Annotated in this window: 49 protein-coding genes (2 of these 49 running past the window's edge); 16 read left to right on the top strand and 33 right to left on the bottom strand. The window is 49.0% G+C overall.

What is annotated here, in order from left to right:
- The 3 genes from Q0577_RS01130 to ftsZ all read left to right on the top strand — a co-directional run.
- Positions 1-893 carry the 3' portion of a hypothetical protein gene (locus tag Q0577_RS01130; RefSeq protein ID WP_298731937.1) on the top strand. Its footprint begins 178 nt before the window's first position, so only the last 893 of its 1,071 coding nucleotides appear in the window; the start codon falls outside the window, past its left edge; it ends in the stop codon at positions 891-893.
- On the top strand, positions 890-2,302 hold the full coding sequence (gene ftsA, locus Q0577_RS01125) for a cell division protein FtsA (protein WP_298731935.1): 1,413 nt from the start codon (positions 890-892) through the stop codon (positions 2,300-2,302). The genes Q0577_RS01130 and ftsA overlap by 4 nt, the downstream gene beginning before the upstream one ends.
- A 62-nt stretch (positions 2,303-2,364) precedes the next feature.
- Positions 2,365-4,074, top strand: a complete 1,710-nt coding sequence (ftsZ, locus tag Q0577_RS01120) for a cell division protein FtsZ (protein WP_298731933.1) — start codon at positions 2,365-2,367, stop codon at positions 4,072-4,074.
- Positions 4,075-4,199: 125 nt separating this feature from the next.
- Here ftsZ and Q0577_RS01115 read toward each other — a convergent pair whose 3' ends face one another.
- Together Q0577_RS01115 and Q0577_RS01110 are read right to left on the bottom strand one after the other, a co-directional pair.
- Entirely contained in the window at positions 4,200-5,012 is an 813-nt protein-coding gene (locus tag Q0577_RS01115) for an acetolactate decarboxylase (protein ID WP_298731931.1), read from the bottom strand.
- A gap of 36 nt (positions 5,013-5,048) precedes the next feature.
- On the bottom strand, positions 5,049-6,581 hold the full coding sequence (locus Q0577_RS01110; RefSeq protein ID WP_298731929.1) for a SulP family inorganic anion transporter: 1,533 nt from the start codon (positions 6,579-6,581) through the stop codon (positions 5,049-5,051).
- Positions 6,582-7,015: 434 nt separating this feature from the next.
- Here Q0577_RS01110 and Q0577_RS01105 point away from each other — a divergent pair, with 434 nt between their 5' ends.
- The 5 genes from Q0577_RS01105 (at position 7,016) to Q0577_RS01085 (ending at position 11,951) form a co-directional block, all read left to right on the top strand.
- Positions 7,016-7,831, top strand: coding sequence for an AraC family transcriptional regulator (locus tag Q0577_RS01105; RefSeq protein WP_298731926.1), 816 nt, complete (start codon positions 7,016-7,018; stop codon positions 7,829-7,831).
- A gap of 64 nt (positions 7,832-7,895) precedes the next feature.
- Positions 7,896-8,894 (top strand): aldo/keto reductase, encoded by a 999-nt coding sequence (locus Q0577_RS01100; protein ID WP_298731924.1) that lies wholly within the window; start codon positions 7,896-7,898, stop codon positions 8,892-8,894.
- 214 nt (positions 8,895-9,108) lie between these two features.
- Positions 9,109-9,330, top strand: a complete 222-nt coding sequence (locus Q0577_RS01095) for a hypothetical protein (protein ID WP_298731922.1) — start codon at positions 9,109-9,111, stop codon at positions 9,328-9,330.
- Positions 9,331-9,648: 318 nt separating this feature from the next.
- Positions 9,649-10,716 carry a ribosome small subunit-dependent GTPase A gene (rsgA, locus tag Q0577_RS01090; protein ID WP_298731920.1) on the top strand — a complete coding sequence of 356 codons (1,068 nt, stop codon included), beginning with the start codon at positions 9,649-9,651 and terminating at the stop codon, positions 10,714-10,716.
- Between the two features lie 44 nt (positions 10,717-10,760).
- Positions 10,761-11,951 (top strand): acyltransferase, encoded by a 1,191-nt coding sequence (locus tag Q0577_RS01085; RefSeq protein WP_298731919.1) that lies wholly within the window; start codon positions 10,761-10,763, stop codon positions 11,949-11,951.
- Here the strand turns inward: Q0577_RS01085 and Q0577_RS01080 are convergent.
- The 4 genes from Q0577_RS01080 to Q0577_RS01065 all read right to left on the bottom strand — a co-directional run bounded on the left by Q0577_RS01080 (position 11,946) and on the right by Q0577_RS01065 (position 17,795).
- Complete coding sequence (locus tag Q0577_RS01080) at positions 11,946-13,076, bottom strand: NADH:flavin oxidoreductase (protein WP_298731918.1); 1,131 nt, start codon at positions 13,074-13,076, stop codon at positions 11,946-11,948. The two genes, Q0577_RS01085 and Q0577_RS01080, sit on opposite strands and share 6 nt — an antisense overlap.
- A 321-nt stretch (positions 13,077-13,397) precedes the next feature.
- Positions 13,398-13,994, bottom strand: coding sequence for a Crp/Fnr family transcriptional regulator (locus Q0577_RS01075; protein ID WP_298731917.1), 597 nt, complete (start codon positions 13,992-13,994; stop codon positions 13,398-13,400).
- A gap of 163 nt (positions 13,995-14,157) precedes the next feature.
- Positions 14,158-16,113: a KUP/HAK/KT family potassium transporter gene (locus Q0577_RS01070; protein WP_298731916.1), complete on the bottom strand. Its 1,956-nt coding sequence runs from the start codon at positions 16,111-16,113 to the stop codon at positions 14,158-14,160.
- A 131-nt stretch (positions 16,114-16,244) separates the two neighbouring features.
- Positions 16,245-17,795, bottom strand: a complete 1,551-nt coding sequence (locus Q0577_RS01065; RefSeq protein WP_298731915.1) for an OmpA family protein — start codon at positions 17,793-17,795, stop codon at positions 16,245-16,247.
- 293 nt (positions 17,796-18,088) lie between these two features.
- Between Q0577_RS01065 and Q0577_RS01060 the strand changes: the two genes are divergently transcribed.
- Together Q0577_RS01060 and recJ are read left to right on the top strand one after the other, a co-directional pair.
- Complete coding sequence (locus Q0577_RS01060) at positions 18,089-19,054, top strand: polyprenyl synthetase family protein (RefSeq protein WP_298731914.1); 966 nt, start codon at positions 18,089-18,091, stop codon at positions 19,052-19,054.
- 111 nt (positions 19,055-19,165) lie between these two features.
- Positions 19,166-20,878 (top strand): single-stranded-DNA-specific exonuclease RecJ, encoded by a 1,713-nt coding sequence (gene recJ, locus Q0577_RS01055; RefSeq protein ID WP_298731912.1) that lies wholly within the window; start codon positions 19,166-19,168, stop codon positions 20,876-20,878.
- A 158-nt stretch (positions 20,879-21,036) separates the two neighbouring features.
- On the opposite strand, the gene htpG is transcribed toward recJ, so the two are convergent.
- Entirely contained in the window at positions 21,037-22,884 is a 1,848-nt protein-coding gene (htpG, locus tag Q0577_RS01050) for a molecular chaperone HtpG (protein ID WP_298731911.1), read from the bottom strand.
- Positions 22,885-23,128: 244 nt separating this feature from the next.
- Here htpG and Q0577_RS01045 point away from each other — a divergent pair, with 244 nt between their 5' ends.
- From Q0577_RS01045 to rplI, 4 genes are all read left to right on the top strand, one after another.
- Positions 23,129-26,419 carry an Ig-like domain-containing protein gene (locus Q0577_RS01045; RefSeq protein ID WP_298731909.1) on the top strand — a complete coding sequence of 1,097 codons (3,291 nt, stop codon included), beginning with the start codon at positions 23,129-23,131 and terminating at the stop codon, positions 26,417-26,419.
- A 456-nt stretch (positions 26,420-26,875) separates the two neighbouring features.
- A complete protein-coding gene (gene rpsF / locus Q0577_RS01040; protein WP_298731907.1) occupies positions 26,876-27,229 on the top strand; it encodes a 30S ribosomal protein S6 in 354 nt (117 codons plus the stop codon).
- A gap of 4 nt (positions 27,230-27,233) precedes the next feature.
- Entirely contained in the window at positions 27,234-27,500 is a 267-nt protein-coding gene (gene rpsR, locus Q0577_RS01035) for a 30S ribosomal protein S18 (RefSeq protein ID WP_298731905.1), read from the top strand.
- Positions 27,501-27,509: 9 nt separating this feature from the next.
- Complete coding sequence (rplI, locus tag Q0577_RS01030; protein WP_298731903.1) at positions 27,510-27,956, top strand: 50S ribosomal protein L9; 447 nt, start codon at positions 27,510-27,512, stop codon at positions 27,954-27,956.
- A gap of 78 nt (positions 27,957-28,034) precedes the next feature.
- Here rplI and Q0577_RS01025 read toward each other — a convergent pair whose 3' ends face one another.
- The 21 genes from Q0577_RS01025 to Q0577_RS00925 form a co-directional block, all read right to left on the bottom strand.
- Positions 28,035-29,108, bottom strand: a complete 1,074-nt coding sequence (locus Q0577_RS01025; protein WP_298731901.1) for a membrane dipeptidase — start codon at positions 29,106-29,108, stop codon at positions 28,035-28,037.
- 18 nt (positions 29,109-29,126) lie between these two features.
- Positions 29,127-30,230: a D-TA family PLP-dependent enzyme gene (locus tag Q0577_RS01020; RefSeq protein ID WP_298731899.1), complete on the bottom strand. Its 1,104-nt coding sequence runs from the start codon at positions 30,228-30,230 to the stop codon at positions 29,127-29,129.
- A 17-nt stretch (positions 30,231-30,247) separates the two neighbouring features.
- Complete coding sequence (locus Q0577_RS01015) at positions 30,248-30,721, bottom strand: RidA family protein (protein WP_298731897.1); 474 nt, start codon at positions 30,719-30,721, stop codon at positions 30,248-30,250.
- Positions 30,722-30,828: 107 nt separating this feature from the next.
- Positions 30,829-32,103, bottom strand: coding sequence for an ABC transporter permease (locus Q0577_RS01010; protein WP_298731895.1), 1,275 nt, complete (start codon positions 32,101-32,103; stop codon positions 30,829-30,831).
- 156 nt (positions 32,104-32,259) lie between these two features.
- On the bottom strand, positions 32,260-33,636 hold the full coding sequence (locus Q0577_RS01005; RefSeq protein ID WP_298731893.1) for an NADH-quinone oxidoreductase subunit N: 1,377 nt from the start codon (positions 33,634-33,636) through the stop codon (positions 32,260-32,262).
- A 74-nt stretch (positions 33,637-33,710) separates the two neighbouring features.
- Positions 33,711-35,132: an NADH-quinone oxidoreductase subunit M gene (locus Q0577_RS01000; protein ID WP_298731892.1), complete on the bottom strand. Its 1,422-nt coding sequence runs from the start codon at positions 35,130-35,132 to the stop codon at positions 33,711-33,713.
- 106 nt (positions 35,133-35,238) lie between these two features.
- Complete coding sequence (nuoL, locus tag Q0577_RS00995; RefSeq protein ID WP_298731889.1) at positions 35,239-37,137, bottom strand: NADH-quinone oxidoreductase subunit L; 1,899 nt, start codon at positions 37,135-37,137, stop codon at positions 35,239-35,241.
- 86 nt (positions 37,138-37,223) lie between these two features.
- Entirely contained in the window at positions 37,224-37,541 is a 318-nt protein-coding gene (gene nuoK, locus Q0577_RS00990) for an NADH-quinone oxidoreductase subunit NuoK (RefSeq protein ID WP_298731887.1), read from the bottom strand.
- 47 nt (positions 37,542-37,588) lie between these two features.
- Positions 37,589-38,086, bottom strand: coding sequence for an NADH-quinone oxidoreductase subunit J (locus Q0577_RS00985; RefSeq protein ID WP_298731885.1), 498 nt, complete (start codon positions 38,084-38,086; stop codon positions 37,589-37,591).
- Positions 38,087-38,093: 7 nt separating this feature from the next.
- Positions 38,094-38,603, bottom strand: a complete 510-nt coding sequence (gene nuoI, locus Q0577_RS00980) for an NADH-quinone oxidoreductase subunit NuoI (protein WP_298731883.1) — start codon at positions 38,601-38,603, stop codon at positions 38,094-38,096.
- Positions 38,604-38,622: 19 nt separating this feature from the next.
- Positions 38,623-39,657 (bottom strand): NADH-quinone oxidoreductase subunit NuoH, encoded by a 1,035-nt coding sequence (gene nuoH / locus Q0577_RS00975; protein WP_298731881.1) that lies wholly within the window; start codon positions 39,655-39,657, stop codon positions 38,623-38,625.
- A 57-nt stretch (positions 39,658-39,714) separates the two neighbouring features.
- The gene (locus tag Q0577_RS00970) at positions 39,715-40,803 is read right to left on the bottom strand and encodes a 2Fe-2S iron-sulfur cluster-binding protein (RefSeq protein WP_298731879.1); all 1,089 of its coding nucleotides are present in this window, start codon (positions 40,801-40,803) and stop codon (positions 39,715-39,717) included.
- A 24-nt stretch (positions 40,804-40,827) separates the two neighbouring features.
- Positions 40,828-42,189, bottom strand: coding sequence for an NADH-quinone oxidoreductase subunit NuoF (nuoF, locus tag Q0577_RS00965; protein ID WP_298731877.1), 1,362 nt, complete (start codon positions 42,187-42,189; stop codon positions 40,828-40,830).
- Positions 42,190-42,204: 15 nt separating this feature from the next.
- Positions 42,205-42,696, bottom strand: a complete 492-nt coding sequence (locus tag Q0577_RS00960; RefSeq protein ID WP_298731875.1) for an NAD(P)H-dependent oxidoreductase subunit E — start codon at positions 42,694-42,696, stop codon at positions 42,205-42,207.
- Between the two features lie 34 nt (positions 42,697-42,730).
- Complete coding sequence (locus tag Q0577_RS00955; protein WP_298731873.1) at positions 42,731-43,948, bottom strand: NADH-quinone oxidoreductase subunit D; 1,218 nt, start codon at positions 43,946-43,948, stop codon at positions 42,731-42,733.
- A gap of 103 nt (positions 43,949-44,051) precedes the next feature.
- Positions 44,052-44,555, bottom strand: a complete 504-nt coding sequence (locus tag Q0577_RS00950) for an NADH-quinone oxidoreductase subunit C (RefSeq protein WP_298731870.1) — start codon at positions 44,553-44,555, stop codon at positions 44,052-44,054.
- Between the two features lie 34 nt (positions 44,556-44,589).
- Positions 44,590-45,117: an NADH-quinone oxidoreductase subunit B gene (locus tag Q0577_RS00945; RefSeq protein WP_298732220.1), complete on the bottom strand. Its 528-nt coding sequence runs from the start codon at positions 45,115-45,117 to the stop codon at positions 44,590-44,592.
- Between the two features lie 89 nt (positions 45,118-45,206).
- A complete protein-coding gene (locus Q0577_RS00940) occupies positions 45,207-45,602 on the bottom strand; it encodes an NADH-quinone oxidoreductase subunit A (protein ID WP_298731868.1) in 396 nt (131 codons plus the stop codon).
- Positions 45,603-45,772: 170 nt separating this feature from the next.
- Entirely contained in the window at positions 45,773-47,527 is a 1,755-nt protein-coding gene (locus Q0577_RS00935; protein WP_298731866.1) for a tetratricopeptide repeat protein, read from the bottom strand.
- A gap of 158 nt (positions 47,528-47,685) precedes the next feature.
- Entirely contained in the window at positions 47,686-49,413 is a 1,728-nt protein-coding gene (locus Q0577_RS00930; protein ID WP_298731865.1) for a tetratricopeptide repeat protein, read from the bottom strand.
- A 70-nt stretch (positions 49,414-49,483) separates the two neighbouring features.
- Positions 49,484-50,401 carry a PstS family phosphate ABC transporter substrate-binding protein gene (locus Q0577_RS00925; protein WP_298731863.1) on the bottom strand — a complete coding sequence of 306 codons (918 nt, stop codon included), beginning with the start codon at positions 50,399-50,401 and terminating at the stop codon, positions 49,484-49,486.
- 629 nt (positions 50,402-51,030) lie between these two features.
- On the opposite strand from Q0577_RS00925, the gene Q0577_RS00920 reads away from it, so the two are divergent.
- The gene (locus tag Q0577_RS00920; protein ID WP_298731862.1) at positions 51,031-51,462 is read left to right on the top strand and encodes a low molecular weight protein-tyrosine-phosphatase; all 432 of its coding nucleotides are present in this window, start codon (positions 51,031-51,033) and stop codon (positions 51,460-51,462) included.
- Positions 51,463-51,511: 49 nt separating this feature from the next.
- Entirely contained in the window at positions 51,512-52,864 is a 1,353-nt protein-coding gene (gene hisS / locus Q0577_RS00915; protein WP_298731860.1) for a histidine--tRNA ligase, read from the top strand.
- Positions 52,865-53,070: 206 nt separating this feature from the next.
- Here the strand turns inward: hisS and Q0577_RS00910 are convergent, their stop codons facing one another.
- The 5 genes from Q0577_RS00910 to Q0577_RS00890 form a co-directional block, all read right to left on the bottom strand.
- On the bottom strand, positions 53,071-55,071 hold the full coding sequence (locus Q0577_RS00910) for a thioredoxin family protein (protein ID WP_298731858.1): 2,001 nt from the start codon (positions 55,069-55,071) through the stop codon (positions 53,071-53,073).
- Positions 55,072-55,073: 2 nt separating this feature from the next.
- Complete coding sequence (locus Q0577_RS00905; RefSeq protein ID WP_298731856.1) at positions 55,074-55,529, bottom strand: protein-disulfide reductase DsbD domain-containing protein; 456 nt, start codon at positions 55,527-55,529, stop codon at positions 55,074-55,076.
- A gap of 60 nt (positions 55,530-55,589) precedes the next feature.
- Complete coding sequence (gene purQ / locus Q0577_RS00900) at positions 55,590-56,282, bottom strand: phosphoribosylformylglycinamidine synthase subunit PurQ (RefSeq protein WP_298731854.1); 693 nt, start codon at positions 56,280-56,282, stop codon at positions 55,590-55,592.
- Positions 56,283-56,460: 178 nt separating this feature from the next.
- Complete coding sequence (locus Q0577_RS00895) at positions 56,461-57,438, bottom strand: hypothetical protein (protein WP_298731852.1); 978 nt, start codon at positions 57,436-57,438, stop codon at positions 56,461-56,463.
- Positions 57,439-57,453: 15 nt separating this feature from the next.
- On the bottom strand, positions 57,454-57,671 hold the final stretch of the coding sequence (locus Q0577_RS00890) for a hypothetical protein (protein ID WP_298731850.1). 1,297 nt of this gene lie beyond the right edge of the window; 218 of the gene's 1,515 nt are visible here — the last part of the coding sequence; its start codon lies beyond the right edge, outside the window; its stop codon occupies positions 57,454-57,456.

Here is a 57,671-nt window from a genome sequence, read left to right as displayed (position 1 = left end):
AAGACATCAAGACTCTGGTGGTAAAGAACACCGACCTGAATCCGATAGGCAGAAAGATCAACGACATTAACATTTCCCGTCTGGAGAAACTGGTGTCGCAGGATCCCTGGGTAGAGCGGGCCGACCTGTTCTTTGATAATCAGCAGCGCCTGAACATAAAAGTGATTCAGCGGGAGCCGGTAGCAAGGATCTTTACCATTACCGGTAACAGCTTTTACCTGGATGCCAGACGGGAACGTATCCCGGTTTCTGACCGCTATACCGCCCGGGTGCCTGTGTTTACAGGATTTCCCACAGATGCGGTACAGCTCCAGAAAAATGACAGTGTTCTCACCGCGGGTATTGTAGACATCAGCCGTTATGTGCTGAATGACCCTTTCTGGATGGCGCAGGTAGACCAGGTAGACATCACCGGCAACCGTAAATTCGAGATCATCCCTAAACTGGGCGATCATATTATCGATTTCGGGGAAGGCACAGACGTAGAAAAGAAATTCCGTAAGCTGATGGCCTTCTATAAAGAAGGATTAAGCCGTATAGGTTGGAACAACTACACCCGGATCAACGTGGCGTTTGAAAATGAAGTAGTATGTACCCGTAAGGATGGTACGCCACCGCCCAAACCCACCCCACCGCAAATAGACAGTGTGGATGTGGATATGGCGGCAACAGGCGACACTACAGCGGCAGCTGTTCCTGCAAAGGAAGCTGTCAGAACAGTTGCCAGAACGGTAAAGCCGGCAGAAAAACCGGCCCCGGAAAAACACATGGTTAAACCGGCAGCAAAGCAAACAGCCAAAGCACCGGCCAAACCAGTAAAACAACCCAAGGCAGTGTATAAAAAACCTGCTGCAGGATCAGTAAACACAACAAAAAAACATAAAACGCCATGAATCAGGAAGCTCCCATCATTGTAGGTCTTGATATAGGAACTACGAAGATTGCTGCCATTGCAGGACGGAAGAATGAATACGGGAAACTGGAAATCCTGGGATTCGGTAAAGCCCCATCTTTTGGTGTGCAGCACGGTATGGTGCTGAACATCGACCAGACTATCAAGGCCATCAGGCAAGCGCTTGAAAACTGCTATGCTTCAAATCCCAACCTGGAGATCAATGAAGTGTACGTTGGCATCGCGGGCCACCATATAAAAAGCTTGCAGACCCGCGGTGATATTGTTCGCAGCGATACCGATGCGGAAATATCCCAGAAGGATATTGACCAGCTGATCAACGATCAGTACAAAACCGTGATCCCGGCCAGTGACCAGATCATTGACGTGATCCCGCAGCAGTACATCGTAGACAGCCTGCAGAATATTACTTATCCCATCGGTATGTCTGGTGTAAAAGTGGGCGCCAATTTCCACATCATCACCGGCGACAAGAACGCCATCCGCAATATCAACAGAAGTGTGGAAAAATCAGGACTGAAGATACACGATCTCGTGTTACAACCCCTGGCTTCCGCCGCCGCTGTTATGTGTGATCTTGATTTCGAAGCCGGCGTTGCCATTGTAGATATCGGCGGTGGAACCACTGACCTGGCCGTGTTTTACGAAGGTATCCTGAAACACACCGCGGTGATCCCTTACGGTGGTGAGAACATCACCAACGACATCAAGAACGGTCTGGGTGTACTGAAAACACAGGCTGAACAGATGAAGGTGCAGTTTGGATACGCGCTGGCAGATGAGGCTAAGAACAATGCCTACATCACTATTCCGGGCCTGCGCGGACAAAGTCCGAAGGAGATCTCCGTAAAGAACCTGGCCCACATCATCCAGGCGCGTATGAGTGAGATCCTTGATTTTGTAGTGTACCACCTGAAACAGATCGGTATGGACAGCAAGATGCTGAACGGCGGTATTATACTTACCGGCGGCGGATCACAGCTGAAACACCTGATACAGCTGACAGAATACACTACTGGTGTAAGCGCACGTATCGGCTATCCGAACGAGCACCTCGCCAGCGGACATATTGACGAACTAACCAAACCGATGTACGCTACCTGCGTTGGTCTGATACTGAAAGGTTATAATGATTATGAAAATGATCGCAGGGCGCTGGAAGAGAATTATGTAAAGATCAACACCAGTTATATAGCAAAGGAAAAAGCTTCAGGCAAAGCAGCCCAGGCACAGGACAGCTGGGTGGAGGATGAAGAAGAAACAATGAGCGTATCTGAAATACAGGAACGCAAAGCAAGAGAGCGGAACGCGTCGCTGAAGAATTTCCTGGACAGGATGAAGACTAAGATCATAGATATGTTCACAGAAGAAGAAGATGCTAAACTATAAGTGGCGCAATTGTTGCAGCCACAGTGATTTATAATAAACTAACCCATAAAAGAGATAGAGTCATGATACATTTTGATCTTCCAAAGGAGAAATCCTCCATCATCAAGGTCATAGGCATTGGTGGTGGCGGAAGCAATGCGGTGAACCACATGTTCAACCAACGCATTGAAGGGGTGAATTTTATTATCTGCAATACAGATGCTCAGGCAATCGCAAACAGCCCCGTTCCAAATAAAGTGCAGTTAGGTCCGCACTTAACACAGGGATTGGGTGCCGGCGCGAACCCCGAGATCGGTAAGCAGGCAACGGAGGAATCCTTTGAAGAGCTCAAAAAAATACTGGAGGTTAATACCAAGATGGCCTTCATCACTGCAGGTATGGGCGGTGGCACCGGTACTGGTGGCGCTCCTATCATCGCGCGTGTGTGCAAGGAGCTGGGTATTTTAACCGTGGGTATTGTTACCACTCCCTTCTCCTATGAAGGGAAGAAGCGCATGCTGCAGGCGGAAGAAGGGATTTCCCGTCTGAAAGAGCATGTGGATACGCTGCTGATCATCTCCAACGATAAATTACGCCAGAAGTTCGGCGATCTGAAAGCCAAAGCCGCTTTTGAAAAAGCAGATAACGTGTTGGCCACCGCCGCGAAGTGTATCACCGATGTGATCACCTCCACCGGCCAGATCAACGTGGACTTTGCCGATGTATGCACCGTTATGCGGAACGGCGGCGTAGCCCTGCTGGGCGCAGCAACTGTAGAAGGCGAGAACCGTGCACAAAGGGCCATAGAAGAAGCGCTGACCTCTCCCCTGCTGAACGATAACGATATCAGCGGCGCTAAATGGATATTGATCAACATTTCCTCTGCTGAAGGTGAATTTGAACACACCCTGGATGAAATGGACATCATACAGGCCTATGTACAAAGCATGGCCGGCGAGGATTGCGACGTGATCCTGGGTGTAGGCTACGATCAGTCCCTGGAGCGCAAGATCGGTGTAACCATCATTGCTACCGGTTTTGAACAAAAACCAATACAGCGGGTTTCCGCCGCTGGTACTCCCCAGCCCAGGACAGAAGAGCCGAAGATTGTGATGCAGCTTGGAAATGAAGACGATGAAAAGAAACTGAACCAAAAGGGCCAGGGTAACCTGTTCCAGGAGCCTATTGATGTAATGGCGCCGCGTCTGGTAGAACCGGTGGTTACTCATCCGGCGCCTGCTTATACGCCTCCACCGCAGCCAGAGAGAACAAACTTTGTGCTGAACATAGAGCCAGATCCGGATTACAGGCCGCAACCGCAGCCACAATCTCAGCCTCCGGCTTCCAATGCGGGTAACAGCGGCGGTGGAATCAACGTAATCCGTCCGCAGCAACATAATCATCCTACGCATATTCACATAGAGCCGGTGAATACGCCTCCTCCTGCCAACGACCAGCCTGAAATGAAGATGGTGTTCAGGGATGAGGAAGAGCCGATGACACCGCCTCCTCCACCGCCTCCGCCAGCAGCAGAAGATCCCTTTGAGGAGCAGAAGCGCAAGCAGGCAGAAAGGGTGGCTAAACTGAGAAGCATCAGTTTCAATGTGAAAACGATGGACAATAATGCGGAGATAGAAAATGTGCCCGCTTACCTGCGCCGTAACATTAACCTGGACAATGGCGCTGGTTCTGCCGAGCAGTTCTATTCTAACTACACGATCAGCGACTCCGGCCAGAACCAGGCCGAGATCAATACTATTAATACGTTTTTAGATGGGAAAAAGCCCGATTGATGAGCGGTTGTGAATTGAATAGCTTTATTGCTAAATTTAATTTTGATTGTTTTTTAGTTGTGTTAAAAGAAAGTCCTCTGGTTCTCCAGGGGACTTTTTTATAGCAGCCAGCTGTTAGCTGCTTACTAATGCTTTCCGCCTCTTTCTACACTTTTAATGTCCTCAGCCCTGTTCTGTTTAAAATCAAACTGCTCAAAATCTTTATTTGCGGGCACCTTTATGGTGTAACTATCCAATATGTCTATTTCGATCGTGAAATGGCTTGCTTTCAGGTCGATGATGTGGCCACCGGCGTCTTTGTTTTCAGAAAGAAAATGAAAATGGTAACCTGATATGTTGGTGTTATCCATGAACACCGGTAAGCGATAACCGATTAAATCGCCCTGGGCGTCCTTAAATTCGAAGAAATGCTGCAGACTCAGCATATCAGCCAGCGGAGTATGTTGATGCTGCTGAACGGGCGGGAAAGCACGTGTTTTGATATAGCTGAATTTACCACTGACATGGATGGCATACATGCCGTTAATATTGGTGAGCACACTGTCCAGGAGATGAAATAATCCTGCCTTATCCAGTGGTTTCACTACACTGATGGTGATATCCGGATGAAAGAAATTGATCATCGAAAAAGGCGTCAGCTGATGATCATCCACCTGGAAAGTTTTACCGCTGTGCTGGGTTTGATACACCCTTCCACGGAAAATCATGATCTCCCCGTCCAGTTTATCAGGAGCGCCCAGGCCAAAATCGCCATGCTTTTTAAGTTCCCGGTAAGAAAAAAAGCCATCGTACAATCCGCCGATAAGGCCGGATCCCACCCCAACGGTAAAAAGGTTGTTGTGCAGGGTATCAGGAGGAGTACTTCTTATAGTTGCAGCTACGTGCCGGGCGGATAGCAGTACAGTAGCCGTCATAAAAGAAAACAGCAAAGCGCGCATGTTGAACAGGGTTTAATTTCGGGGGATAAAGATATACTAATCCGTTGCTACTTGGTAATGCGGATCTTCCATTACATTTACGTCGATCACCGATGCTGCATTTTTCAGCAGCACGCGGCAGTCCTCACTCAGGTAACGCAGATGCAGTTTCTTACCTGCTTTCTGATAGCGTTCTGTCAGTTTGTTCAATGCTTCAATAGCGCTCATGTCGGCCACCCTGCTTTCCCTGAAGTCGATGATCACCTCAGCCGGGTCATTTTGTACGTCAAATTTCTCCAGGAAGGTGGTAACCGAACCAAAGAACAGGGGACCGAATATTTCATAATGTTTGACACCCTGGTCGTCTGTATATTTCCTCGCACGTATCCTTTTGGCGCTTTCCCAGGCAAATACCAGCGCTGATATAATGACACCTATCAGCACTGCGAGCGCCAGGTTATGCAGCCATACGGTGACAATTGCAACGAGTATACCTACAAACACGTCCTGACGGGGCATTTTATTGATGATCTTCAAACTGATCCATTCAAATGTACCAATGGCTACCATGATCATTACGCCTACCAGCGCAGCCATTGGAACACGCTCAATAACAGGTGCGCCGAAAAGAATGATCAGCAGGATGGTGTGTGCGGCAATAATGCCCGACAGCCTTGCCCTGGAACCGGCCGAAAGGTTAACAAAAGACTGGGCGATCATCGCGCAACCACCCATTCCCGTAAAAAAGCCATTGAATATATTAGCTGTTCCCTGTGCCACCGCTTCCTTGTTGCCGCGGCCTTTAGTTCCGGTGATCTCATCCACCACGTTAAGTGTAAGCAGCGTTTCAATAAGACCAACTCCTGCCATCACAAGCGAATAAGGGAAAATGGTCCTTAGCATGTCCAGGCTAAAGGGTACCGCAGGCACATGGAACGGCGGAAAGCCGCCACTGATGGAAGCAATATCTTTAACGGTTTTGGTTTCAATGCCCAGGCCTAACACCAGTAAAAACACAACAACAATGGCCACCAGTGACGCGGGAACTGCCTTGGTGATTTTCGGCACCAGTATCACGATCAGGATGGTGAGCAGCACAAGTCCGAGCATAATCCATAATGCAGAGCCGGATAACCAGGCGGCGCCACTGGCGCTGCTTACTTTAAATTGTTGTATCTGAGCCATGAAAATGATCACGGCCAGGCCATTTACAAAACCGTACATAACAGGTTGCGGCACCAGCCGGATAAACTTTCCCAACCTGAAGAGACCAACTACTATCTGTAAGACTCCTGCCAATGCTACCGCTGCGAAAACATACTCCACACCATGACTTTGCATCAGCGCGATCAGCACAACTACCGTAGCGCCTGCACCACCTGATACCATACCCGGCCTGCCGCCCAACACAGCGGTAATCAGGCCCATCAGAAAAGCCGCGTAAAGACCCGTTAAGGGAGAAAGTCCTGCCAGGATGGCAAATGACAGCGATTCCGGGATCATGGTCATGGCTACCGTAAGGCCAGCCAATACCTCGGTCTTGTAATTGATTTTTTGCGAGAAATCAAATAAATTGAAGTAAGCCTTCATGTGGGAAAGATTAAAAAGTAAAAAACGAAAACTGGATGTGAGTGACAGAAAAGAACCTGGCTCCGTTTAAAGAAACGTGCATGATAGTTAAAATAACTATCAGGGTGGTGTAAGCTGTGATGATATAGTAATGCTGTTCATTCGGCAGCAAAAATAGGAATATTCCCCCGGTTTGCAAGCTGCTGATGCGGTAGGTACGCCTGCAGCATGGCTGTCAGGCCACAATACCGGGAACCTGACAACAACGCACGGCGACTTATTTTTATCCGCAATTAAAATAAATCTTATGAACAATCGTCAATTAAACTATTGGGAATTACCAATACTTCGCTCCCACTGATCATTGGAATATAAAGTTGTAAACAGCATACTGAATCATGCAGGACCTCTCCAGAATATTATATACGTTAACACAGCATGAAAAGCTTTTTATCATGGTCAGATCCAACAGAACCGGGTTGCCATCTGATGAACTGATAGAAAAATTCATGCAGCCACACAAACAAGCGCAATACTTTTTCCTGTTCATGAAAAAGGGGCATGCCTTGCATAAGGTAGATATGCAGCCGATAAATGTGCAGAACAACCAACTATTGTTTGTGCTTCCACAACAAATCCATATACTGCCATCGCACCAGCATGAATGGGAATATTACAAGCTAGGTATTGACGACCATTGTCTTTCGCTGCTTCCTAAATCATTTCCATTTCTCATTAACCCCTTGCAGCACCAGATACTGTCAATTAAAGAGGATGCCGTACAACGGCTCTCCTGGGCCTTTGAAAGCCTTCGTCAGCTTTTACTGGTAAGAAATTCACCCACTGCATTGATCCTTTCTTACCTTGATAGCGTATTAACTGAGATCAACCATGCATACTTCCAGGACCAGGAAATACAGTCGGGTTCCAATGAAAAGTTAACCAAATACATTGCGTTCAAACTGCTGGTAGAAGAGGAGCTGACACAGCATCTCTCCATTGAGGAGATCTGTAAACGCCTCGCAGTAAATGCAACCCACCTTTATAACATTGTAAAGGAATTCTCTGGTCTCTCTGCTAAAGAATACCTTAACCAGCGCCTGATACTTGAGGCGCAACGCAAATTATACTACAACGAAATATCGGTAAAAGAAGTAGCCTTTGAGCTTGGGTTCAATGATCCGGATTACTTTTCCAGGCTGTTCCGGAAAATAACAGGAAATACAGTTTCCCGGTTTGTTTCATCCATCCGGGATTTGTCCGGTAATTAAGGTGATTTGTCCGGCTGGCAGACTGTTCACCCAGCTACCTTTGTCCTATCAAAAAACATTCATCATGAAAGTATTGAAAAGACAACTGGGAAAAGGTGGACCGGAGGTAACGGCGGTCGGGTTAGGATGTATGGGAATGTCCGGTGCTTATGGCCAGGCTGACGAAAAAGAATCGGTTACAACCATTGAGCGTGCACTGGAGTTGGGCGCCAACTTTCTGGACACAGCAGATTTTTACAGGGCTGGTCATAATGAAGAGCTGATCGCGAAAGCTATCAAAGGTAAACGGGAACGGGCATTTCTTTCTGTAAAATCAGGAATGATGCTGGCCCCCGCAAAAGGTGGCATGCCCGGATATAGCAGGGTAAACGCCAGCCCGGAATACCTGAAGAATGCAATAGTGTATAGCCTGCAGCGTCTGAAAACGGATTACATTGACCTTTATACGCCTGCAAGAGTAGATCCTGCTATACCGATAGAAGAAACCATCGGCGCCCTGGCAGAATTTGTGCAGGCTGGCGTTATTCGTTATATCGGTTTATCAGAGGCTTCTGCCGCTACGATCAGGAGAGCTGCGAAGGTGCATCCCATCACCGCCTTACAGATAGAATATTCTTTGTGGAGCAGGGATATCGAGCGGGAGGTGCTGCCCGCATTGAGAGCAGAAGGTATTGGCCTGGTAGCATATTCTCCCTTAAGCCGTGGTTTGTTAAGCGGTGAGATCCAAAAGCCGGAGGATATAAAAGATAACCGTATACATATGCCGAGGTTCCAGGGAGATAATTTCATTAAGAACCTGGAGCTGGTAGAGAAGGTGAAAGAACTGGCAGCGCAGAAAAATTGCACCCCTTCCCAGCTGGCGATTGCATGGGTACTGGCGCAGGGGGATGATATTATTGCAATACCCGGAACGAAAAGGGTGAAATACCTGGAGGAGAACCTGGGAGCAGCAGAAGTTAAATTAACAGAGGATGAATTGAATACAATAGACGGCATACTACCGGCGGGAAGTGTTGCGGGAGATAGGTATCCGGAAATGTTCATGAAGCATTTGAATGGGTAGATAGGACAATGGCACGTTAAGAATCCGGGCCCCGGCTATAACCGGGGCTTTTTGCTAAAACAAGCCCTTACTGCGTGTCACCTCATACCACCCTACAAAAACCCCACAAAGATGTTAGTCCCCTACCACAAATTAATCCTACATTCGTTTCACATCAGCCAATTGCACCCCCAAATTTTAACCACCCTCTATTGGAAACTATACCACCATTGATATGAAAAAGCTATTAGTCATTCCCATTGTCCTTTTATCTCTTGCTTTACCCAAAGCAACCACTAATGCCACCGGCTCTTCTTCTTACTCCCATTTCATTCCTTCCGCCGATTGCGGCACCTATAAAGGCAAGGCGCTTAACCGTGGCCCAAAAGGCGGCTGCTATTACATCAACAAGAACGGCAATAAAACATATGTAGACAGGTCTTTATGTAAATGTTAATTTCTAACGAATGCACCCAAAGGGAGGCCGGCTTATTCAAGCCAGCCTCCCGTCTATTGATAGCTGGCCCGGACTAAAACCGGTTATCCCGGTAAAAGATCGCTGAAAATGTCTATCTTCGCCCTCGTATGCAACTCATACATACCACATATCGCCCGTCTGCCGGAATGATTGCCGCCTAACGCAGCTGGTTAGTGAACACTACTTAATTTCCACTGCGTTTCTTTACTCCGTTATTCATATGCATTTATGAACCTATGCCCTGTTGCCCGGACACTACTGTTTTGTCCGCACACAGCGCTGAAACCTATTTCAACAATGTTATCATCATTATCATCATATGGCTGGAACAGCCATTTTGAACATCATTATACAACCTTTATCCGGCATGACCTCGAAGCCGGACGGGTAATTGCTATCAACGGCTACAACCACACTATCATCACTCCCACCGGGCCTTCTCCTGCCATGCTGGCGGGTTCGCTCATGAATGGCAAAGAAACCTGGGAGCTGCCAAAAGTAGGCGACTGGATCGTTTGTAAACACTATTACGATCAAAGCATCATTGTCGATGTCCTCCCCCGGCTTAATGCGTTGAGCCGCAAGCTCCCTGGTAAAAGCAGTCAGCAACAGGTAATCGCCGCTAATATAGACGCCGCCCTGATCATCCAGGGACTCAATCGCGATTTTAACCTCCCGCGGCTGCAACGTTACCTGCAGCAGGTATATCAATGCGGCATCCAGGCCATTGTTATCCTGAACAAACAAGACCTTGCAGATGCGCCGGAAGCCTGCCGACAGGAGGTGCTGTCACTGGGATATGATTGCCCTGTGCTGCTCACCAGCGCATTAGATCATGATCAGCTGAACGGTTGGGCCACCCGGTACCTGCTTCCCGGCAAGACCTTCGCCCTGCTGGGCTCATCCGGCGTAGGGAAAAGCACCCTGTTCAACAGCCTCTCCGGCCTGGCAATGCAAAAAGAAGGTAGTGTGAGTTCCTACAATAACAAAGGCAAACATACCACCACCTCCAGGCAGCTGGTGCTGTTGCCCAACGGCAGTATGCTTATTGATTCGCCGGGAATGCGGGAATTTGGCCTCACCCTGGATGCAGATGACGGCGTAAGCTTCTATCACCCGATGATCGAAGAACTATCTGGGCAATGCCGCTTCCGGGACTGCTTACACCAACAGGAGCCCGGCTGTGCGGTAACAGCTGCGCTTGAGCAGGGCAAATTGCCGCCAGCCGTGTATCACAATTACCTGAAACTGATCCGCGAACAATATCATTACCAGGCAAGTGCCCTGGCAAAGAAAAGAATGGAACAACAATTCGGCAAAATATCCAAACAGGTAAATTCCCTGCGCAAAAAGCGGAAGTACTAAAACAGTGTTGCTTACCGGTTCCCTGAAAATATCAGGGTGCTGGTATGCAACTATTTAGCTGCCACCGCATCTTTGATATAAAACCCTGCATGCCTGCATCCGCCCGCGCCCTGTGGATAGACCATCTCCGTTCTGCCATCACCGTATTGGTAGTGGCCCATCACTCTTCCCTGGCCTATACTACTTTCGCCAGTTTTAATAAGCAGGCATATATCTTATCCACCCATCCCATTGTTGACAAAGAACGCTGGATAGGGCTTGATATCTTCGAAAATTTCAACGACGTATTTTTTATGTCGCTGATGTTCTTTATCAGCGGCATGTTTGTATTACCCAGCCTCACCAGGAAAGGCGTCACTGCATTTATACGCGACCGCTTCTATCGCCTGTTCCTTCCGTTTGCTGCGGGCGTTACTTTACTAATGATGCTGGCTTATTATCCCGCCTACTATATAGCTCATGGCAGCCACAGTATCAAAGGTTATGTTATCGATTACTTTACCACTGAAGCATGGCCGGTTGGTCCGCCATGGTTTATTTGGGTGCTCTTTCTCTATAATATCATATTTGCTTTACTGTTTCCATTGTTAAAGAATAAAACTATCGGGAGCTTTCGCCCGGGTGTACTTGTCTCCGGCCTCGTAGTGATCACCTGGATATTATATGTACCGATGGCGATGTGGGTAGGCCCCTATACCTGGACTGGCATCGGGCCCTTTGACTTCCAGAAAAGCAGGATACTGCTGTATTTCGCTTACTTTTTGCTGGGCGCGCTTGCTGGTAATAAAAGATATGGCGACGGAATATTCTCCGGTAAATTTATAGCACTATGGCCGCTTTGGATAGCCGCCTGCCTGTTGATGTATATCTTACTCACAGTCATTTCTGCGCCACTCAGGCAACTGGTAGCACAGGAAAAAATATCTTCAATGACCGGCTGGCTCGTCTACTATACCGTGTATGTTCTTTCCTGCAGCTTAAGTTGTATTGCCTTGGTCACTTCCTTTAAAGCGCTGGTACAGGCGCCTAAAAGCTGGTGGACATTCCTCTCTGCTAACGCTTACAGCATTTACCTGCTGCATTACATCTTTGTCGTATGGTGCCAGTATGCTTTGCTTTCCATTTCAGCACCTGCCTTTATTAAATTCATTATTACGTTTATAGTTGCATTATCCGGCAGCTGGATCGTCAGTCATCTGATCAGGAAACATCCGCTGATCAGAAAGTACTTATAGTGGTGAAGTACTTTGGGCAAGCACTTTCCAGGTATGTTCGATGTTTGCGTGAGGCTTGATCATATGCGGGTGAAAAGGGATGATGCTTTCCCCGCGTTGTACACGCAACGGAAAATCGGGATTGGCCATCGCAGCCTTACCAATTGCTATCAGGTCTGCATGTCCTTCCTCCAGTACCTGCCTCGCCAACTTCGGTTGGTGTAGTCCGCCATTGGCGATCACGGGTACACCTGTAAGTTGTTTTGCCAATCCTGTGTATGAGCTACCATCAGGGTAAGTGGCTTCTGCAGCCCAGTTGCCCGCCTCCGCTGCAATATGGATATAATCTGGTTTTACGGTAGCCACTTCAGATAGTATTGTCTTCGCTGTTACAGGTCCATCCGCCCATCGATAATGCAGGTTGTTCACTTTACCTTCTGATAAACGCAGGCCAATGATAAAGTCTGGTGGTACAACTGCTCTTATTGCTTCAATGATTTCCTTTATTATGCGGAAACGGTTAGGAATGCTTCCACCATACAGATCCGTTCGTAAGTTGATATCGTCTGTCATAAACTGATCCAGCAAATAACCATTGGCGGCATGCAGTTCTACTCCATCAAAACCAGCCGCCAAGGCACGCAGGGCCGATTGTACGAAGCCCTGTTTAACCAGCGTTATCTCCGTTATCGTCATGGCATGCGGTATAGGAAAAGGGCCGTCACCTCCTCCATATTCCTGCATTTTCTTACCAAGCGGCAATACTGCAGACGGCGCCCAGGTAGTTGGAAGATGCTGTGATATAGCGCCAGCGTGCATCAGCTGCGCAATAAATACGGCTCCATGCTGTTTTACACGCAACGTTACATGCTTCCATCCGGCTTGCTGATCCATCGTTACCAAACCAGGTTGTCGCGGATAGGCCTGCGCTGCTATATCATCTGTATAAATTCCTTCTGTAATGATCAGGCTGAAACCGCCTGATGCAAATGCCTCATAGTAAGCTTGCATGTTAGCCGTAGGAACGCCGTCAAAACCGGCGCTCACACGTGACATCGGCGCTACTGCAAACCTGTTCCTGAGCAGGTGGGTGCCTAAATGAAGTGCATTAAAAACTGCGGGAGTGAATTCATTATTTGTGTACATAACATTCAATTTTATGCACACAAAATTGTTACAGATATAACCGGATGCCGTTAAACTAATTTAATAAATACAATTAAAATAGTTTAATGAGATTCTGTCATTTCCCAACGCAAATACACTACGCAATGTGATACTACCTTTACAGTATTGATCGCAGAAATACTATTGCTACTCAAGTCAACTCCAGGCTTGCAGGTAACGAAGCGCATCACCCGTTCGTATACCACCAGCCCGGAGATGACGGAGGGCATTACTACTTAATACCTACGCCAGTGACAGTACGATTTCGCCTGGAGGACATGACTTCCAGGTATTCAATTGTCATTCTTCTTCCCGGTGGCCCAGCTTTGCCCTGATCTGGCTCAGGAATACCGGCGTAATGCCAAGATAAGAGGCTATATACTTTTGAGGTACGCGCTGCACCAGTTGCGGATAGTGCTGTAGCAGATCAACGTAGCGGGCTTCTCCATTCATGCTGATATTGTTGAGGATACGGCGGTTTTGCGCCAGGTATGCGTTCTGATGCAGTATACGAAAGAAGCGTTCAAAGACCGGCGCCTCCGCATACAGGCGTTCCAGTGAGGGCTTGTCCAGCTGCAACACCCTAACCGGTGTAAGGGCTTCAATATTCACCCGGGCAGCTGTATGATGCAAAAAACTTTCCAGGTCAGTGATCCACCAGTCTTCCAGCGCAAAGTGCAGGGTATGTTCATCCCCTTTGTCATCTACAAAAAATGAGCGCAGGCATCCATCCAGCACATAGCTTTCGTAACGGCATACATCACCTGCCTGCAGCAGGAACTGTTTACGCAACAGCTGCCGGGTACTTACCAGGGAAATAAACAACTCCTGCTCTTCCGCAGTAAGTGATACATGACGTGCTAAATGCTGCAGAATTTGCTGGTGAATTGGTTCCATGTTACAATATTACTGATACCCTGTTAACTTCCGGGCGCATAGCACTTGTTGTGAAGGAACTCCACAGGCTGCCATTGATGGTGAGAAATTTTGTCAGGTACGGATCATTGTCAACAAAAGTTGTCAGTTTGTGTGCTGCCAGTTCTTCCGAAGTGTCAGCTATTTATGAAGGAATGATCCTTTTCAGCTGCAGGTTGGTAACGGGCGCTACCACCAGCGGGTACTTCTCGATGGTCACGTAGCTGGAATCCAGTCCGAAACCCCGCTCTTCTGACAGGCTGATCTTCTTGAGGAAAAAGTACATCCGCATCACCAGTCTTTCATACAAGGGAAGATCATTATCATGCGAGAGGAATTTTTCCATTACAATGAACTGGAAATCGCCCACTACATTGTTCTTGCTCAGCGATTCATAACGGCTGGTAATGTTCACTTCCTTATTGCGCACCATATCTTCCACCACCATCCTGAACATCAGGTTAATGCGCTGTTCTACCTTAAACCCGAGGCGGAATTCTACGCGGATCACTTCATTGGGAATGATGGTCTGTACGGAGTATTCACTGAGGTAAGGTTCGTCTACCACATCCACATGTACAAACCAGTAAATATCGGCGCGTTTGGGTTTCTTGTTAAGGATGGAGTAAATGATCTTGTGCTCTATCTCTTTGGGGTTATCGGCGCTGCTCATATACACCAGGTGAGTGGCATGCTTGGGAATGGAGGTATCATTGCTCAGCTCCTGCAATATGGGCAGATAATCTTCCAGGCGTACAAATTCCACGTAACGGTTCTTGATCTTGCGCGACTTAAACCATACCAACATTACCGCAAACAGGCCGCCTGCCACTATTACGGTAACGTAGCCGCCGTGCATGAATTTTACGAGGTTGGCAAACAGGAAAGAGAATTCGATGGTCAGGTAGATCACCAGGTACAATAGCACCCAAGAGACCCGTACCCTGCGTGTATACAGGTAGAATGCAAACAGACAGGAGGTCATGAGCATACAGATAGTGATAGACAGTCCGTAAGCGGCCTCCATGGCGCCGGATTCCTGGAAAATAAGCACGATGGCGGTACATCCTACAAACAGCATGACATTGATACCGGGGATGAACAGCTGCCCTCTCATTTCTGTGGGGTAGTTGATTTTCAGCTTGGGCCAGAGGTTCAGGCGCATTGCTTCTGAGATAAGCGTGAATGATCCGGAGATCAGGGCCTGGCTGGCGATAACGGAGGCCATGGTGGCTATCAGCACGCCAAATATCACGAACCACTCGGGCATAATGGTAAAGAAGGGATTCTGGTCTTTCAGCAGTATCTGGCCACGCTGTGTTAGTAACCAGGCGCCTTGTCCCAGGTAATTGATGATCAGGCACGTCTTTACGAAGATCCAGGATATACGGATGTTCCCCCGACCGCAGTGGCCCAGGTCGGAATACAGGGCTTCGGCTCCCGTGGTACAAAGGAATACCGCGCCTAATATCAGGAACCCTTTCGGGTAGGTGGTTAACAATTCTATAGCGTAGTGCGGGCTGAATGCTTTCAATACCGTAACGTCATCTGCAATATGCGCCAGCCCTAATATGCCAAGCATAGAGAACCAGATTACCATGATAGGTCCAAACAGCCGCCCGATAGATACGGTGCCAAACTGCTGCATGAAGAAAAGCCCGGCGATGATGATCAGTACGATCTTGACAATCGTCCACTGATCCAGGTCTTTGAACACTTCCAGGGTGCGGAGACCTTCTATAGCGGAAGTAACCGTAATGGGTGGGGTGATAATACCGTCTGCCAGAAGGGCGGCGCCGCCTATCATTCCGAATATGACTGCCCATTTTGCATGCCGTCTTACCAGGGCGTACAGCGAGAAGATGCCGCCTTCTCCCTTATTATCGGCCTGCAGGGTTAGTATTACATATTTAATGGTAGTTTGAAGGGTTAAGGTCCAGATGATGCAGGAGATGCCACCTACCACCAGCAGGTCACTGACAGGATTGGAACCCATGATGGCTTTGAAAACATACAAAGGGGAGGTACCTATATCACCGTATATAATACCCAGAGCAACCACAAAACCCGCCAGGCTGACCTTGTTAATATCTATTCTCACTCTTAATGTAAATTAGTTGTAAGGCGGTCAAAATTACGGCAATAATCAATAACAAATACCTGAAAAGAGAAAGTCCCCCGTCATAGACGGAGGACTTTCTGCAATATCATCTAGTGTAGTACACCGCTGTATTAGTTAGCAGGAGCTAAGTCAACAGTGCTGGACTCACCAGGAGTGTTTTGTTTGATGAAACGACCCCTATCGATACCCTGCTTGTCAGCCAGGTAGTCGATCACAGCGTCAACCCTTCTGCTGCTCAGGTCAACACCACCTTTTTTGCCTTTGGCACCGGCATGGCCGGTAACCAGTACATTACACTCAGGGCTGGTTCTCAGTGTGTTTGCAACACTGCTCAGGATAGCTTCGTTGTCAGAGGAGATCTTGGTAGAGCTGCCTTTGAAAGCTACGCTGGGGAATACCAGGCTAGCGCAGGTAGTTTTTTGTATGTTTTTGCAGCACTCGGGATCCGGGCATTGGCCAACACCATCAGCGTCAACAGGCTGGCAATAAGTCGGAGTGATCAGCTGTTTGTCTTTGTAGTCAGGAACACCGTCACCGTCAGTATCTTTAGCTACACCGTGAACGTCTACAGGAGCACCTGCAGGAGTGTTCGGCTCGCGGTCGAACTGGTCAGTTACACCGTCGCCGTCAGCGTCAGGCAGAACGGGAGTAGGCAGTTTCATGTGACGGGGAGAGCTCAGCTCGTTGTAGGAGTAATCCAGAGGATTCAGCCACCACAGCGGCTCTACGCGTTTAGCAGTGCTACCGATGTTGAAGTTCAGGCGAACGCTGGTGTAGGAGAAGAAATCCTTGCTAGCGTCATAAGCACCTGAATTATAACCGTCTAAGTAGTCATCAAACGGCATAGTGAATTTCTGCTCTACGCCGATGTTGAAACGTTTAGAAACTTTGAAAGCGATACCAGTACCGAAGTCAACAGCGTGACGCCATAACTGGTTGTCACTTTTACGGCCGATCTGAGCCCTGTTGCCCTGAGAAGGAGCGTTAGACTCATAATCGCCATCCAGGATGTTCTTGATCTGGTCTTTAATATCTTTACGTTTGCCGGTGAAATCAACACCCCTGAAGTCATATCCGTTACCGGATGCGTCAACAGCGTCAACATCTACGTCAGCCAGTATAAGGCTATAACCGCCAAATACATACCAGTTAACTTTAGGCTGTGATTTGTAGAACAGGATGTTGCTCAGGGAAGCGATCATGTCGATAGATGCCTGGTGAGTAGCTGTTTTGTAGTTAGGTACAATACGGCCACCATTCAGTGCTGCTGTTCTAGCCCAGTTGTTGTTGCCACCAGCAGTGTTAACAGGACGCAGCTGATAGTCCAGACCACGGTCAAATGAACCGGTATATTCAGCCCTTACAGAGAAAGTGTGACCCAGAGATTTCCTTAAGGAGATACCGCCACCGAAACCAGGTCTGGCGTCCATATCGCCCCTGATAAAGTGATAACCGCCGTGGAACCCAATTTCCCACATGTCACGGGGCTTAGCGGGATAATCGTACTGGTGGTTACTGAAATTGTTCTGTTGAGCCGCCCTAGATGCAGGAACCTTAGAGGAATCCAGGACATCGTAGTAAGGCTGAACTTGTGCAAAACTGGTCGACGCCGCTAGAAGACTCATAGCGCCTGCCAGTAATAAGTACTTTTTGCTTGCCATAATTGTTTTCTATTTAAAAACTGTTAAAGATTTACTAATAACCCGTTTTTTACCCAGCAAAGGTAAAAATCATAAATGAATATACAAATTTTTCTTACAATATTATTTGTATTGATAACTACTTCAATAACAAAGGTTAGGTAAAACAATTGTTATACCTTAAATTGCTAATTTGTTATCGGATAACAAACGTATTGTTAACGTAATGTTATACCGTTATATACAAATTAGGGGCCAAAATTGTTAAAACTTTGATATTTTAGGCATAGCTTAGCAATCTTTTTCACAAATACATGGACGAAATTAAACACCTGATCAGTAAGGAATTACATGATTTCGAGAATAAGTTTGCGGATTCTGTAAAAAGCCATGTCCCATTGCTGGACAGGATCATGCATTACATCGTAAAACGCAAGGGAAAACAGATCAGGCCAATGTTTGTATTGCTTTCCGCCCGGCTATTCGGCCCGGACGTCCAGGAAAGCACCTACCGCGCAGCCGCACTGGTAGAACTGCTGCATACCGCTACCCTCGTACACGACGACGTAGTGGACGACGCCAATGAAAGAAGAGGCTTTTTTTCCATTAATGCATTGTGGAAGAACAAGATAGCTGTCCTGGTAGGCGATTACCTCCTGTCTAAAGGCCTGCTGCTGTCTCTTAACAACCATGATTACAGAACTTTACAGATACTGACCGAGGCCGTGAAGGAAATGAGTGAAGGTGAACTCCTCCAGATGGAAAAAACCCGCAAGCTGAATATCCGCGAAGACGTTTACTTTGAAATTATTCGCCGTAAAACAGCCTCCCTCCTCGCAGCTGCATGCGCCGCAGGCGCCTGGAGCACCACCGGACTGGATGACGCTACCGAAAAAATGCGCCTCTTCGGAGAAAAAGTAGGCATCGCCTTCCAGATCAAAGACGACCTCTTTGATTATGGAGCAGACAAGATCGGCAAACCTACCGGCATAGATATCAGGGAGAAAAAACTGACTCTCCCGCTCATCTATACCCTCCAGCACGCAGACCCGGAAACCCGCCGCCGCATTATCTACATCGTCAAAAATCATAATACCGACAAGGATAAAGTGGCGGAAGTGATTGGCCTGGTGAAAAGCTCCGGCGGTATTGACTATACCAGGGATAAAATGTTCCAGTACCGGGATGAAGCCCTGGAAGTGCTGAACAGCTTTCCTGAAAATGATATCAGGAACGGACTGGAGCAGTTAGTACGTTTTACTACAGACAGAACGTTTTAAAAGTCTGAGGGTTTAAGGGGTTGAGCGTTCGATAATTTGAAGGTGTCACAAATAAACAACGTTCCTTCAAACTATCAAACCTTCAGACTTTCAAACGGAAAATACTTTTTCATGCAGAAACGCTGGACCGTAAAGTCTTATCAACCAAAAGAAGAGGCATCGCTGCGGCAAGCGCTGGGCATACATCCTTTATTATGCCGGCTGCTGGTTCAACGCGGTATTCATACCTATGAAGCCGCCAAGCAGTTTTTCCGCCCTTCCCTGGCTGATCTGCACGATCCATGGAGCATGAAGGATATGGACAAAGCCGTCACCCGCATTGAACAAGCTTTCTTCCGCCAGGAAAAAATACTGATATACGGCGACTATGATGTAGATGGCACCACCGCTGTCGCCACCGTATTCGACTTCCTCCAGCGTATCTACCCGAAAATAGAATATTATATCCCCCATCGCTACCGCGAGGGATACGGTATCTCTGAAGCTGGCATTACTTACGCTATTGAAAATGATTTCAGCCTGGTAATCACGCTGGACTGCGGTATCAAATCCATCGCCCACATCACCGGTGCAAAAGAGAAAGGCATTGATTTTATCATCTGTGATCACCACCTGCCGGATGCCATCCTGCCCCCCGCCGTGGCCATCCTCAACCCCAAACAATACGACTGTCCGTACCCTTATAAAGAACTGAGCGGATGCGGCATCGGTTTTAAGCTGATCACTGCACTCGGACAAAAACTCGGTCTACCCGAACAACAGTCCCTTCGCTATCTCGATCTGGTAGCCACCAGCATCGCCGCGGATATTGTCCCTATGACGGGAGAGAACAGAACCCTTGCTTATCATGGTCTCAAAAAGGTCAATGAAGATCCCCTGCCAGGTATAAAAGCTTTGATCCAACTGAGCGCACTGAAAGAAAAGCTTACCATCTCCAACCTGGTATTTGTGATTGCCCCGCGCGTAAATGCCGCCGGCAGAATGGATGATGCGCGTAAAGCGGTGAACCTCTTCATCGAAAACGATCTTGACAAGGCGATGGAAATAGCCGCTGTACTGCACGCGGATAATTTTGACCGCAAGGAGATCGATAGCTACATCACCAAGGAAGCTGTGGCCCTGATCCAGAACGATGCTGCCCTCGCCACCCGCAAAAGCACGGTGCTGTTTAAAGCAGACTGGCACAAAGGTGTTGTAGGCATTGTAGCCTCCCGCCTGATCGATAAATACTTTTACCGCCCTACCATCATCCTGACACAAAGCAACGACCAGGTAGCCGGCTCCGCCCGATCTGTTACAGGGTTTAATGTATATGAAGCCATTCACCAGTGTAAAGACCTGCTGGAAAATTACGGCGGACATTTCTACGCAGCTGGCATGACGCTGAAACCCGAGAACGTAGAAGCCTTCCGGCAAAAGTTTGAAGAGGTAGTAGCCACCACCATCGATCCCGAATTACTGATACCCGAGATCGTCATCGATACAGAGATCAGCTTCGCCGATGTACACAAACAATTCTTCAATATCCTCAAACAATTTGAACCACTGGGCCCTGAAAACCTGCGCCCCGTCTTCCTTGCACGCAATGTAATGGATGCCGGGTTTTCTAAAATTGTGAAGGATGAGCATATCAAATTCTCCATCAAACAGGAAAAATACGGACCCGTATTCTCGGGTATCGGCTTCTTCCTGGCCAGCAAATTTGAAGTGATGGACAACCGTCAGCCCTTTGATATGGTATTTACCATTGATGAAAATGAATGGAACGGCAAAACCATGCTGCAGTTCAAAGTGATAGATATCAGGCCCGCTATCAGCCGCTAGCTACCCTGCTATTGTTGAAGTATCCAATCTCCGTTTTTCAGTTCATATATCTCTTAAAATAAAAAGTCCCGTTCAGGCCAGACCTGAACGGGACTATCACAAAAATTATCGTTTGAAGTCTTAAACCAATTATACTTCTAACGATAAAATGCAAACTTTTATTGTAAGATGATCTTGCTCTTCTTCTCTCCACCGAGGAGCTCTACACTGCGGTTTACAAAGGCAGTCAGATCTGCGCCGGTGAGTAAGTTCTGTGAAAGCAACGCCAGATCTGCCAAGTTGCGTACCAGCTTCTGTTGTTTATCATCGTCTTTTTCATCAAGTACCTGTTGGTAAATAGGATGATTGGCATTCACCGTCATCGTGATCTCATCCGGCATATTGGCATACCAGCTCATACCACCGCCCATGGAAGCCATGTCTTTCATACGACGCATAAATTCTGAACGGGTAACGATCACCGGCAAACCTTCTGCACTCAGGCCTTTCAGCTCTACCTTGATATTGGGCTGCGTAACCTGGGCGCCAAAAAGGTCTTTCAGTTTGGTTTCCTGGTCCTGCGTCAGCACATGTTCATTCTTCTCATCCTTATCGATCAGGTTGTCGGCAATATCAGCATCCACACGGGTGAACTGTACGTTCTCCCATTTCATTTCCATGTTGTTAATGAAGGCAGCATCCACAATGGTTTCCAGCTTCACTACCAGGAAGCCTTTTGCTTTGGCGGCCTGTATATAGCTATCCTGCTGTACCGGATTGGTAGCATACAGGATTACCAGTTTATTATCCTTGTTGGTTTGCAGGGCCTGCGCTTCCTGGCGATATTCTTCCAGTGTATAGAACTTGCCGCCTTCCACGCTTTCCATGATATGGAACTTGTTGGCTTTCTCCAGGAATTTATCATCCGTCATCATACCGTACTTCGCGAACAGGCCGATGGATTCCCATTTTTCTTCAAAGCCTTTGCGGTCGTTACGGAACATTTCATCCAGCTTGTCTGCCACTTTCTTGGTGATGTGTGCATTGATCTTTTTCACGTTGGGATCACCCTGCAGGTAGCTGCGGCTCACGTTCAGCGGAATATCCGGGCTGTCTATCACACCGTGCAGCAGCATCAGGAACTCCGGCACAATATCTTTCACTTCATCTGTTACATACACCTGGTTGGAGTACAGGTTGATCTTATCCTTCTGTATTTCGTAGCTCTTGGTGATCTTCGGGAAATACAATACACCGGTGAGGTTGAAGGGATAATCCACATTCAGATGTATCCAGAACAGCGGCGCTTCCGAGAAAGGATACAGTTTCTTATAGAAATCCTGGTAGTCCTGGGCCGTCAGTTCTGAGGGCTTGCGTGTCCACACAGGTGTAGTATCGTTGATCTGCTTGTCTTCATATTTAATGGGAATGGGCAGGAACTTACAGAACTTTTCCAGGATGTTGCGGATGCGGTTCTCATCCAGGAACTCTGCACTTTCTTCATTGATATGCAGCACAATATCAGTGCCCCTGTCTTCCTTGGCGGTTTCTTCCAGCTGGTATTCCGGGCTGCCATCGCATTCCCAGCGCACTGCAGTGGTATCGGGCCTCCAGGAGCGGGTAAAGATCTCTACCTGGTCGCTCACCATAAAGGAAGAATAGAAACCCAGGCCGAAATGCCCTATAATGTTGGTGCCTTCATTCTGACCTTTATATTTTTTCAGGAACTCTTCTGCACCTGAAAAGGCCACCTGGTTAATGTATTTATCCACCTCTTCGGCCGTCATGCCCACACCGCGGTCGGAAATGGTGAGTGTCTTTTTCTCTTTGTCCAGTTTAATGCTGATTTCGAGGGTTCCCAGTTCTCCTTTAAATTCGCCAACACTGGCCAGGGTTTTGAGCTTCTGCGTGGCATCCACAGCATTGCTCACCAGCTCGCGAATAAATATCTCATGATCAGAGTAGAGAAATTTTTTGATAATGGGGAAGATGTTTTCTGTTTGTACGCGTATAGCACCTTTCTGCATGAGTAAACTATTTTTTTGACCCTCTTGCGTTTCCAAAGGCCGTGCCAGCGGAAACACGGCTGACAAACTGTCCGGCTACCCTTTCCACATCCCCCACCCTGCATAACCGAAAAATGTATATATTTAGGAATTAACAAATAGTTCATCAACCGGTTGCCATAAAGCCCGCGCACAAGTTGTATTTTGGCCCGGTAAATCCCCGTGAGAAAATCCTAATCTTAAACCTGGAAAATCCCAAATGCGTATGCTTAGACTTTTACACCCTCTGTTACTGGTAACAGCCCTGTTTTCCGGTTCACAGCTAAACGCCCAAACACAGCCTGTACCGCAGGCCCTGCCCTACCAACAGCAATTTGATGCCCTGGCACACAACGCGAACACCTACCCGGCCGGCTGGCAGGGTTGGACGTTGAGCGGGTCTCCCTCCGGCAACTTCAACACGGCCGCCCCTACAGGTGATAAAGCCCTGATGGCCAACGGCAGCGCATCGTCCACTACCAACGGCGTCTATAACTATAACAGTAAATTAGGCTTCCTCAACAGCGGCTCCGCAGATAATGCACTGGTATTGGCCCTCAATACCAGCGGACAGCTGAATATTTCGTTCAGCTACGATGTAATGACCCTGCGCAACCCCTATGATGGCGGCAGCAATACCCGCATCAACGAGGTTAGCCTGCAATACCGCATTGGCAGCACGGGCGCCTTTACCAACGTACCTGGCACGCTTTACCAGAACGATACCACTCAGCAAACCACCTCCGGCCTTACTACACCGCAGCGCCTTGTCAATATTGCAGTGACCCTGCCTCCTGAGTGCAGCAACCAGGCGCTGGTGCAGTTGCGCTGGGTAAACCGCCAGGTCAGCGGCGCTGGTTCAAGGCCTGGTTTTGCCGTAGATAATATCCTGGCCGCAGGCAGCGGAGGCGATACCATCGCCCCCGCCATCAGCTCACTACTACCCGCCAGCGGCGATTCATCGGTGGCGCCGGCTACCCGTCCGCAGATCACCTTCACTGAAAACATTAAAATCGGCGCAGGCAATATCGTCCTTCATAATGCCACCAACGGCAGCCAGCAGGTATTTGATGTTAACAGTCCGGCGGTAAGCATAAGTGCCAATACCCTTACGCTGACCGCATCGCTGCAGCCCCTCCAAAATTACTATATCACGCTCGACAGCGCCGCAGTAACAGACCTGTCAGGTAATCCCTTTGCCGGGATCAGTGGGGCATCCGGCTGGTATTTCCGTACGGCGGAGCAGCAGCTCACCTTCAACTTCAATGATTGTACCCCCAATGGCAGCAGCAATATCTCCGGTGGATTCATCCAATACAGCATTAGCGGCTCCCAGCTCTGGGGCTGTACCACCTTCGGACAGAACAGCAGCAATGGCGTACAGATCAACGGATTCAGCGGCGGCCCGAGAGAAAATGAAGACTGGCTCATTTCGCCTGCCTTTGATCTCAGCGGCTTCAACTATCCGCTGCTGCGCTTCTCCAGCCGCACGGCGTTTTCAGGTCCTTCGCTCCGGCTGATGGTGAGTACCGATTATGATGGTCACAGCGACCCGCACACCGCCAGCTGGACACTGCTGAATGGCCGCTTCCCGGCAGAAGGCTCTGACGTATGGCAGCTGTCTGATAGCATCAGCCTGGGCGCCGTATTGCAAGACAGCGTGTACATCGCCTTCCTATATACTTCTTCGCCAACCCTGAACGCCGCCCGATGGACACTGGACGATGTGAGCGTGTTTAACAGCCCGGTGGCGCCTCGGCCCAGCCTGACCCTCAGCACCAATACGCTGGACTTTGATTATGTACCGGTATCCCAGCAATCTACGCCGCAAAACTTCACCTTCTGGGGCAACGATCTGACAGATTCGCTGTTCATCGAAGCACCCGCCGCCTTCCTGGTTGCGAAAGATAGTGCGGGACCTTACTCCAGCTTCCTGACCTATTGGGAGCCTGACGCCGGACAACAGACCGTATGGGTGAAATTTGCGCCGAATGCTGCCAACCAGCAGTTCAGCGACAGCCTGCGTTTCATCACAGATGGACTGAAAGGTGGTACTGTACGCCTGAGCGGCACTTCCCTCCGTTCCCTGAAAGTGGTGAACTGGAACATCGAATGGTTTGGCAGCCCTGCCCAGGATCCGTCTGATGACGACCTGCAGCAAGCCAACGTAACCACGGTACTTAAAAAACTGGATGCCGACATATTCGCCCTGGCAGAAGTAGTGGATACCGCCCGCTTCAAAGCCGTGGTAAACCAGCTGCCGGGTTACAGCTATATAATATCCGACTTCGGCTCCTATGCCGACAGCATCGGGGACCCGGATTATGTAAGCGCCCAGAAACTGGCCTTCGTATACAAAACAGCTACTATCAGGGGTATCCGCTCGTACGGCATGCTCCGCCGCGGAGGCAGCGACAGCGCCTACTTTAACTGGTCGTCCGGCCGCTTCCCCTTCCTGTTTGAAACAACAGCTACCTTAAATGGCGACAGCGCCCGCATCCAGTTCGTACTGCTGCATTCCAAAGCTAATACCGGGAATGCAGCTGACAAGATCGAGTCCTGGCACCGCCGCAGAAACGGGGCTAAAGAGCTGAAAGACAGCCTGGATGCACAATATCAGTACAGCAACTTTATTGTGCTGGGCGACTTTAACGATGCGTTCAACAAAACCATCACTACCGAGCTGGCCCCCGATACGACCACCTCTTATATTGATTTTGTGAATGACACGGCGGATTATAAACTGCTGACACTGCCCCTGTCGCTCGCCGGACAAAGGTCCACCGTTTCCTTCCCCACTGTGATAGACAACGTCATGGCCTCCAATGAAATGGCCCAGGCCTACCTGCCCGGCTCTGCCATTATCTATACACAGGCGGCCCAGCTGGTTAGCAGCTATGGCACCACCACTACAGACCATTACCCGGTGGTCAGCCGCTATCAGCTGCACGTATTAGCTAACCGCAACCCCATCGAAAACTTCCGGGCGGTGGTAGACAGCGGTATCGTGAAACTGAGCTGGCGCACCCCTTATGAAACCAATACCGCCCGCTTCATCGTAGAAAGGTCTCGTAACCAGCGCGATTACAACGCGATAGATACAGTAGCGGCCCGGGGCACCACCACTCTGCCCGCTAACTATCAATCCGCTGATTACTCACCCTGGTTAGGCCGGTCGTACTACCGGCTGAAGCTGGTGGGGCTGGATGGCGCCATTAAATACAGCCAGGTACAGAGCGTGAACGTAAATCTGAAAGACCTGCTGTGGCGCCTGATCTGGTGCATTATTGGTCACCGCTTACAGCTATGGGTAGATGCAGATAAAACAGGCAGCGGACCGGCGACAGTGCAGCTGATAGACCTGCAGGGAAGGGTTCGGGCGCAGGGTAACCTCAACCTGGTTAAGGGACGTAATTATAAAGAAATGGATATCAGCAGGTTACCAAACGGCATTTACCTGTTACGCATACAAACCAGGGAGGGCTCCCAGGTAAGTAAGATACTTGTGACACACTAGATCTATATTGAATAAGCCTGAAATGGAGGCCGTCCGGAAATTCCGGACGGCCCTTATTTTTATGATGTTATTTTAAAAAAAAGTGGAACAGCATGGAGAAAGCATAGAGAACACAAGGAAAAGGAAGGCAAATATGGCTCCCGGGGAAACTATCCTGGCCTCAAAATGAGGGAACTGAAGACCCTGGTATGCAACCGTGTTATTGCTCCGGCGTCAGCGCCGGGTGATGGAATAACATTTAATCTGCCAGTAGCATGTAATTCAACCTCTTACGCTTAACAAAAACATTAGCCCCTCTCCAACCCCGGTATTTACCCGGCCCTCTTACCAAAAATCTCCCGAAATTTAATACCATAGCCGCTATTGTACGCTTGGGAATTGAAATAGGAATTGTATCTTTGCACTCCCAATTTTATTGGGGATAATTTATTTAATCAAATTTTTAAAACAGGGAAAATGAACAATTACGAATTGATGGTGATCTTTACCCCTGTGCTTTCTGAAGACGACTATAAAGCCGCTCAGAAAAAATTCGCTGACCTCGTAAAAGAGAACGGCGGAGAAATAGTGCACGAAAATCCCTGGGGATTAAGATCACTGGCGTACCCAATCCAGAAGAAAACCACGGGCATGTACCTGGTTCTGGAGTACAAGGCGCCATCCGACCTCAATGAGAAGCTGAAAATTCAGCTGAACCGCGATGAAAATGTATTACGCCACATGATCACTGCGCTTGACAAGTACGCTGTTGAATACAACGGCAGAAAAAGACATGGCGTGAGTGCTGATTCTAAAACCGTAGAAGCTTAAAGTTATGGCAGTAAAACAAGAAATTAAGTACTTAACCGCCGTTAAACAGGAGAAGCGCCAGAAGAAATACTGCCGCTTCAAGAAAATGGGCATCAAGTACGTGGATTATAAAGACGCGGAATTCCTGAAGAAGTTCCTCAATGATCAGGGTAAAATGCTGCCCCGCCGTATTACGGGTAACTCTCTGAAATTTCAGCGTAAAGTAGCCCAGGCTATTAAGAAAGCTCGTCAAATGGCTTTATTGCCTTATGTTACTGACCTTTTAAAGTAAGAAAAAGTTATGCAGATCATCTTAATACAAGACGTTGATAACCTGGGCCAGAAAAATGAACTGGTAAGCGTGAAGAACGGTTACGCCAGGAACTTTCTGATCCCCCAGAAATTTGCAGTAGAAGCCAGCCCTTCCAACATGAAGCAGCTTCAGGAGCGCCTGAAAGTGCAGAAAGTGAAGGAAGAGAAACTGCTGTCTGAAATTGCAAAAGTGGTGGAAGTCCTGAAAGCTGCCCCTGTTAAAATTGGCGCTAAAACCGGTACTTCCGGCAAAATATTCGGTAGCGTAACTGGTGTGCAGATCGCACGTGCTATTAAAGAGCAGAAAGGTTACGAAATTGACCGCCGTCGTATCCACATCCTCGATGATGTTAAGGAATTAGGCACTTACAAAGCTAAGATCGATTTCGGTAAAGGCAACGAAGCTGAACTGGAATTCGAAGTAGTAGCTGAGTAATCAAAGTGAAAAGCAACGAAGAAAATAAAAAGCGCGAAGATTATCCTTCGCGCTTTTTTTATTTTTAATTACTACCTTTTATTTGCTCCAGGCGTTGCGCAGGAAACGCAGCCAGTTACCATGCATTACGTTCTCAATATCCGTTGCGGAATATCCACGTTTCTCCAGCAGGGTGGCTACCTTTTGCAGGTCTGCAATGGTTTCAAGATCGTAAGGACATTGTTCCTTACCAAAGGCGCCGTCCAGGTCTGAGCCAATGCCTACATGCAACGCGTTTCCGGCCAGTTGGCAAATATGATCCAGGTGATCGATCATTACTTCCAGTGAGCAGTTCATCGCCTGCGGATCAGATACCCCTCTCTCCCATCCGGGCAGCATCATCCAGGCATCCAGGGCGCCGCCAATAACGGCATTACGGGCGATCAGTTCTTTGATCTGCTCATCACTGAACTGGCGGTTATGATCTACCAGTGCGCGGCAGTTATTATGACTGGCCCATACGGGACCATTGAAATGATCCATGGCATCCCAGAAACTGTCGTCACAAAGATGGGTGGCATCGAGGATAATATTGAGCCGTTCCATTTCTTTCAGTAACTCGTGTCCCAGCGGTGTCATCTTACCGGTTGCATCTGTACCCTGTGCATAACGCCCGGGACCGTAATGCGCCGGCCCCACGGCACGCAGGCCATATTCGTATGCCCATTGCAGATAGTAAGTATCCACAATAGAATCTGCGCCCTCCAGGCTAAGGATGTACCCGATGGGTTTCTGATCGTTCGGCTTCTCGTTATTCCACACCGCCAGGTGACGGTCCAGTGAAGTAAGATCCGTAATAGCTACCATCTCTCCTGCTTCTTCCATCGCCTGGTACCAGGCCAGCTGACCCTGCGTCTGGGCCCATGCCTGTTCAGGAGAGAACCAGCCTGGAAGCGGGTTATCAGGCGCCACAAAGCGCGCTATCTGTGTAGCCACTACAAGGCCGATATTTCCTTTACGCAACTCAGGCAGGGCAACTACCCCGCGGCCACGATCCGGTTTATCCGTCAGGCCTTTTTCTCTTGCTCTTATTTCGTTTACTGGTAACCGTAAGTTACGGTTCCATTCCATGGCATTCATGCTCAGGTCGAGGTGTGCATCTATGATAAACACGGTATTGATTTTTGTTGCTTAAATTATTATGCTTCTGTCCCTTGCAATCACCTCCCAGGTTCCGGCATAAGCATTGTCTACGATGGTATATGCCTTATCATACAGCGCTACGGTGGGGCATATATGATAAGGCACTCCGTAAAATACTGTTCCTATAGGGTACGCTCCTGCATCCGGTACTTTCAGTACAAGGTGCTCTTCACTCTGCGATACGGGTGTTGCGTCGGGGGCATTAAGGAAATGCACACGGTTGGTCAGCGCATTTTCGGCTGCTATGGATTTATGCCCCAGGTCAAGACAGATCAGCTGATCGCCCGGATGGGAGATCACCCTGGCCAATACCAGGGCTGCATAATGATAGCTTTGCTCAGACAGGTGTTGCTGATATCCCCAATCCCAGAACACAAAAGTACCCGGACTGCAGTCAATGTCCTTTCGCTTTGCATGTATGGGAAAGGTAGGACTACCACCCGCCACGATGCGGGGCTGCGCGAAACCTTTTGCCGTGATAGCTGCTGCTAATGCAGTTACCTGCTCATAAGCGGCATTGCAACGCGATGTGCGCAGCTCAAAATCATCATCATGCAAATGTCCATCGTATGCATGCAGGCCCACCGGCACAATGCCCGGCAGCGTATGCAGCTGGGCATACAGATCCAGCGCGGCAGCACCGGGCACAATGCCCGTACGGTGCTGGCCCAGGTTCAGATCCAGCCACACCTGCAGCGGCTGCTGCAGTGCTGAAAACTGATTGGAGATCGCAGTAGCGGCCTGCAGGTCATCTACCAGGCAGGAGAACATTGTACGCGGATATGCACGTACCAATGCCGCCAGCCGCGCTATCTTAGGACCGGCCGGCTGATAGGCCAGCAAAGCGTCTGCTGCGTTTACCTTCCCCAGCATTTCAGCTTCTGCAATGGTGGCACATTTGAATTGCCGAATGCCTGCATCCTGCATCAGTTGTACCACCTCTGCCATTTTATTGGTCTTTACGTGGGGGCGTAAACGTTGCACATCATCTATCGCTGCCTTCACTGCATCTATATTCTCCCGTATCCTGGCAGGATATACCAGTAATGCGGGAGAATCAAGCTGATCAACATTATTGATAGTATACCACACGGCTGTTGCTTTAGTGTTTACAGCTCTTCATGTAATTCAAAGAGCGCTTCAATTTCAACAGGGATATTATCCGGCAGTGATCCCATGCCTACTGCGCTGCGTACGCCGATGCCATTCTCTTCTCCCCATATCTTTGCAAACAGTTCACTGCAACCGTTGATCACATAGGGATGACGTCCGAAGTCAGGTGTGGCATTCACCATACCTAATACTTTAATCACACGTTTTATTTTATCCAGGCTACCCAGGTTGGTCATCAGTGTAGACAGAATTGTTAATCCTACCTGGCGCGCTGCCAGCTTGCCCTGCTCTATATCCAGCTCCTCTCCTATACGGCCGATGATCAGGTTCTTGTCATCCTGTACGGGACCATGACCGGAAACATATACGTGCTTGCCATCAATTAAAAATGGTTTGTATACGCCTAAGGGAGTTGGCGCAGGGGGCAGGTTCAGGCCCAGTGCTTTGAAATTTTCAGTTGCTAATCCCACGTTCTGATAATTTTATAGTTACCGATGTAATAAAGCTATGGAATAAAAATATATTCATGCAGCTTTATTTGATAAACCTGCATGATAAACAAGAAATATATAATCGTTTATTCGTAGCGTAACGCTACTATAGGGTCAAGGCGGGAAGCCTTGATAGCGGGATAGATGCCGGAGATCAGCCCTACCGATGCGCAAAGCAATATACCCAGCGTGATCCAGAGCCAGGGCACTACAAAACTGGTGTTCAGCACCAGCGACATGAGGTTACCCACGATCATTCCCAGGATCACACCCAGCAGGCCGCCCAGCACACTAATGATGATGGCTTCATAAATAAACTGCTTTCGGATTGTGGGAGCAGTAGCCCCCAGTGCCTTGTTCACGCCTATTTCACGGGTGCGCTCTGCCACTGATACCAGCATGATGTTCATGAGCCCGATGGCAGAACCAAACAAGGTGATAAACCCGATCACCGCTGCAGCAAAAGTGACCGTACTCAGACTGCTGAACAGCATTTCAGCCAGGCTGTCGCTTTTGCTGATGTAGAAGTTATCATCTTCCCGCAGCTCCAGCCGGCGCACAATACGGAACAGACCGGTGGCCTCGGCCACAGCGGCATCCATCTGTGCTACATTGTTGACGGAAACACCTATCTGGTAAGACGCATTGGGACGACTAAAAACACGGCGTGTATTGTTCACCGTTGTTAATATGACATTATCTGCACTCATGATATTGCTGCTGCCTTTGGAGGCCAGCAGGCCTATCACGCGGTAGCGTACATCGCCTACACGAATGGTATTATTAACTACATTCTTCAGGTTGCGGCCAAAGAGCTTCACCGCTACATCATGTCCCAGCAATGCCACATTATGTCCGGATGCTACTTCGGCTTCCGTGAAATTGCGTCCTTTCTCTATGGTGTAGTTGGAAAGCCGCACATAATTCTCATCACCTCCTATGACCTGCACATTCGGATTTGTTTTCTTATCGTCTTTATAAACGGTGGCAATACCGGTGGCATTGAAAGATATGCTGACAACAGCGGGGAAAGAAAAGCGTCTTTTGAACTCCAGTGCCTCCTCATAAGAAATGCGTTTGTTACGGTTGGATGCCTTTACCTTGGCAGTGCGTTTATTTCCCTTGGTAGCCTTATCACCTCCACCCATACGGATCATCATTTCGCGGTTGCGGATAGAGAAACTGTTGGCCCCCATGCTGGCAAAGCTGTCATACAGGCTGCCCTTGATGCTGTCTATAGCGGTAAGAATTCCTACCAGCGCCATAATACCAAATGCAATAATGGCTACTGTAAGACCGGTTCGTAGACGATTGGCGCTGATGGAACGGTACGCCAGGGAGAATATATCACGAAATCGCATAGTAAAGGGTTCAACATAAAGTTAATATAAAAGTTTGAGGTTTGAAGTTTGAAGTTTGAGGTTGGCCTAAACGTTTGAGGTTCAGAACAAATAAGCTTTTACAGCGTACTTGTCCTGAACCTCAGATGATATCACTAAGATAAAACTCCGACCTTGCTAGGCAATGAAATGCAGCAGCAGCCCCGGGTAAACCCCCAGTGCGATCACAATGATCACCGCTATCACCAGCACGGCTTTAAATGCGGGGGAGAAGGGCTCCACTTCCGGTTCGCCGGTTTTGAAATACATGGCCATTACCACGCGGAAGTAATAGTAAATGCTGATGGCCGCACAAACCACGGCGAGGATCACCAGCCACAACAACTGTCCCTGTTGTACGGCTGCAGCCAGCACAAAATATTTTGCAAAGAAGCCTGCAGTTAAAGGTATACCAGCCAGTGAAAACAGGAAAACAGTGGCAGCCAGCGCCAATAAAGGCTCTTTACGGGCCAGTCCGTTAAATCCTTCAAAAGTGTAGTCCTTAACTTTCATTAATACGGCGAACATGCCAATGGTAGCCACGCTGTAGGCGGCTGCATACAGCACAATACCCTGTGTAGCGGTTTCATTCAGGGCGATCACCGCCAGCAGCATGAATCCCGCCTGCGCGATACTGGAGTAAGCCAGCATCCGTTTTACGCTTTGCTGGAATACTGCAGTGAGGTTGCCCAGCAACAGGGTGCCCGCAGCTATCAGGGCCAACACCAGCAGCCAGTGTCCGCTCAGCGCGCCGCCGGTAAAGCTTACATGGAAAAGGCGCAGGAAAGCGATGAAACCACCCGCCTTTACCACAGTGGCCATAAAAGAAGTGAAAACGGTGGGTGAACCGTCGTATACGTCAGGTGTCCAGAAATGGAAGGGCACCGCAGATACCTTGAAGGATAATGCAAAGATCAGCAGCATGATACCACTGATAGACAGGGGATGTACATCACCGCTGCCCAATCCCAGCTCATTCACGTTAAAGGTGCCTGCTGCACCGTAGATCAGGGTGATGCCCATGAGCAGTATACCGGTAGAAAAAGAGCCCATCAGGAAGTACTTCAGGGAAGCCTCGTTACTCTTCAGATTATTTTTATCAGCGCCCGCCAGGATATACTGGGGGATGGAGATGATCTCGATGGCCAGGAACAACATCAGCAGGTTACTGAAGCTGGTAGCCAGCATAATACCAGACAGGATGAAGAATATGAGTGCAAAATAATCTGCCACATGTTCGCCTACCTTTTCAAACTCGCTGCCAGACAACATGAAATACAGCAGCGTAGCGCCCAGGATCACTGCATTGAACAGGATACTGAACCTGCTTACCTCGATCATATTGTACAGCGTATGAGTACCTGTTTGTACCGTACCTATCTCCAGCAGGTTGGCAACAAATGACACCAGCAATACTGCAATGGCAAAATATTTAATGTGCTGCTTCTTCTGTATAAACAACCCCGCAAACATCATCACAACACCTGATAAAGCAGTAGAAATTAATGCGTTCATATTTCTGTCTTAGTTATTAGCCCATGGTCATGAAAGTCCATGGTCCAAAGCATATTCTTTATTTACAAGTAATACTACTTAACAATATTAGCCAGCAACATTTGTGAAGTGCTGTTCACCAGCTCCAGTATAGGCTTGGGATAAAAGCCCAGGAACAGGATCACGATCACAATGAGGCTGAGCGCAACCAGCTCTGTGTTCTGCAGATCTGTAAAGGTAGATGTAAGCGTGTTGCTCTGACCGAAGATCACTTTTTGCACCATATTCAGCGTATATACTGCCGCCAGGATGATACCCAGACCTGCTACCGCCATTACCCATGCGTTATACTGGAACAAGCCGCTGAACATCAGGAACTCGCCTATAAAACCATTCGTGAGTGGCAGGGCAATATTAGCCAGGGCAATGATCACCAGGAAGATCGCCATACGCGGAGCGTAGGTGGCTATACCGCCCATCTCTTCCATATTTTTGATATTCAGTCGCTGCTGGATGATCTCTACCACTATCCACAGGCCAATGATGTTAATACCGTGGTTGAACATCTGCACCTGTAATCCCTGCAGGCTCTGATCATTGTGGGCAAAGATAGCAGCGCTCATCAGGCCGATGTGGGCGATAGAGGAATATGCGATCAGGCGCTTAATATCTGTTTGCACAATAGCAATGCAGGAGGCGTAAATGATTCCGATCACAGACAGGATGATAGCTACATCAGACCACATGTACGCGCCCTGGGGCAGCACGGGTAGCAGCCAGCGAACGATACCGAAGAGGCCCATTTTCACCATCACCCCTGACAGGATCATGGTTACCGGCGTGGGAGACTGCTCGTAAGTATCCGGTTGCCAGGTATGAAAGGGGAAGATCGGCATCTTGATGGCAAAGGCCACAAACAGCAGCCAGAATAACCAGGACTGCTCCTGTGCGGGCAGGTTCAGATTGGTGAAAGCGGCGTAGCTGAAAGATCTGTCGGGAGACTGCAGGTAGAGGTAGATAATGCCCACCAGCATCAGCAGTGACCCTGTAAAAGTATAGATGAAGAATTTAAAGGTAACGGGTATACGCTTTTCACCGCCCCACATTGAGCAGAGGAAGTATACCGGTATGAGGGCCAGTTCCCAGAAAACATAGAACAGCATGGCGTCATAGGCGGTAAATACGCCTACCAGCCCCGCCTGGGATAACAGCATCAGTCCGTAAAAGCTGCCGGCCCGCTCGTAATTACGGTTGTAGATCGTGATAAAGACCAGGAGAAAAGCGATCGCGGTCAGCAGACAAAGCATCGCCCCCATGCCATCCAGGCCCACCTGGAAGCGTGCTCCCAGCTGCGGGATCCAGGGAACGCTCAGCTGTAAAGCCTCGGGAGCATGCTGGAACTGAACCAAAGCCCCTGCCACTACTGCTAAAGACGCCAGGGATGATACCAGGCCCAGCACTTTAGGTCCTGATCCCTTAAGGCCAAACGTAAGCAGGCCGGTTATCAAAGGGATCAATATTAGTAAAACTGTCAACATACTTCTTTAAATCTGTGTTCGATCGTCTGAAAGTCTGAAACGTTTGCAAATGGTTTAAACCTTCAAACACGCAACCTTTCAAACATTACAATAAGAGTCCTATCACAAATAATACGATAATACCTATTACCATGGCAAACACGTAGAAGCCTACCTGGCCATTCTGCAGGCGGCGGGCCTGCTGGCTGCCCCAGGTTACAGCACGGCCTGCGCCGTTCACCAGCCTGTCTATACCGTTTCTCTCCAGTTTGTCCTGGAAAAAGCGGGACAACATGCCCAGGGGTTTTACGATCACAGCATCATACAGCTCATCCACATACCATTTGTTCTCCAGCACTTTGGCTAAACCTGTATTCTCCTTACCGCTGTCGGTATATTTTGCATACCGTCCGCGGGCGATCAGTATAAAGACGATCACCAGCACGGTGCTGAGGCCCATCAGGATCCATTCCATACTGTGCTCCAGGTGATGCGGTGTTGCAATGGCTGCAGATCCTGCAAACACGGGAGACAGGTAGGATGCCAACAGGTGCTTCACACCAAACACTTCCGGTAAACCGAGATAACCACCCAGTATAGACAGCAGGGCCAGTACTACCAGCGGTATGGTCATAGCCGCAGGGCTTTCATGCAAATGATGCTCCTGCTCATGTGTGCCTCTGAAGCTGCCGCTGAAAGTGATGTAATATAAACGGAACATATAGAAAGCGGTCATCAATGCACCAGCGAGGGCCAATACATACATTACCTTATTCGCTGCAAAAGTGTGTGCAAGGATCTCGTCTTTAGAGAAGAAGCCGGACAGGCCGGGGATACCGGCTATCGCCAGGCAGCCTACCAGGAAGGTCCAGTGAGTAGTGGGCATGTATTTCTTCAGCCCCCCCATCTTACGGATATCCTGCTCTCCGCCCATGGCGTGGATCACAGAACCGGAACCCAGGAACAACAGCGCCTTGAAGAAAGCGTGAGTCATTACGTGGAACACGGCAGCTGTATAAGCGCCTACACCCAGGGCCAGGAACATATAACCCAGCTGGCTTACTGTAGAATAGGCCAGCACTTTTTTAATATCATTCTGTTTGAGGGCGATGGAAGCCGCCAGCAGGGCGGTAACCAGGCCGATGATCGCTACTACGGTCTGGATATGCGGTACCAGGGAGTACAACACGTTGCTGCGGGCTACCATATAAATACCAGCGGTAACCATCGTAGCGGCATGGATCAGGGCAGACACCGGTGTAGGACCCGCCATCGCATCGGGCAGCCAGGTGTATAAAGGTATCTGGGCTGATTTACCCATAGCGCCTACGAACAGCAGGATGGCGATAGCGGCTACGGCAACGTTATTCAGGCCCATGGCTTTGGCCCCGCCAAATACATGAGAGAACGTAACGCTGTTAAAGTTCACTATCATGAGGAAAATGCCCAGCAGGAAGCCCAGGTCACCAATACGGTTCATGACAAAGGCTTTCTTGGCGGCATTATTATAAGCAGTATTCTTAAACCAGAAACCGATCAGCAGGTAAGAGCAGAGCCCTACGCCTTCCCATCCGATGAACATCAGCACATAGTTGGCGCCCAGCACCAGTATCAGCATGGAGAACACGAAAAGGTTAAGATAGGCAAAGTAGCGGGCAAAGCTTTCATTGCTCTCATCGTGCATATAGGCGGTAGAGTAGATATGGATCAGTGAACCAACCCCGGTAATGATCAGGAGGAACAGCGCGCTCAGCTGGTCTACCTGGAAAGCAAATGGTATATGCAGACTGCCGGCGGAGATAAAGTCGAACAGTGTAATGGTTTGTGCACTGAATCCCGGCTGTCTTACCTCCAGGAAAATGAGCAGGCTCACTACAAACGCCGCCAGTATAACGCCACTGCCAACAATACCCACCTGGGATTTCGATAAATATCGCCTTCCTAATCCATTAATCAGGAATCCTAATAATGGTAAAAATGGTACCAGCCAAACGAGATTGATCATTTATGAATTACAATTTATGCTTAAAGCTTAAGGCCCAACGCTGAACGCTTTCTGCGTTTCACGTTAAGCGTTTTGCGTTTCGCGTTCTAGTTTTTCAGCCTGTTCAGGATATTGATATCAACAGCATGCGTATTCCTGTACACCATCACGATAATGGCCAGTCCTACCGCTACTTCTGCCGCAGCCACCACCATGATAAAGAACACAAAGATCTGGGCGGCGGCGGCATCTATACGGCCTGCATCTGCCCACATTTTGGAAAATGCCACCATCAGCAGGTTCACTGCATTCAGCATCAGCTCAATGCACATGAAGATAATAATGGCGTTCCTGCGCATGAGCACTCCCATTACACCTATACAGAATAAAGCAATGCTAAGGAATATATAGTATTGAACAGGCATTATCGATGAGTAATTAATTATTAAAAATGAATTATGAACAGTTAAGATCAGTGCTCTTTCTTTCCTATTACCACTGCGCCTACCATAGCGCTCAGGAACAATACGCTGCTGACTTCAAAAGGCACCACGTAATGGTTGAACAGCGTTTTACCCAGGTTGCCGATCAGGCCTATTTCAGTAGCGCCGCTTTGCAGGGATGGCATGCTGGCATCGCGCAGGGCTGCTACCAATATCACCAGCAGGGTACCGCCGCTGATGGCGCCCGCATATTTCAGCCAGTTGCGTTTCTGCGGTTCAATATCCGCGTTCAGGTTCATCAGCATGATCACGAAAAGGAACAGCACCATAATAGCGCCTGCATATACAATGATATGCACCACTGCCAGGAATTGTGCATTCAGCATTACATAATGCCCTGCTATTGTAAAGAAGGTAAGTATCAGGCATAACACGCTGGACACCGGGTTTTTACTCAGTATCACGCCCATGGCGCATACGAGGGATATTACCGAGAGGACCAGGAAAATGATTTGTTGCGTACTCATAATCGTTCTAAACAGTTTGTTTTGCTTTGGGATCAGGGATCAGCAGGTCATCCTTGCCATATATAAAGCCTTTGCGCTGGAAGTTAGCCGGCGCAAATGTTTCTGTCAGGTAGATGGCGTCTTTGGGGCATGCTTCTTCACAAAATCCACAGAATATGCAACGCAGCATATTGATCTCATACCGGGCCGCGTATTTTTCTTCGCGGTACAGGTGCTCTTCGCCGGGTTTTCTTTCGGCTGCTTCCATGGTGATGGCCTCCGCAGGGCAGGCTACCGCGCATAATCCGCAGGCGGTGCATCTTTCGCGGCCTTCCTCATCACGGTTCAATATATGAAGCCCGCGGAATACAGGGCTGAAGGGACGTTTTTCTTCAGGATAGCTCACTGTAGCTTTCTTCTGGAAGATGTGCTTAAAAGTGATGAGCATCCCTTTAAAAATAGCCGGCAGGTACATTCTCTCCCACAATGTCAGGGGTCTGCGGTCTACCGGTTGAACTCTGTTTGTTAGTGCTTGCATGATAATAATTTTGATGGTCCTATCCCTGGCGATACAATACAATAGCGCCGGTAATCAACATATTCAACAACGCAAGGGGGATCATAATGTTCCAACCCAGGCGCATCAGCTGGTCATACCTGAATCTTGGTATGGTCCAGCGTACCCACATAAAAAAGAACAGGAAGATGATGATCTTTATGAACAGGGCCAGGAAGCCCAGTATCGTCACCAGGTTGGGGCTCAGTCCCAGGCTGTCCATACCGGGGAAGCTGTAACCGCCGAAATAGAGGCTGGCCATCAGTGCAGAGCTGATAAACATATTAATGTACTCTGCAAACAGGTAGAAGCCCAGTTTCATCGAAGAATATTCCAGGTGATAGCCACCATTCAGCTCATTCTCTGCTTCAGGCAGATCAAAGGGCGTACGGTTACATTCAGCAAACGCACACACCAGGAAGATGAGGAAGCCCAGGGGCTGGTAAATAAAATTCCAGTAGCCGTGACGCTGCTGCTCTACAATGTCTTTCAGGCTGAGAGAGCCGGTCAGCATCAGGAGCGCTATCAGTGAAAGGCCCATGGCCAGTTCGTAAGAGATGATCTGTGAAGCGGCGCGCACGGAAGCCAGTAATGAATACTTGTTATTGGAAGCCCATCCGCCCAGCATAATGCCATAAACACCCAGGCTCACTACGCCGAAAATATAGAGGATGCCTATATTGATATCTGCTACCTGCAGGGAGATCTCTTTACCTGCGATGGTGAGGGTATCGCCCCAGGGTATTACTGCGCTGGTCATACAGGCCACCAGCATTGCCAGCGAGGGGCCCAGTATAAACAGGAAACGGTTAGCGGTACCGGGAATGATCTCTTCTTTGAAAAAGAGCTTGCCGCCATCTGCAAGGGGTTGTAAAAGCCCCATAAAACCAGCGCGGTTAGGACCACGTCTGTCCTGTATGATGGCTGCCACCTTTCTTTCTCCCCAGGTAGAGTACATTGCCACTATCAGGGACAGTGCCAGTACGCCTGATATCAGCACCAGCTTCTCCAGTATAAAGTACCAGTCTATAGACATATCTTCTATTACGAGTTACGAATTACAAATTATGCGGTACGCTTACTGCATTATGCGTTAAGCGTCCTTTTTGAAATCATCTGAATGCGCAGGGCCGTCTATTTTAGACAACTCTATACCCGGGCGATTCACTTCACTTACGCTGTGAATGTCCATCAGCAGTCTTGGCTGACGGCCTTCCAGCACATCGGTGATGGTCTCTTTGGGCTTCACGGTGCCTACATAGTGGCCCTGTGAGATAACGCTGTGGCGGTCTATCTTTCGCGGGCCTTCTATGGTCCAGTCTTTTACATCTTTGGTATGGAAGCGGCAGGTATCGCAGATGAATTCTTCTACTTCGCCGTATTTGTCCTTGCGGGCGGTTACGCGGAAGATCTCGTCGCCGCGCATCCACAGTACGGTTTTACCGCAGCATTTGTCGCAATGACGGTGGGCGTCTACCGGTTTCAGGAACCATACACGGTTCTTGAAGCGGAATGTTCTGTCGGTAAGGGCGCCTACCGGGCATACGTCGATCACGTTACCGATGAAATCATTATCCAGCGCTTTCTGGATATAAGTGCCTATCTCAGCATGCTCACCGCGGCCCAATACGCCGTGCTCGCGCCTTTGCGTCAGCTGGTCTGCGGTGTACACACAACGGTAGCAGAGAATGCAGCGCGTCATGTGCAGCTTGATATTCTCACCGATGTCTATCTGGTCAAAAGTACGGCGTTTGAATTCGTAGCGGGTACCATCTGCACCATGCTCATAGCCCAGGTCCTGCAGATGACATTCGCCCGCCTGATCGCAGATGGGGCAGTCCAGCGGGTGGTTCAGCAGCAGGAATTCCACTACGCCTTTACGCGCTTCCTGTACTTCGGGAGAAGTGATGTTGGCCACTTCCATACCATCCATTACGGTAGTACGGCAGCTGGCCACCAGCTTTGGCATAGGACGGGGATCGGCCTCAGAGCCTTTGGTCACTTTCACCAGGCAGGTACGGCATTTACCACCGCTGCCCTGTAATTTGGAATAGTAACACATTGCCGGCGGCACAATATCTCCTCCTATCTGACGGGCAGCATTGAGGATGGTGGTGCCGGGCTCCACTTCCACAGAGATATTATCGATCTTGACCTTGAATAGTTTCTTTTCTTCAGCCATGTTTATTTTTTTAAAGCTGTGGCATTATACTGCAGCGGTTGCAAGCGGCAGCGGATCTGCATAATGCGCGAGGCCGTAATTACGTTTCACGCACTCCTCAGGATTCAGCACATGCCATTCAAACTCGTCACGGAAGTGACGGATAGCCGCTGCCACCGGCCATGCGGCTGCATCGCCCAGCGGACAGATGGTATTGCCTTCTATTTTACGTTGTATATCCCACAGCAGGTCTATATCACTCATTTTTCCTTTACCGTTCTCAATGTTGTGCAGCACGCGTTTCATCCAGCCGGTACCTTCGCGGCAGGGGCTGCACTGTCCGCAGCTTTCATGATGATAGAAGCGGGCCAGTGACAAGGTATGGCGTACTACGCACTGATCTTCATCCAGCACAATAAAGCCGCCGGAACCCATCATGGAGCCGGAGGCAAAACCGCCGTCGTTCAGGCTTTCGTAGGTCATCATGCGGCTTTCGCCTTTAGCAGTTTTGAGCAGCAGGTTAGCCGGCAGGATGGGTACGGATGATCCGCCCGGAATGCAGGCCTTCAGGCGTTTGCCGTTCGCAATGCCACCGCAATATTCGTCAGAATAAAGGAATTCTTCTACAGAGATATTCATCTCGATCTCATAAACACCGGGCTTGTTGATATTGCCGCAGGCGGAAATGAGCTTGGTACCGGTTGATTTACCGATACCGTATTTGGCGTATTCCTCACCGCCGATGTTGATGATCGGCACTACCGCAGCCAGTGTTTCCACGTTGTTCACCACGGTGGGGCTCTGCCACAAACCTTTTACAGCGGGGAACGGCGGCTTGATACGGGGATTACCGCGTTTACCTTCGAGCGATTCTATCAATGCAGTTTCTTCACCGCAGATATAAGCGCCGGCGCCGCGTTGAACATATATCTCCAGGTCAAAACCAGTGCCCTGGATGTTCTTACCCAGCCAGCCATTCTGTTTGGCTTCTGCAATGGCTTGTTCCAGTATATCAGGGATCCAGGCGTATTCGCCGCGGATGTAGATGTAAGTATGGTTAGATCCTAATGCAAAGCTGGAGATCAGCAGCCCTTCTATCAGCAGGTGGGGCAGGAACTCCATGAGGTAACGGTCTTTGAAAGTACCCGGCTCTGATTCATCTGCGTTACACACCAGGTAGCGGGGTACGCCTTCCGGTTTAGCCAGGAAACTCCATTTCATACCGGTAGGGAAGCCTGCGCCTCCACGGCCGCGAAGGCCGCTTTTCTTCACCTCTTCTACCACCTGCTCGGGGCTCATGCTTTTGAGCACCTTCTCTGCTGCGGCATAACCTCCGTTGGCCCGGTATGTGCTGTAATACCGGATGTTCTCAATATGTGCTTTGTCTAAGAGTAGTTTGCGTCCCATAGTTATTCAGGTTGGTTAGTTTGCTTTCGCCCTGCATTCGGCAATGATCGCGTCTACCTTTTCAGGGGTAAGATGTTCGCGGTAATGTTTGCCTAACTGCATCATGGGGGCGTATCCGCAGGCGCCCAGGCACTCTACCGTTTTAAGGGTAAAGAGGCCGTCGGGCGTGGTCTCTCCCACTCCAATACCCAGTTTGCTCTTTATATAGTCAATGATCTGATCGGAGCCGTTCAGCATGCAGGGCCCTGTCTGACAAACCTCGAACAGGTACTTGCCTACTGGTTTCATGTTGAACATGCTGTAAAAGGTAGCCACCTCATACACTTCTATCGGCGTGATCTGCAGCAGGGAAGCCACGTAATCCATGGTCTCCGGGCTGAGCCAGCCTCCAAACTCCTCCTGCGCCAGGTGCAGCAGCGGTATCAGCGCGCTTTTCTGTTTCCCCTCGGGATAGCGTGCGATGATCTCTTTTACTTTATTCAGTTTTTCTTCTGAAAATTGAACCATGTTGATAAATTAAAACATCTGCTGTTATTCTTGATTATGCGTCCAGCTCTCCGGCTATCAGGTTCAGGCTGCTCAGGCAAATAATGGCATCGCTCAGCATGGCGCCTTTCACCAGTTCAGGATAAGCCTGATAGTAGATGAAGCAGGGACGCCTGAAATGCAGGCGGTACGGGCTGCGCCCACCGTCGCTGATCAGGTAGAAGCCCAGCTCACCGTTGGCGCCTTCTACGGCGTTGTACAGCTCACCCGGCAGTATATCAGATTCGCCCATGATGATCTTGAAATGATAGATGAGCGCTTCCATTTTCGTATATACATCCTGCTTTTGCGGCAGGTAGTAGGCAGGTAAATCTGCATGATATACATCATCGGGCAGGCCTTTCAGCTTGTCCATTGCCTGGCGGATGATGCTGAGGCTCTGCCACATTTCGGCGTTGCGTACCAGGAAACGGTCATAGCAATCGCCCGTGGTGCCTACCGGTATGGAGAACTCGAAATCTTCATAAGAGCTGTAGGGATGCGCCACCCGTACATCATAGTCTACCCCTGCGGCACGCAGGTTGGGACCGGTGAAGCCGTAGTTCATGGCCCTTTCGGCACTGATGGGACCTACGCCGGTGGTTCTTTCCACGAAGATGCGGTTACGCGTCATCAGTGTTTCAAACTCTTTCAGCGCTTTGGGAAATCCTGCCAGGAATTTCTCTATTTTCTGGAAGGCTGCGGGTGTGAAGTTTCTTTCAAAGCCCCCGATACGGCCAATGTTGGTAGTTAAGCGGGAACCGCACACTTCTTCATATATCTCGTACGCCAGCTCGCGGTATTGCATCAGGTAGAGGAAACCTGTAAAAGCACCGGTATCCACCCCAACCACCCCATTACAGATCAGGTGATCCGTAATACGCGCAAGCTCCATGATGATAACCCGGAGATAGTCTACGCGTTTGGGCGTTTGTACGCCCAGCAGCTTTTCTACCGTGAGGTGCCAGCCCATATTGTTGATGGGGGCAGAACAGTAGTTAAGACGGTCTGTTAAAGGTGTGATCTGGTAGTAGGGACGACGTTCCGCTATTTTTTCAAATGCGCGGTGAATGTACCCAACCGTAGATTCTGAATTCACCACACGTTCTCCGTCCATTTCCAGGATATTCTGGAACACACCGTGGGTAGCCGGGTGCGTAGGACCCAGGTTCAGCGTGGTGGTCTGCTTTTCTATAGAGCCTTGCGGCAGGTTTATATGTGGCTGCTCTAACATGATCAGTGAATAATGAAGAATCAATAATTAATAACTGGTGGCCTGTATCCCTCGGGTCGCCTGTTTTACCAGTTATTCATCATTAATTATTAATTGTTAATATTTAGCGTCCAAACATCTCGTCATCCTTATCAATACGCGTCTGGTCTTCCAGCGGGAATTCCTTGCGCATTGGGAAATATGTCATTTCATCTACGTTCAGGATGCGTTTCAGGTTAGGGTGCCCCACGAATTCTACTCCGTAGAAGTCGTAAGTCTCTCTTTCCATCCAGTTGGCAGACTCGAATAGTTTAGTTGCTGTAAATACCTTGGGGGCTGCAACAGGGACGAAGATCTTCAAACGCAGCCTTACTTTTTCGCGGAAGTTATAAAGGTGGTAAACTACTGCCAGTTCTGCATCCGCCTGGTGGGGATAGTGTACGGCAGTAAGGTCTGTCAGAAAACGGAATTGCAGTTCCTCATCATCGTACAGGAACTGCATTACTTTCAGGTTGAGGGCGGCCGGTGCGGTAAAGGACAATATTCCAAATGGTTCTTCGAAACTGGTCAATTCCTCTCCAAACTTTTCAACCAATCTTTGCTTTATATAGTCGTTTGTCAAAGACATCACGATGTTAGTTTAAATTTTATGTTGTGGGCGATTACTGGATACCGTAGCTGTTCATCAGGTCTTTATACCTTTCTGAATGACGGCGGCGCAGGCTTTCCTGGCCAACCAGCTCCTGGATCCTCATAAAACCGTCCAGGATCGCTTCCGGCCGGGGAGGACATCCTGGAACGTATACATCAACCGGTATTACCTGGTCTATCCCCTGTAATACGGAATAAGTGTCAAATACACCACCGCTGGACGCACAGGCGCCAACGGCTATCACCCAGCGGGGTTCTGCCATCTGCAAATATACCTGCCGCAGTACAGGACCCATTTTCTTGGCGATGGTTCCCATTACCATCAGCAGGTCGCACTGGCGGGGCGTAAATGCCATACGCTCGGCCCCGAACCTAGCCAGGTCATAGTGGGATGCTGCTGTAGCCATGAATTCAATGCCACAGCAGGAAGTAGCAAAAGGCAAAGGCCAGATGGAATTTTTCCTGGCGGCGCCAATCGCCTTGTCAAATGTAGTGGCAAAGAACCCCTCACCGGAATAACCTTTCGGTATTTCCACCATCTTCACCTTGGTATTATGTTGAACCGGACGTGCCATATATTAAGCCTCCAAAGTATTTTATACGTTTACAATAGCAGCATGCTGCTCCACTAGTCTTCCCACTTCAGGGCGCCCTTCTTAATGATATAGAAGAATCCACCCATAAAGAATGCCACAAACATCAGCATGGCCAGAAATCCATCCCATCCCAGTTCCCTGAAATTAACCGCATAAGGATAGAAGAAGATTACCTCCACATCGAACAGAACAAACAAAATGGCAGTCAGGAAATATTTGATGGCGATAGGCTGCCTTGCATTCCCAACCTGTTCAATTCCGCTTTCAAAGTTAATAAGTTTGTCGCTGGTTTTGCGTTTTGGCCCCAGATAGTGGGTAGCCACCATCGTAACGCCAACAAATCCCAGCGCAGCGATCAGCTGCAATACAATAGGGAAATAACTAAAAGGAGTGGTGGTTGCTGACAAAAGTTCAGTGTCTAAAAACATAAGCTTCCCAATAAAACGTTCACGCGAATGTGCAAAAATACTGCAACAAACGGCAAAATACAAATCTATGAAGCGCTAAAATATTATCTTTTTTTACCAAACGGGGACGAAAAAACCCCGGTGTGGCACCGGGGTTTCAACTCTGTTATAATATCGTTAAAATATACCTGCTAGCGGCGATTATTCTGGCTGGACCGGGTACCGGCTCCCGGCTTGGACTGCGACTTATTGGTACTTGACAGGTTTTCTTTGATCTGTTTCACCGTCTGGTTGTCAGGATCTATAGCCAGCAGCTTGTTCATGTAGGTCTGCAGGTTGGTTTTATCGTCTTTGTTATAGTAATACACCATAATGTAAGTATAAGCCCTAACCAGGCCTACTTTGTTCTTGGCCGGGTCTCCCTCTGCCATGGACAAATATTTCTCAAAATAAGGCACGGCAGCCCCTGTTTTCGCCAGTTCGTCCTTGGCGGCGTTCACATAGCCCCGCCAGTAGTGCCCTGTTGTAATGTCAGGAAACTTTTCTGCCAGTATACCGAAGGCAGAATCGGCCCTGTTCAGCATGACGGTGTCAAGGGGCGACTGGCTGCCGGCGGCCCGGAAAAAGTTCTGACCCACGTTATAGTAGTCTACCGCGGTAGGCGTTTCCTTCAATTCGGTCTTGATGCCGATCACGCGCTGATACCATTCTGCCGCCTTATCAAAGGCTTCTGCATTGGCATATGCCCTGGCCACATCTTCATAGCGGGCCACGTCCCTGGTGGTATCCGCCTCTGCGTATTTTTCCAGGTATGTCAACGCCTGTTTGTTGATGGCTGCCTGCTGCGCAGAATCGGATGATTTCAGCCGGGTGTAGATGTTGCTTAACATCTTATAGTCGTTCGTCTCCAGCTTTTCAGGCGGCACTGTTTTAACGTATTCGTCCATGGTTTTCTGGGCGTTCAGGGAATCGCCTTTCTGCAGGTAGGCGTCTGCTATCAGGCGGGTAAATTTGCCCTTATAGGCGTCATTGGCCTGCGGTAATACGCTTTGCGCCTTGCTGATGGCGGCATCATAGTCTTTTTTATAGAAAGAGATGGCCGCCAGGTTGTATTCATTTTCCTGCTGCCCGGCCCCTGTGCCCACCACTTCCATGTAGCGCTGCAGGAATTTGGCAGCGTTTTCCAGGGAGAAGGTGTTTTTGGTAGGAGTGATATAAAACTGGTACAATTCGTAATAGGCGGGACCGTAATTTGGGTCCATGGTGGTAGCCTTGGTCCAGTCGTTCACTGCTTCCTGCAGCAGCCTGGCGTTAAAGTTCACCTGTCCCTGTTTCATAACGGCCTCCGCGCGGTTGGGCTCCAGTTCCAGCGCCTTATCGTAGGTAGTGATGGCTTTACCGCCATTTTCACCACCCAGCAGGCGGTAGGCGTCTCCCAGTTCGATATAGTCTGCCGCAACGGGCGTGTATTTCTTTTTACCCTTGGCGTCGGGATTGTTCAGCAGCTTCTCCATAACGCTCAGGGCATATCCGCGGTCACCGCCTTTCACTTCGGTATTGGCGTCTGCAATGGCGCGGGCCACTTCTGCATTGGTACCCTGGGTAGCCTGGCTGGCGGCTTCAAATTTCTGTTTGGCTGCTGCCGCATTGCCGTTGATCAGGTCTATACGGCCAAGCCCCACCTGTAATAAGGGGGAGTTTGGCACTGCCTGTAACCCCTTCTGGAAAGCGGCAGCGGCACCTTCGGTGTTTTCCAGTCCCAGTTCTGCCATGCCCAGGTAATAGTATGCCCGCTCGTCGGGTTTGGAGGCTACGATCTTTTCAAAAGTCTGCTTGGCGGATTGATATTTGTTGTAGTAAAGGTCTTTCAAACCATCTTCAATGGATTGGGCCCATAAGCCGTTGGCAAGGCCAAGCAAGGCTGCAATCATTATTAACTGTCTCATGCGCTTCTGATTTTTTAGAATAACCAGTTTGTCCCTTTTTCTTTTTTGCACTTATACTAAATATACCGAAAATTCGCGTGCCCCGGAACTATTAAATAGTTAAATAAAAAAGGGGAGCGCCGGCTGGCACTCCCCTTTCCAGGTTATTGCTGAATAACTTATTTCTTGTTCTGGTTGCCGGATTTAGCGGCTGCTTTGCTGGCAGCTTTAGCTGTGCTTGCCAGGTTTTCCTGGATCTGCTTGGCAGCAGGATCGTTAGGATTCAGTGACAATACCTTGTCCATCCAGGTTTTCAGGTTATCCTTATCATCTTTGTTATAGTAATATATCATCATGTATTGATAAGGATACATCAGCAGGTTGGGCTTCATTTTAGATTCGCCGCCCACTTCAAAGAATTTCTGGAAGTAAGGTATTGCTGCGCCTTCTTTAGCTTCCCGGTCGTTCAGCATGTTGGCGCGGCCCCTCCAGTATAAGCCCAGGGCTTCCTGGTTAGGATATTTCTGCACAAAAGTACCGAAGGTAGAGTCTGCATCAGTAGGTTTGTTAGCATAGATCTCCATAGTACCTTTCCAGAAGTAGTCCTGGATCTTACCGGTGTTCTGCTCATCTGTGAAATCAGTAGTGAGCTTGCCATACCATTCAGCAGCACGGTCATAGTCACGCAGTGATTTGAACTTGTCAGCTACTTCGCGGTAGTGGTCTACATCTTTGGTAGTGTCCAGCGTAGCATATTTTTCCAGGTAGAAAGAAGCCAGGGAATCATTCAGGGCAGCCTGAGCGGAATCTGTGATCTTCAGACGGCCATAGATCTCGCTCAGCAGCTTGAAGTCATTAGGCTGCAGTTTAGCATCACCAACGCTTTTCACATACTCATCCATGGTTGATTTTGCGTTGAGTGAATCGCCTTTCTGCAGGTAAGCGTCAGCCAGCAGACGGGTAAATTTACCTTTGTTGGCTTCGTCAGCAGCCTGGGGCAGTACTGATTTGGCTTTGTTAATAGCAGCATCATAGTCTTTCTTGTAGAAAGAGATAGCCGCCAGGTAGTATTCGTTTTTCAGTTTGTCTGCAGGGTCGCCTACTTCCATGTATTTCTGGAGGTATTCTGCTGCCTTATCCCAGGAAAGCTGGTTCTTCTTGGGAGTGATGTAGAACTCGAACAGTTCAAAATAGGCAGGACCATAGTTAGGATCGGTGGCAACGGCCTTAGTCCATTCGTTCACCGCTTCCTGCAGTAGCTTGGCGTTGTAGTTCACCAGGCCTTGTTTCATGATAGCCTCTGCGTTGTTGGGTTCCAGTTCCAGCGCTTTTTCGTAGGTGGTGATGGCTTTACCGCCGTTCTCTCCACCCAGTACACGATAAGCGTCGCCCAGTTCAATATAGTCTGCTGCGGTAGCAGTATACTGTTCTTTCTTTTTACGGCCTTCATTGTTCAGCAGTTTCTCCATTACGCTCAGTGCGTAACCGCGGTCGCCGCCTTTTACAGATGTATTGGCATCTGCAATTGCACGGGCCACGTCTCCATTACGGCCTTGGGTAGCAGTGCTGGCTGCTTCAAATTTCTGCTTTGCAGCAGCGGCATCTCCATTGATGAGGTCTATACGCCCCATGGCTGCCTGCAGCAAAGGAGAATTCGGCACTGCTGTCAGTCCTTTCTGGAAGGTGGCAGCGGCGGCATCTTTATTTTCCAGGCTCAGCTCAGCTATACCCAGGTAATAATATGCTCTGTCATCCGGTTTGGATGCGATCACTTTCTCAAAAGTTTGCTTGGCAGATTGGTATTTGCCATAGTAAATGTCTTTTAATCCATCTTCTACAGATTGGGCCATAACGCCATTAGTCGCGACGCACAGCAATGCTACAATTAAGCTTTTCCGTCTGTTCATGAGCAATCTGGTTTTAGTTGTGTTGTTATGTGTTGTGTTGTTTTACTGTGTTGTGTTGCTGCAATACTTTCTATTGCAACTGCGCTTCCCTGAATACGGCGTTGATCCTTGCAGGGAAGAGCCTGAACTTTTTGATCACCAACTGACCTTCGTAACTGCCGAGGAAGGTTACAAATCCTGTGCCTAAGCCCCGGTAGGGTTCTTTCAGACAAAAGAACATCCCTCTCTTGAGGGGATAAGATCCAGTGGCGATGTATGCCTGATAAGGCTTTACAAATTCTGATCCATAATCGGCGCGTACCTTTACCACGCTTACCTTGCTGGTGAACTCGATAGTGGTTGAATCGTCCGGATCGGAGATCCAGTTCACGCCTATTACACCAATAGCATTTTTATTCTTCGTTACATAATCCACCACTTCGGGATTGGTCTTTGCCGCCATGGTATTGGGCGGCAATGGCTTTCCTTTGTTAATGGAATCACGTATGAACCTTACGGTGCTGGAATTTTCGTTATCAAATACCAGCTGCCAGTTACGTTCCTTATCTGTACCATCCATGATATGCCGTACCTGGTCCATTGTCAGTATAGAGTCGGCATTTTCACGGTTAACGATCAGCGCTGCGGCATCCCAGGCTAACAGCATACTTTGCGGACTGATCTTGAGCTGTTTGAAATAGTCTTTCTCCTTATCGTTGAAGCTGCGTGTCACGATAACAAGTCGTGCACTGTCATTCAGCAGGTCCTTAAAACATTCTGATTCCGGTTTGTATTCCGCAATGATGCGTGTCTTAGGATACAGGGACTGGAATACTTTGATCTCGGCCTCAATTAAAGGCTCAAAAGTTTCGTCTACGCTGATACGGATAGTTCCTGTTGTAGGCGTATCATAGGACTGATCTCCCTGGCCGCCGCTGTTACAAGCGAACAAGCCTACAGTCAGCAATACCAGCCAGGTGGCTTTATGGTTTACGAGTTTTGATAACATGGTGTAGCTCCTCCGGTTAGTTAATCGTCTGTTGTTCGTTTGCCAGTTGTTAAATATCTAACGCCTCTGTATATACGAAACAACCCATATGCCATCAATATCACACCAAAGATGTTCATCACCAGAGGAGACATCCGAAAATTGGCAAACCCCAGCTGCTCACCAAAGAACGCAAATAGTCCAAAGAGCACAAAGAATATTCCTCTTATCAATTCCCCCAGCGGGCGGTATTGTACCGCTAAACGCCGCTTGCTTGAGCTTTCCTGTTGCATTAGCATTGTTAGTGAATTACAAGTATAAAAAAAATTTTTTTCAATCTTGCATACCCAAACCTAGAAGAATGTTAAAAAAACCTGGCCCGGATATGCTCAAACGGCCTGTGCTGCTGCTTCTACAACAATGCAACAATCGTAATATTTCCTGGTTCGGATCTTTATCAATTGTTAACAGAGTTGTTAAGATACTGTTAATGAAGCGGCTTTACTTGATGCCGTTTGACTATATAGATGCTGCACTACCCTGTTTTCCATATATGCAGTTCCCGCAAAAATCTTGTAGGTTTGCGGTCCCGGTAAGGCCGGTATGGCGGATAGCCCCCCGTTGCCTGAGCCGGGCAACAAACTTATACGATGAGAATATTAATGGTATGCCTGGGTAATATCTGCCGATCTCCGCTGGCAGAAGGTATTTTAAGGCACCTGGCACAACAGAAAGGTTTAGATTGGGAAATTGATTCAGCAGGCACCGGGAGCTGGCATATCGGCGATCCGCCAGACCATCGCTCCGTAAAAGTGGGCAAACGGCATGGGGTGGATATTTCCCAACTGCGGGGACGGCAATTCTCTACCGCAGACTTCGATCTTTTTGACCGGATCTATGTGATGGACCTGGACAATTACCGCGACGTGCTGCGCAAAGCCCGCAGTGAAGCCGACAAACAGAAAGTGCAGCTGCTGCTGGACAACCAGCAGGAAGTACCCGATCCCTGGTACGACGACGCCCTTTTTGAACCGGTATACAATATGATATATGAGGCGTGCAACCGTATAGTAAATGAATAGTTGTTTCCGGGACACTTCCTCTACAATTGTTAATTGTTAATTATTAATTATGATAAAACCCAGCATTCCCAAGGGTACACGCGATTTCGGACCGGCGGTGGTAAGAAAAAGGAACTATATCTTCCAGACCATCCGCGAAACATTTGAGCTGTTCGGCTTTCAGCCACTGGAAACTCCGGCCATGGAGAACCTGAACACGCTGACAGGGAAATACGGAGAAGAAGGCGATAAACTGATCTTTAAGATACTGAACAACGGCGAAATACTGGGCCAGGCCCAGCTTGCCAAAGATAGCAAGGAGCTGGCCACGCTTTTATGCGAAAAGGCCCTGCGCTATGATCTCACTATTCCCTTTGCCCGCTACGTGGTGATGAAGCAGCATGAATTGGCCCTGCCTTTCAAACGCTACCAGATGCAGCCGGTGTGGAGGGCAGATAACCCCCAACGGGGCCGCTACCGCGAATTCTACCAGTGTGATGCCGATGTGGTGGGCAGCAATTCCCTGCTGAATGAAGTGGAACTGCTGATGATCTACGACCGGGTATTCTCCAAACTGGGCCTGCAGGGCTACGAAGTACGGGTGAATAACCGTAAGATCCTCAGCGGACTGGCAGAACTGATCGGCAAACCTGAAATGCTGACCGATATTACCATCTCTATCGATAAGCTGGATAAAATAGGTATTGAGGGCGTACAGCAGGAACTGCTGCATCGCGGACTCAGCCATCAGGATGTGGAGATTGTCAACAATTTCCTCCGCATTGACGGCAGCAATGATGAAAAGCTGCAGCAATTGCAGGTGTTATTACAGGCTTCCGCTACCGCGCAAAAAGGCATTGAAGAGTTGGCATTTGTATTGAACAGCGGCATGGCCACGTTCAATGCCGCCCCGATCGTGGATGTGACCCTGGCACGCGGCCTGAACTACTACACGGGGATGATCGTGGAAGCCAAGGCGCCGCCCGCTGTTAAAATGGGCAGCATTGGCGGCGGCGGCCGATATGATGATCTCACCGGACTGTTTGGCTTACCCGGCCTTTCAGGAGTAGGCATCTCCTTTGGTGTAGACCGCATATATGATGTGCTGGAAGAGCTGCAGCTGTTCCCTGCCGCTGCCCAGCAATCTACCCGTGTGCTGTTCCTGCATATGGGCGCAGAAAGCCTGCCCGTTGCCTTTAACTATATGATGCAGCTGCGGGAAAAAGGTATTGCCGCAGAGGTATTCCACGAAGCCGCCAAGATGGACAAACAGTTCAAGTACGCAGATAAACGCGGTATTCCCTACGTGGTGATCCTCGGCGAAAGCGAATTGCAGGAGAACAGCCTGAGTATCAAGCACCTGCAGACGGGCCAGCAGCAGAAGATCAGCGCCGGTGAACTGCTGAACTTCCAGTTCGTGTAAGCTGCTTATTCGCTTTTACTTACCGTTTATGCGCTTTTAGTGAGGATAGCACGTAGGTTACATGAAGCTTACCCGAAGGAATGACGAAGGTTTCACGAGGAGAAGACGAAGGGTACACTAAGCGTATACGAAGAAAAGACAAAGATCATTAAAAGAGAAAGCCCCCGGCATACGCTCGGGGGCTTTCTCTTTTATAGCTATTCAGCCTAATTCAAACTTTTAAAGGCGTCCAGGCCGCACTTCAGCCAGTTAGCGTAGTCCCTTTCGTCAGGGGTATAGCCTACCGGCTTGGTGAGCAGCTTCTCATCCGGGCTGATCAGCACATAGAAGGGCTGGGAGTTATTGCTAAAATTCTCCGTCTGCATGGTCGCAAACTTATCTCCTATGGTTTTGATCTCCTTTTTGTTGCCATTACGGGAGGTGAACAGGAACTGAGCCTCTTCAGGCAGCAGTTTCCGGTCGTCCACATAAAGCGACACCAGGATAAAATCTTTCTGGATCAGCGTCTTTACTTCAGACTTCGGCCAGACGTTTTCTTCCATTTTACGGCAGTTCACACAAGCCCAGCCGGTGAAATCCACCAGCAGGGGTTTTCCTTCTGCCTTGGCCAATGCCAGGGCCTTTTCATAGTCGTTCACTATGTTAGGCTCTACGCCTTTACCTTTAGCAGCCTCTTCCCCATAAATGCTATAGGTCAGGGGTGGCGGAAAACCGCTGATCAGGGCGCGGTTAGCATATTTTGTATTGGTCACACCCGGTATCAAATACAGCGTAAAGGCCAGGAAGATCAGCGCTACTACCAGGCGGGGAGTACTCAGCTTCTTCAGCGGCGAATCATGCGGAAAGCGGATCTTGCCGAAAAGGTAGAGCACAATACAGATGCCTACTATGATCCATATAGCAAAGAACACCTCTCTTTTCAGGATACCCCAGTGCATTACGAGGTCTGCGTTGGAGAGGAACTTGATGGCCATTGCAACTTCAAGGAAGCCCAGTACCACCTTCACGGTAGTTAACCAGCCGCCGGATTTAGGCAGTGAATTCAACCAGCCGGGGAACAGGGCAAAAATTGCAAAAGGCAGTGCCAGGGCCAAACCAAAGCCTCCCATCCCGGCGGTGAGCTGCATAGCGCCCCCATCGGTAGAAAGGGAGCCCGCCAGCAAAGAGCCCAGGATAGGCCCGGTACAGGAGAAAGACACCAGGGCCAACGTAAGCGCCATAAAGAAGATACCTGCTATTCCACCTACACCTGTTTTGGCATCTGTTTTACTGGCCAGGCTGCTGGGCAGCGTGATCTCAAAGTAGCCGAAGAAAGAAATGGCAAATACAATGAAGACCACGAAAAAGAACAGGTTCAGCCATACGTTGGTGGAAATGTTATTCAGGATTTCCGGGTTCAGGGAGTCCAGGAAATGGAAAGGCAGGCTTAGCAGTATGTATACCAGGAAAATGAAAAAGCCATAAAGGGAAGCGTTCATCACGCCCTTACCCTTATCGCCGGATTTCTTGGTAAAGAAGGATACTGTCAGCGGGATCATCGGGAATACGCAGGGCGTAAGCAGTGCGATAAAACCGCCCAGCAGGCCCAGCACAAATATTCCCCAAAGGCTTTTCTTACCCTCAGACCCGATACCACCACAGCTATTCACCGGGCTGTCCAGTATAATATTGCTGCGTTTAAGCGAGCTGGCGGCTACGCCTGATTCCTGCAGCCCTGCAGCAGCACTTACCAGGTTGCCGGAGGCATCTACATTAAAACGGAAGGGCGCCTCTTCAGGACCTGCCACTTCATCGCCTTTCAGCGCCATGTAGTTAACGCTGCCGGTTACTTTGGTGGCGCCGGGTTGCACCTTTACAGTGGCCAGCAGCTCTACTTCATTTTCAAAATATTTTATCTGGAGATTGTCGAAGAGCGGTTCCTTGCGGCTGTCCAGCTTACCGCTCTCCTTTATACCCAGGAGCTCGGCCCCTGCAGCTGCGGTGTCCAGCACCACGCGGGTGTTGGGATCGTCGTCGCTCATGGTAGTGGAAAACAGCTGCCAGCCTTTATCAATAGTGCCTTTGAAATGGAGTATAAACTCTCCGTCACTCTTTTTTTCGGCGGTATATTGCCATTGGGCCACCTGGGTAGTGGCGGCGGTATCCTGGGCCTGGGCAAGGTTAAAGGCTGCCAGGACCGCTATGAGAAATGCAAATATTTTTTTCATGATCACTTCCCTCCTACACCGATTGAGAATTCAATTTCTTTCGGCGGCAGGCACTGGTGATCATCGCACACCATATATTCTACGGAGCCTTTCACTTTGGTAGCAGCTTTACCTTTTACGGTTACTGTCTGTACAAAGTTTACCTGGTTCTCGTAGTATTTCAGTTCGGAATCGAAGTTCTTGTCAAACGCCTTGTGCAGCTTACCATTCTCCTTTACCTTCCCTGTGGTGGCAATCAGGGGGTTTTTGGCGAATTTGAAAGAAGTGGGCACGGGACCTTCCCCGGCATCCTGCGCATACAGGTGCCAACCCGGCTCTATGGTGGCGGTAATATGCACTTCATAGGTCTTGTCATTGATCTTCTTGGACGAAAAATTCCATTTCACCGGATTTTCGATCTGAGCGCTGGCCAACACGGGCAACGCGAACAGGAACAATGCTGTCAACAGTTTTTTCATACTCATTCCTCTTGTTTAAAATGGTTGGTGGTTTTGATTCTCTCCGGAAAAAGCCCGGAATTAGTTGTTGGTGATCAGGCTCTGGAATATGAGCTGACCATCCGTATTGTTCAATGCCAGGCTGGTAGCGCGCTCAGGGTGAGGCATCATACCAAAGACATTCTTTTCCTTATTGGTAATACCGGCAATATTGCGGATAGCGCCGTTAGGATTGGCCTCGTCAACAATGTTGCCGAACTCATCGCAGTAGCGGAACAGCACCTGGTTATGCTTAAACAGGCTGTCCAGTGTAGCGTCGTCTGCATAGTAACGGCCTTCGCCATGGGCAACGGGGATCATCAGCGGACGGCCCGTAACGTCTTTGGTGAGGGCAGTAGTGGTATTCTCACTTTTCAGGTATACGTTCTTACACACAAACTGCTGGTTCTGGTTGCGCAGCAGTACGCCCGGCAGCAGGCCTGCCTCGCAGAGTATCTGGAAACCGTTACATACACCTATTACACGGCCACCTTTGTTGGCAAACTCGATCACACTCTGCATCATAGGACTGAACCTGGCGATGGCGCCGCAGCGCAGGTAATCGCCATAGGAAAATCCACCGGGAAGAATGATACAGTCCTGTGTGCTGAAAGCGCTCAGATCTTTATCCTTATGCCAGAGTTCAATTACTTCCTGGCCAAGATCGTTGCGCAGGGAATCGATCATATCGTGATCGCAGTTAGAGCCGGGAAAGGTGACAACACCAAATTTCATGAGTCTTTATTTCAGAAGTCAATAATAATTGTAAACTGCAAAATTACCGAACCGCCCGCATATTTTAGCGGCCGCTTGTACCAATATGCCGATGTGCAACCGTGGAGATATGCTAATAATTGATAATCAGGGCATATGCATAGCTTTCAGCCCCGCCCCACACCTAAATTTTAACATTTTAGCTGAAGTACTGCATCACGATCACGTAGCCCAGGGTAATGAAATGGATGATGTTGGCTATTGTTTCATTGGTGAAGGTCCAGTATACATTGGCTACGAACATAGAAATGGGCAGGATGGCCACCACCCAGTAATCTGGCGAGAAGTGTACATTGAAGAAAGGCACCAGCATGGCCACTATTACATAAACGATCAGCACGGCCCAGGTTTTACGTACCTGTATCAGCATCTTTTTGAGCGGCCGCTGCAACAGCAGCCATCCCAGCACGAAGAAGAACACGCTGGCAATGAGGGCGCCCCATACCTTATAGTGGCTGATGATGGGCAGACTGATACCCATACGGGGGATCTTTTCGATCTGGTTCCACTGGTCTGTCAGGAACAGGTAGGTACCCAGCAGGTATAGCGGGCATAATAGTCCCAGCAGGGCAATGATCCACTCTGCCAGGCGGAAAGCCCGCATAATGAGCAGGCTAAGCAACAGCAGCAGGCAGAACACGATGGCCGGAAAGTAGAACAAGCCGGCTACGCCCAGGGCAAAGCCTATATTAAACACCACATCTCGGGCAGAGGTACGTGTATACAATTCCGTGATATTGGCAAACACCCAGAGCATGATCAGGTTCACCAGCAACGCCGGTGAGAATTCATTCCAGCCCTGCCACAGGGAAGTGAACAGGAGGTAGCTCATGGCCGGGAGGTAAGTAGCTTTAGGGAACAGGCGATGGTGGTTGGCGATCCTGGTGAGCAACAAGGTTTGCAGGAACAGCAGCAGCACGGCCATCGCGGTAAAGAAGAAAGGGCTTTTACCCACCAGCATCTGCAGCCAGTTCACCAGCAGTTGATACAACAAACCTTCAGACCCGTCTGCGACGAAGGTGGACGGGTGTATCAGGTAATAAAACTTAACCAGTAAGGTATATAGTAACAACAGCAATACCGTTAGCGGATTGCCTGAACGGAAAAATCTTACCACGGTGCAAAGGTGTGATTAAAAGTCAATTTTTGCAAAGCAAATATAATTCCTGTAGATGCAGGGAATCAACACGGAACGGCTGCTGATCTGCTTACCGTAGCGGGGCATCCAGGTAAAGCCTTTATCCAGGTTACGCAGGGTAGGCATACGGCTGATCTTCCCATCCGGGGTAATGCTGTTGTCTGTCAGGATATAGCTTCTGCGATCCAGGTCATTGTACAGGAACCGCAGTT

Origin of the sequence: uncultured Chitinophaga sp. (assembly GCF_937898475.1) — a bacterium.
Classification (GTDB): Bacteria; Bacteroidota; Bacteroidia; order Chitinophagales; family Chitinophagaceae; genus Chitinophaga.
Note: the sequence above shows the minus strand (reverse complement) of the source record. Positions and strands in the feature narration are given on the sequence as shown.

Coding starts and splice junctions, on each gene's coding strand:
- ftsA (WP_298731935.1), top strand. CDS start 890: ATGAATCAGGAAGCTCCCATCATTGTAGGTCTTGATATAGGAACTACG.
- ftsZ (WP_298731933.1), top strand. CDS start 2,365: ATGATACATTTTGATCTTCCAAAGGAGAAATCCTCCATCATCAAGGTC.
- Q0577_RS01115 (WP_298731931.1), bottom strand. CDS start 5,012: ATGCGCGCTTTGCTGTTTTCTTTTATGACGGCTACTGTACTGCTATCC.
- Q0577_RS01110 (WP_298731929.1), bottom strand. CDS start 6,581: ATGAAGGCTTACTTCAATTTATTTGATTTCTCGCAAAAAATCAATTAC.
- Q0577_RS01105 (WP_298731926.1), top strand. CDS start 7,016: ATGGTCAGATCCAACAGAACCGGGTTGCCATCTGATGAACTGATAGAA.
- Q0577_RS01100 (WP_298731924.1), top strand. CDS start 7,896: ATGAAAGTATTGAAAAGACAACTGGGAAAAGGTGGACCGGAGGTAACG.
- Q0577_RS01095 (WP_298731922.1), top strand. CDS start 9,109: ATGAAAAAGCTATTAGTCATTCCCATTGTCCTTTTATCTCTTGCTTTA.
- rsgA (WP_298731920.1), top strand. CDS start 9,649: ATGTTATCATCATTATCATCATATGGCTGGAACAGCCATTTTGAACAT.
- Q0577_RS01085 (WP_298731919.1), top strand. CDS start 10,761: ATGCAACTATTTAGCTGCCACCGCATCTTTGATATAAAACCCTGCATG.
- Q0577_RS01080 (WP_298731918.1), bottom strand. CDS start 13,076: ATGTACACAAATAATGAATTCACTCCCGCAGTTTTTAATGCACTTCAT.
- Q0577_RS01075 (WP_298731917.1), bottom strand. CDS start 13,994: ATGGAACCAATTCACCAGCAAATTCTGCAGCATTTAGCACGTCATGTA.
- Q0577_RS01065 (WP_298731915.1), bottom strand. CDS start 17,795: ATGGCAAGCAAAAAGTACTTATTACTGGCAGGCGCTATGAGTCTTCTA.
- Q0577_RS01060 (WP_298731914.1), top strand. CDS start 18,089: ATGGACGAAATTAAACACCTGATCAGTAAGGAATTACATGATTTCGAG.
- recJ (WP_298731912.1), top strand. CDS start 19,166: ATGCAGAAACGCTGGACCGTAAAGTCTTATCAACCAAAAGAAGAGGCA.
- htpG (WP_298731911.1), bottom strand. CDS start 22,884: ATGCAGAAAGGTGCTATACGCGTACAAACAGAAAACATCTTCCCCATT.
- Q0577_RS01045 (WP_298731909.1), top strand. CDS start 23,129: ATGCTTAGACTTTTACACCCTCTGTTACTGGTAACAGCCCTGTTTTCC.
- rpsF (WP_298731907.1), top strand. CDS start 26,876: ATGAACAATTACGAATTGATGGTGATCTTTACCCCTGTGCTTTCTGAA.
- rpsR (WP_298731905.1), top strand. CDS start 27,234: ATGGCAGTAAAACAAGAAATTAAGTACTTAACCGCCGTTAAACAGGAG.
- rplI (WP_298731903.1), top strand. CDS start 27,510: ATGCAGATCATCTTAATACAAGACGTTGATAACCTGGGCCAGAAAAAT.
- Q0577_RS01010 (WP_298731895.1), bottom strand. CDS start 32,103: ATGCGATTTCGTGATATATTCTCCCTGGCGTACCGTTCCATCAGCGCC.
- Q0577_RS01005 (WP_298731893.1), bottom strand. CDS start 33,636: ATGAACGCATTAATTTCTACTGCTTTATCAGGTGTTGTGATGATGTTT.
- nuoL (WP_298731889.1), bottom strand. CDS start 37,137: ATGATCAATCTCGTTTGGCTGGTACCATTTTTACCATTATTAGGATTC.
- nuoK (WP_298731887.1), bottom strand. CDS start 37,541: ATGCCTGTTCAATACTATATATTCCTTAGCATTGCTTTATTCTGTATA.
- Q0577_RS00985 (WP_298731885.1), bottom strand. CDS start 38,086: ATGAGTACGCAACAAATCATTTTCCTGGTCCTCTCGGTAATATCCCTC.
- nuoI (WP_298731883.1), bottom strand. CDS start 38,603: ATGCAAGCACTAACAAACAGAGTTCAACCGGTAGACCGCAGACCCCTG.
- nuoH (WP_298731881.1), bottom strand. CDS start 39,657: ATGTCTATAGACTGGTACTTTATACTGGAGAAGCTGGTGCTGATATCA.
- Q0577_RS00970 (WP_298731879.1), bottom strand. CDS start 40,803: ATGGCTGAAGAAAAGAAACTATTCAAGGTCAAGATCGATAATATCTCT.
- nuoF (WP_298731877.1), bottom strand. CDS start 42,189: ATGGGACGCAAACTACTCTTAGACAAAGCACATATTGAGAACATCCGG.
- Q0577_RS00960 (WP_298731875.1), bottom strand. CDS start 42,696: ATGGTTCAATTTTCAGAAGAAAAACTGAATAAAGTAAAAGAGATCATC.
- Q0577_RS00955 (WP_298731873.1), bottom strand. CDS start 43,948: ATGTTAGAGCAGCCACATATAAACCTGCCGCAAGGCTCTATAGAAAAG.
- Q0577_RS00950 (WP_298731870.1), bottom strand. CDS start 44,555: ATGTCTTTGACAAACGACTATATAAAGCAAAGATTGGTTGAAAAGTTT.
- Q0577_RS00945 (WP_298732220.1), bottom strand. CDS start 45,117: ATGGTGGAAATACCGAAAGGTTATTCCGGTGAGGGGTTCTTTGCCACT.
- Q0577_RS00940 (WP_298731868.1), bottom strand. CDS start 45,602: ATGTTTTTAGACACTGAACTTTTGTCAGCAACCACCACTCCTTTTAGT.
- Q0577_RS00935 (WP_298731866.1), bottom strand. CDS start 47,527: ATGAGACAGTTAATAATGATTGCAGCCTTGCTTGGCCTTGCCAACGGC.
- Q0577_RS00930 (WP_298731865.1), bottom strand. CDS start 49,413: ATGAACAGACGGAAAAGCTTAATTGTAGCATTGCTGTGCGTCGCGACT.
- Q0577_RS00925 (WP_298731863.1), bottom strand. CDS start 50,401: ATGTTATCAAAACTCGTAAACCATAAAGCCACCTGGCTGGTATTGCTG.
- Q0577_RS00920 (WP_298731862.1), top strand. CDS start 51,031: ATGAGAATATTAATGGTATGCCTGGGTAATATCTGCCGATCTCCGCTG.
- hisS (WP_298731860.1), top strand. CDS start 51,512: ATGATAAAACCCAGCATTCCCAAGGGTACACGCGATTTCGGACCGGCG.
- Q0577_RS00910 (WP_298731858.1), bottom strand. CDS start 55,071: ATGAAAAAAATATTTGCATTTCTCATAGCGGTCCTGGCAGCCTTTAAC.
- Q0577_RS00905 (WP_298731856.1), bottom strand. CDS start 55,529: ATGAAAAAACTGTTGACAGCATTGTTCCTGTTCGCGTTGCCCGTGTTG.
- purQ (WP_298731854.1), bottom strand. CDS start 56,282: ATGAAATTTGGTGTTGTCACCTTTCCCGGCTCTAACTGCGATCACGAT.